Annotated in this window: 51 protein-coding genes and 2 tRNA genes (2 of these 53 only partly in view); 10 read left to right on the top strand and 43 right to left on the bottom strand. The window is 72.8% G+C overall.

Features of this window, described 5'->3' with window-relative positions; genetic code table 11:
- The 17 genes from nusB to AC5K6T_RS08565 form a co-directional block, all read right to left on the bottom strand.
- Window positions 1-284: the 5' portion of a transcription antitermination factor NusB gene (gene nusB / locus AC5K6T_RS08645; protein WP_493207096.1), read on the bottom strand. 145 nt of this gene lie to the left of the window's left edge; 284 of the gene's 429 nt are visible here — the first part of the coding sequence; it begins with the start codon at window positions 282-284; its stop codon lies off the left edge, out of view.
- A gap of 2 nt (window positions 285-286) precedes the next feature.
- Window positions 287-853, bottom strand: coding sequence for an elongation factor P (efp, locus tag AC5K6T_RS08640; RefSeq protein WP_493207094.1), 567 nt, complete (start codon window positions 851-853; stop codon window positions 287-289).
- Between the two features lie 58 nt (window positions 854-911).
- The gene (locus AC5K6T_RS08635) at window positions 912-2,018 is read right to left on the bottom strand and encodes an aminopeptidase P family protein (RefSeq protein ID WP_493207092.1); all 1,107 of its coding nucleotides are present in this window, start codon (window positions 2,016-2,018) and stop codon (window positions 912-914) included.
- Between the two features lie 139 nt (window positions 2,019-2,157).
- The gene (locus tag AC5K6T_RS08630) at window positions 2,158-2,979 is read right to left on the bottom strand and encodes a Pro-rich N-terminal domain-containing protein (RefSeq protein WP_493207090.1); all 822 of its coding nucleotides are present in this window, start codon (window positions 2,977-2,979) and stop codon (window positions 2,158-2,160) included.
- A gap of 160 nt (window positions 2,980-3,139) precedes the next feature.
- Entirely contained in the window at window positions 3,140-4,777 is a 1,638-nt protein-coding gene (aroB, locus tag AC5K6T_RS08625; protein WP_493207088.1) for a 3-dehydroquinate synthase, read from the bottom strand.
- Window positions 4,774-5,958: a chorismate synthase gene (gene aroC / locus AC5K6T_RS08620; protein WP_493207086.1), complete on the bottom strand. Its 1,185-nt coding sequence runs from the start codon at window positions 5,956-5,958 to the stop codon at window positions 4,774-4,776. The genes aroB and aroC overlap by 4 nt, the downstream gene beginning before the upstream one ends.
- Before the next feature lie 390 nt (window positions 5,959-6,348).
- A complete protein-coding gene (locus tag AC5K6T_RS08615; RefSeq protein ID WP_493207085.1) occupies window positions 6,349-7,179 on the bottom strand; it encodes a shikimate dehydrogenase in 831 nt (276 codons plus the stop codon).
- Window positions 7,176-9,146: an endolytic transglycosylase MltG gene (gene mltG / locus AC5K6T_RS08610; protein ID WP_493207083.1), complete on the bottom strand. Its 1,971-nt coding sequence runs from the start codon at window positions 9,144-9,146 to the stop codon at window positions 7,176-7,178. Before mltG ends, AC5K6T_RS08615 begins: the two co-directional genes overlap by 4 nt.
- A 119-nt stretch (window positions 9,147-9,265) precedes the next feature.
- Entirely contained in the window at window positions 9,266-9,730 is a 465-nt protein-coding gene (gene ruvX, locus AC5K6T_RS08605; RefSeq protein ID WP_493207082.1) for a Holliday junction resolvase RuvX, read from the bottom strand.
- Complete coding sequence (alaS, locus tag AC5K6T_RS08600; protein ID WP_493207080.1) at window positions 9,730-12,402, bottom strand: alanine--tRNA ligase; 2,673 nt, start codon at window positions 12,400-12,402, stop codon at window positions 9,730-9,732. The genes ruvX and alaS overlap by 1 nt, the downstream gene beginning before the upstream one ends.
- A complete protein-coding gene (locus AC5K6T_RS08595; RefSeq protein WP_493207079.1) occupies window positions 12,402-12,839 on the bottom strand; it encodes a hypothetical protein in 438 nt (145 codons plus the stop codon). Before AC5K6T_RS08595 ends, alaS begins: the two co-directional genes overlap by 1 nt.
- 10 nt (window positions 12,840-12,849) lie before the next feature.
- Window positions 12,850-13,317 carry a DUF948 domain-containing protein gene (locus tag AC5K6T_RS08590; RefSeq protein WP_493207077.1) on the bottom strand — a complete coding sequence of 156 codons (468 nt, stop codon included), beginning with the start codon at window positions 13,315-13,317 and terminating at the stop codon, window positions 12,850-12,852.
- A gap of 392 nt (window positions 13,318-13,709) precedes the next feature.
- Complete coding sequence (gene rpsD, locus AC5K6T_RS08585; protein ID WP_493207075.1) at window positions 13,710-14,324, bottom strand: 30S ribosomal protein S4; 615 nt, start codon at window positions 14,322-14,324, stop codon at window positions 13,710-13,712.
- Window positions 14,325-14,616: 292 nt separating this feature from the next.
- Window positions 14,617-15,972, bottom strand: coding sequence for a replication-associated recombination protein A (locus tag AC5K6T_RS08580; protein WP_493207073.1), 1,356 nt, complete (start codon window positions 15,970-15,972; stop codon window positions 14,617-14,619).
- A 43-nt stretch (window positions 15,973-16,015) separates the two neighbouring features.
- Window positions 16,016-16,672 (bottom strand): vitamin K epoxide reductase family protein, encoded by a 657-nt coding sequence (locus tag AC5K6T_RS08575; protein WP_493207072.1) that lies wholly within the window; start codon window positions 16,670-16,672, stop codon window positions 16,016-16,018.
- A 318-nt stretch (window positions 16,673-16,990) separates the two neighbouring features.
- Window positions 16,991-18,253: a histidine--tRNA ligase gene (hisS, locus tag AC5K6T_RS08570; protein WP_493207070.1), complete on the bottom strand. Its 1,263-nt coding sequence runs from the start codon at window positions 18,251-18,253 to the stop codon at window positions 16,991-16,993.
- Window positions 18,254-18,266: 13 nt separating this feature from the next.
- Complete coding sequence (locus AC5K6T_RS08565; RefSeq protein WP_493207068.1) at window positions 18,267-18,983, bottom strand: MBL fold metallo-hydrolase; 717 nt, start codon at window positions 18,981-18,983, stop codon at window positions 18,267-18,269.
- 223 nt (window positions 18,984-19,206) lie between these two features.
- On the opposite strand from AC5K6T_RS08565, the gene AC5K6T_RS08560 reads away from it, so the two are divergent.
- Complete coding sequence (locus AC5K6T_RS08560) at window positions 19,207-20,031, top strand: peptidylprolyl isomerase (protein WP_493207066.1); 825 nt, start codon at window positions 19,207-19,209, stop codon at window positions 20,029-20,031.
- A 145-nt stretch (window positions 20,032-20,176) separates the two neighbouring features.
- A complete protein-coding gene (locus tag AC5K6T_RS08555) occupies window positions 20,177-21,406 on the top strand; it encodes a DUF349 domain-containing protein (RefSeq protein WP_493207065.1) in 1,230 nt (409 codons plus the stop codon).
- A 333-nt stretch (window positions 21,407-21,739) separates the two neighbouring features.
- On the opposite strand, the gene AC5K6T_RS08550 is transcribed toward AC5K6T_RS08555, so the two are convergent.
- The 15 genes from AC5K6T_RS08550 to pgsA all read right to left on the bottom strand — a co-directional run bounded on the left by AC5K6T_RS08550 (window position 21,740) and on the right by pgsA (window position 37,905).
- Window positions 21,740-24,268: a RelA/SpoT family protein gene (locus tag AC5K6T_RS08550; RefSeq protein WP_493207063.1), complete on the bottom strand. Its 2,529-nt coding sequence runs from the start codon at window positions 24,266-24,268 to the stop codon at window positions 21,740-21,742.
- A gap of 368 nt (window positions 24,269-24,636) precedes the next feature.
- On the bottom strand, window positions 24,637-25,176 hold the full coding sequence (locus AC5K6T_RS08545) for an adenine phosphoribosyltransferase (RefSeq protein ID WP_493207061.1): 540 nt from the start codon (window positions 25,174-25,176) through the stop codon (window positions 24,637-24,639).
- Window positions 25,173-26,270, bottom strand: a complete 1,098-nt coding sequence (gene secF, locus AC5K6T_RS08540; RefSeq protein WP_493207060.1) for a protein translocase subunit SecF — start codon at window positions 26,268-26,270, stop codon at window positions 25,173-25,175. The genes AC5K6T_RS08545 and secF overlap by 4 nt, the downstream gene beginning before the upstream one ends.
- A 1-nt stretch (window position 26,271) precedes the next feature.
- Complete coding sequence (gene secD, locus AC5K6T_RS08535) at window positions 26,272-28,059, bottom strand: protein translocase subunit SecD (RefSeq protein ID WP_493207058.1); 1,788 nt, start codon at window positions 28,057-28,059, stop codon at window positions 26,272-26,274.
- A gap of 126 nt (window positions 28,060-28,185) precedes the next feature.
- Entirely contained in the window at window positions 28,186-28,698 is a 513-nt protein-coding gene (yajC, locus tag AC5K6T_RS08530) for a preprotein translocase subunit YajC (protein WP_493207056.1), read from the bottom strand.
- 461 nt (window positions 28,699-29,159) lie between these two features.
- Window positions 29,160-30,230 carry a Holliday junction branch migration DNA helicase RuvB gene (gene ruvB / locus AC5K6T_RS08525; protein WP_493207055.1) on the bottom strand — a complete coding sequence of 357 codons (1,071 nt, stop codon included), beginning with the start codon at window positions 30,228-30,230 and terminating at the stop codon, window positions 29,160-29,162.
- Window positions 30,231-30,287: 57 nt separating this feature from the next.
- On the bottom strand, window positions 30,288-30,893 hold the full coding sequence (ruvA, locus tag AC5K6T_RS08520) for a Holliday junction branch migration protein RuvA (RefSeq protein WP_493207053.1): 606 nt from the start codon (window positions 30,891-30,893) through the stop codon (window positions 30,288-30,290).
- Window positions 30,890-31,525: a crossover junction endodeoxyribonuclease RuvC gene (gene ruvC, locus AC5K6T_RS08515; protein WP_493207051.1), complete on the bottom strand. Its 636-nt coding sequence runs from the start codon at window positions 31,523-31,525 to the stop codon at window positions 30,890-30,892. Before ruvC ends, ruvA begins: the two co-directional genes overlap by 4 nt.
- A gap of 134 nt (window positions 31,526-31,659) precedes the next feature.
- Complete coding sequence (locus AC5K6T_RS08510) at window positions 31,660-32,412, bottom strand: YebC/PmpR family DNA-binding transcriptional regulator (protein WP_493207049.1); 753 nt, start codon at window positions 32,410-32,412, stop codon at window positions 31,660-31,662.
- A 49-nt stretch (window positions 32,413-32,461) separates the two neighbouring features.
- Complete coding sequence (gene pdxT / locus AC5K6T_RS08505) at window positions 32,462-33,067, bottom strand: pyridoxal 5'-phosphate synthase glutaminase subunit PdxT (protein WP_493207047.1); 606 nt, start codon at window positions 33,065-33,067, stop codon at window positions 32,462-32,464.
- A gap of 18 nt (window positions 33,068-33,085) precedes the next feature.
- Window positions 33,086-33,991 carry a pyridoxal 5'-phosphate synthase lyase subunit PdxS gene (gene pdxS / locus AC5K6T_RS08500; protein ID WP_493207046.1) on the bottom strand — a complete coding sequence of 302 codons (906 nt, stop codon included), beginning with the start codon at window positions 33,989-33,991 and terminating at the stop codon, window positions 33,086-33,088.
- A gap of 306 nt (window positions 33,992-34,297) precedes the next feature.
- Window positions 34,298-34,840: a LemA family protein gene (locus tag AC5K6T_RS08495; RefSeq protein ID WP_493207044.1), complete on the bottom strand. Its 543-nt coding sequence runs from the start codon at window positions 34,838-34,840 to the stop codon at window positions 34,298-34,300.
- Window positions 34,841-34,994: 154 nt separating this feature from the next.
- Entirely contained in the window at window positions 34,995-36,164 is a 1,170-nt protein-coding gene (locus tag AC5K6T_RS08490) for a glycosyltransferase family 4 protein (protein WP_493207042.1), read from the bottom strand.
- A complete protein-coding gene (locus AC5K6T_RS08485) occupies window positions 36,161-37,183 on the bottom strand; it encodes a phosphatidylinositol mannoside acyltransferase (RefSeq protein WP_493207040.1) in 1,023 nt (340 codons plus the stop codon). Before AC5K6T_RS08485 ends, AC5K6T_RS08490 begins: the two co-directional genes overlap by 4 nt.
- Entirely contained in the window at window positions 37,180-37,905 is a 726-nt protein-coding gene (pgsA, locus tag AC5K6T_RS08480; RefSeq protein WP_493207038.1) for a phosphatidylinositol phosphate synthase, read from the bottom strand. The genes AC5K6T_RS08485 and pgsA overlap by 4 nt, the downstream gene beginning before the upstream one ends.
- A gap of 301 nt (window positions 37,906-38,206) precedes the next feature.
- Here pgsA and AC5K6T_RS08475 point away from each other — a divergent pair, with 301 nt between their 5' ends.
- Together AC5K6T_RS08475 and AC5K6T_RS08470 are read left to right on the top strand one after the other, a co-directional pair.
- A complete protein-coding gene (locus tag AC5K6T_RS08475) occupies window positions 38,207-40,405 on the top strand; it encodes an elongation factor G-like protein EF-G2 (RefSeq protein ID WP_493207036.1) in 2,199 nt (732 codons plus the stop codon).
- Between the two features lie 303 nt (window positions 40,406-40,708).
- Window positions 40,709-42,370, top strand: a complete 1,662-nt coding sequence (locus tag AC5K6T_RS08470) for an AbeC-like domain-containing protein (RefSeq protein ID WP_493207423.1) — start codon at window positions 40,709-40,711, stop codon at window positions 42,368-42,370.
- A gap of 82 nt (window positions 42,371-42,452) precedes the next feature.
- Here AC5K6T_RS08470 and AC5K6T_RS08465 read toward each other — a convergent pair whose 3' ends face one another.
- Complete coding sequence (locus AC5K6T_RS08465; protein ID WP_493207034.1) at window positions 42,453-43,010, bottom strand: HIT family protein; 558 nt, start codon at window positions 43,008-43,010, stop codon at window positions 42,453-42,455.
- A 66-nt stretch (window positions 43,011-43,076) separates the two neighbouring features.
- On the opposite strand from AC5K6T_RS08465, the gene AC5K6T_RS08460 reads away from it, so the two are divergent.
- Window positions 43,077-43,739: a potassium channel family protein gene (locus AC5K6T_RS08460; protein ID WP_493207032.1), complete on the top strand. Its 663-nt coding sequence runs from the start codon at window positions 43,077-43,079 to the stop codon at window positions 43,737-43,739.
- A 28-nt stretch (window positions 43,740-43,767) separates the two neighbouring features.
- Here AC5K6T_RS08460 and thrS read toward each other — a convergent pair whose 3' ends face one another.
- From thrS to AC5K6T_RS08445, 3 genes are all read right to left on the bottom strand, one after another.
- Complete coding sequence (gene thrS / locus AC5K6T_RS08455; protein ID WP_493207031.1) at window positions 43,768-45,744, bottom strand: threonine--tRNA ligase; 1,977 nt, start codon at window positions 45,742-45,744, stop codon at window positions 43,768-43,770.
- Window positions 45,745-45,834: 90 nt separating this feature from the next.
- A complete protein-coding gene (locus tag AC5K6T_RS08450) occupies window positions 45,835-47,055 on the bottom strand; it encodes a hypothetical protein (protein WP_493207029.1) in 1,221 nt (406 codons plus the stop codon).
- Window positions 47,052-47,675 (bottom strand): DUF4365 domain-containing protein, encoded by a 624-nt coding sequence (locus AC5K6T_RS08445; RefSeq protein WP_493207028.1) that lies wholly within the window; start codon window positions 47,673-47,675, stop codon window positions 47,052-47,054. The genes AC5K6T_RS08450 and AC5K6T_RS08445 overlap by 4 nt, the downstream gene beginning before the upstream one ends.
- A 170-nt stretch (window positions 47,676-47,845) precedes the next feature.
- Between AC5K6T_RS08445 and AC5K6T_RS08440 the strand changes: the two genes are divergently transcribed.
- Complete coding sequence (locus tag AC5K6T_RS08440; RefSeq protein WP_493207026.1) at window positions 47,846-48,571, top strand: 3'-5' exonuclease; 726 nt, start codon at window positions 47,846-47,848, stop codon at window positions 48,569-48,571.
- A gap of 94 nt (window positions 48,572-48,665) precedes the next feature.
- Here AC5K6T_RS08440 and AC5K6T_RS08435 read toward each other — a convergent pair.
- Window positions 48,666-48,737, bottom strand: a tRNA-Val gene (locus AC5K6T_RS08435).
- A 39-nt stretch (window positions 48,738-48,776) separates the two neighbouring features.
- Complete coding sequence (locus tag AC5K6T_RS08430; RefSeq protein ID WP_493207024.1) at window positions 48,777-49,223, bottom strand: SRPBCC family protein; 447 nt, start codon at window positions 49,221-49,223, stop codon at window positions 48,777-48,779.
- A 243-nt stretch (window positions 49,224-49,466) separates the two neighbouring features.
- Between AC5K6T_RS08430 and AC5K6T_RS08425 the strand changes: the two genes are divergently transcribed.
- Window positions 49,467-51,812 (top strand): SCO7613 C-terminal domain-containing membrane protein, encoded by a 2,346-nt coding sequence (locus AC5K6T_RS08425; protein ID WP_493207023.1) that lies wholly within the window; start codon window positions 49,467-49,469, stop codon window positions 51,810-51,812.
- Window positions 51,813-52,129: 317 nt separating this feature from the next.
- On the opposite strand, the gene AC5K6T_RS08420 is transcribed toward AC5K6T_RS08425, so the two are convergent.
- Window positions 52,130-52,201 (bottom strand) — tRNA-Val (locus AC5K6T_RS08420).
- A 76-nt stretch (window positions 52,202-52,277) separates the two neighbouring features.
- The gene (locus AC5K6T_RS08415; protein WP_493207021.1) at window positions 52,278-52,733 is read right to left on the bottom strand and encodes a TIGR02611 family protein; all 456 of its coding nucleotides are present in this window, start codon (window positions 52,731-52,733) and stop codon (window positions 52,278-52,280) included.
- Window positions 52,734-52,924: 191 nt separating this feature from the next.
- On the opposite strand from AC5K6T_RS08415, the gene AC5K6T_RS08410 reads away from it, so the two are divergent.
- Entirely contained in the window at window positions 52,925-53,338 is a 414-nt protein-coding gene (locus AC5K6T_RS08410) for an SsgA family sporulation/cell division regulator (RefSeq protein ID WP_004002642.1), read from the top strand.
- A 393-nt stretch (window positions 53,339-53,731) separates the two neighbouring features.
- Window positions 53,732-54,292, top strand: a complete 561-nt coding sequence (locus AC5K6T_RS08405; protein ID WP_493207019.1) for a CGNR zinc finger domain-containing protein — start codon at window positions 53,732-53,734, stop codon at window positions 54,290-54,292.
- Window positions 54,293-54,500: 208 nt separating this feature from the next.
- Here the strand turns inward: AC5K6T_RS08405 and AC5K6T_RS08400 are convergent, their stop codons facing one another.
- Together AC5K6T_RS08400 and AC5K6T_RS08395 are read right to left on the bottom strand one after the other, a co-directional pair.
- Window positions 54,501-54,677, bottom strand: a complete 177-nt coding sequence (locus AC5K6T_RS08400; RefSeq protein WP_493207432.1) for a hypothetical protein — start codon at window positions 54,675-54,677, stop codon at window positions 54,501-54,503.
- Between the two features lie 154 nt (window positions 54,678-54,831).
- Window positions 54,832-55,269 (bottom strand): hypothetical protein, encoded by a 438-nt coding sequence (locus AC5K6T_RS08395; RefSeq protein WP_493207017.1) that lies wholly within the window; start codon window positions 55,267-55,269, stop codon window positions 54,832-54,834.
- 882 nt (window positions 55,270-56,151) lie between these two features.
- Here AC5K6T_RS08395 and AC5K6T_RS08390 point away from each other — a divergent pair.
- Window positions 56,152-56,679, top strand: a complete 528-nt coding sequence (locus AC5K6T_RS08390) for a DsbA family protein (protein WP_493207015.1) — start codon at window positions 56,152-56,154, stop codon at window positions 56,677-56,679.
- A 47-nt stretch (window positions 56,680-56,726) separates the two neighbouring features.
- Here AC5K6T_RS08390 and AC5K6T_RS08385 read toward each other — a convergent pair whose 3' ends face one another.
- Window positions 56,727-57,438, bottom strand: the 3' portion of a protein-coding gene (locus AC5K6T_RS08385) for a GNAT family N-acetyltransferase (protein WP_493207013.1). The gene runs 119 nt beyond the window's last position; 712 of the gene's 831 nt are visible here — the last part of the coding sequence; its start codon lies beyond the right edge, outside the window — the gene reads right to left on this strand; the stop codon is at window positions 56,727-56,729.

Here is a 57,438-nt window from a genome sequence, read left to right as displayed (position 1 = left end):
ATCAGCTCGTACGCGCCGAGCCGCAGGATGTTGCGGTCGACGACCGGCATCCGGTCGAGCGTCCAGCCGACCGAGTACTGCGCGATCAGGTCGTCGATGCGCTGCGCGTGCTCCGCGTAGCCCTCGACGAGCTGCATCGTGTACTCGCTCACCGGCGGCTGCCGGGTGTCGGTCCGGGAGAGCCGGATCCAGTCCGCGAGGACCGTCAGGACGTCGGCGCCGCGCTGGTCGCCCTCGAAGAGGATCTGGAAGGCGCGCTTGCGGGCCGTGTTGCGGGCGGCCACGGTTAGCTGTTCACCCGGCCGAGGTAGTCGCTGGTGCGGGTGTCGACCTTGATCTTCTCACCGGTGGTGATGAAGAGCGGGACCTGGATCTGGTGGTCGGTCTCCAGGGTGGCGGGCTTGGTGCCGCCGGTGGAGCGGTCGCCCTGGACGCCCGGCTCGGTCTCCTTGACGACGAGCTCGACGGCGGCCGGCAGCTCGACGAAGAGCACCTCGCCCTCGTGCTGGGCGACGGTGGCCGTGAAGCCCTCGACGAGGAAGTGGGCGGCGTCGCCGACGGCCTTGCGGTCGACCATCAGCTGGTCGTACGTCTCCATGTCCATGAAGACGAAGTAGTCGCCGTCCATGTACGAGAACTGCATGTCGCGCTTGTCGACAGTGGCCGTCTCGACCTTGACGCCGGCGTTGAAGGTCTTGTCGACGACCTTGCCGGAGAGCACGTTCTTGAGCTTGGTGCGCACGAAGGCCGGGCCCTTGCCGGGCTTGACGTGCTGGAACTCGACGACGGACCAGAGCTGGCCGCCTTCGAGCTTGAGCACCAGGCCGTTCTTGAGGTCGTTCGTGGAAGCCACGGTTGCGGAATCTCCTGGACTGACGTGGACGACCACGGGGCGGGCGCACAGCGCGGGGCTAGAGCGCGAGCAGCTCCTTGGTCGTGATGGTGAGTAGCTCGGGTCCGCCGTCCGCCTCGGGGCGTACGACGAGCGTGTCATCGATCCGGACGCCGCCCCGGCCCGGGAGGTGGACCCCGGGCTCGACGGTGACCGGCACGCAAGCGTCCAGTTTACCCATGGCCGCAGGGGTCAACTGAGGGTCCTCGTCGATTTCGAGTCCGACGCCGTGGCCGGTGAGCGGCGCGAGGCCCGCCGCGTAGCCCGCGGAGTCCAGCACGTGCCGGGCGGCGCGGTCCACGTCCCGGTAGGCCGCGCCGGGCGCGAGCGACTCCCGGCCGGCCCGCTGCGCGGCGAAGACCAGGTCGTACAGGTCGACCTGCCAGTCGGCCGGGGAGGTGCCGATGACGAACGTACGGCCGATCTCGCAGCGGTAGCCGCGGTAGGTCGCGCCGAGACAGACGGAGAGGAAGTCGCCCTCCTCCACCCGGCGGTCGGTGGGGTGGTGGGCCCTGAGGCCGGCGTTCGGGCCGGTGGCGACGGAGGTGGGGAAGGCCGGCCCGTCCGCCCCGTGGTCCACCAGCCGCCGCTCCAGCTCCAGCGCCAGATGCCGTTCCGTCCGTCCCACCAGGATCGACTCCAGCAGTTCCCCGAGGGCCTGGTCGGCGATCTCGGCGCCGATGCGCAGACAGGAGATCTCCTCCTCGTCCTTGACGACCCGCAGCTGTTCGACGGCGCCGCCGAGGTCGGCGAGGCGCAGCCCGGGGGCGGCCGAGCCGAGTGCCCGGTGCCGGGCGACGGTGAGGTGGTGCTCCTCCACCGCGAGGGAGTCGGCTCCCTGCGCCTGGGCGAGGCCGGCGGCGGCGACGGCCGGATCGCCGGAGGCGTCGGGCAGGGTGTGGGCGCGCAGCGACTCGTCCAGGCGGCCGTCGGCGGGCCGGTCCTCGGGCGGGCCGGCGCAGACGACGACGTCTTCGTCCCGGCCGAGGAGGAGGGCGGTGCCCTGCGGGGCCGCGCCCGCGAGGTACCGCACGTTGGCGGGGCGGGAGATCAGCGCGGCCGCGCTGCCGCCCGCGTTGCAGAGCTCTTTCAGCCGCGCTCGGCGGGACGCGTGCACCTCTGACATGAACCGAGCCTACGAGCGGTGGCCGGAAGTCGCCGGTCGGGAGCGCCATCCGTGGGGCGGCGCCCGGTCCGGGCGCCGGGACGGCCGGCGGGACGGGCTGCGGTGCGGGGAGCGGGACGGACGGGCCGGAAAGGTGGTGTCACCAGGTGGGCGGGCTGGCGACCGCCCGGGCCAGCACGTCGTCGAGGAGGCGGGCCGTGCCGGGGACGTCGAGCTGCGAGTTGTCGATGATGGGCAGCCCGGACCCGTACCATCCGGCCATCCGGCCGTGGATGCGGGCGACCTCCTCGTCGGGGAGCCTCCGGTTGCCGGACCGCCGGGCGTTGCGCTCCAGCACGACCTCCAGGCCGGGCAGCAGGACGACGGGCAGCAGCCCGGGGCCGACATGGCGCTTCCAGCCGCCCAGGCCGACGACGGGACGGTCGGGGAAGACCGCGTCGTCGAGGATGCAGGAGATCCCGTTGGCGAGGAAGTTGCGCGCGGCGAAGCCGCAGGTGCGGCGGGCCAGCCGGTACTGGGCCTCGGAGTGGTCGTTCCAGCCCGTCTGCGGGTCGGCGAAGCCGGAGCGGACCCACTCGCGGACGTCGTCGAGGCTGATGTGGGCGGTGGGCACCCGGCGCCGGTCGGCCCAGTACTGGGCGACGCTGGTCTTGCCGGCTCCGGCGGGCCCGATGAGCAGCACGGCGAGGGTGGTGGTGAGGGGGTCCGGTCCGGGCGCGGCGGGCGCCGGTCCCGGCGCCGGGACCGGGCCGCCGGGCGGCAGCGCGACATGGCCGGTGGTGTCCGGCGGCGGGCCGGGGCAGGGGGGCTGCGCCGGGGGCGGCACGGCGGTGCCGGGAGCGGCCGGCGGGGGAACCGACGGGTTGCCGCTGTGCTGATGTGCGGCCGGCGGCCGTCCGGTGGCCGGTCCGTGCCCCGGCTGGTGGGGCGGCGGCAGCGGAGACCCCACTGCGTGCTGCATCCGGTGCCACTCCGTCTCGTGCAGTCGATGGGCGGTGGTGGCGGGGCGGGCCCGCTCCCCACCGAACGGTACCGCCCCCGGCCGTCCTTCGGGGAACGGCCGGAGGCGGTCGCCGGCCGTTCACCGAAGGACGGCCGGGGGCGAACGGGACGGAGGGTGCCTACTGTCCCACTTCGCCGTACGCCGCGAGCAGCACGGCCGGGTCGGGGCCCTCCAGGACGGTCGGCTTGGCCAGTCCGTCGAGCACGATGAAGCGGAGCAGGTCGCCGCGGGACTTCTTGTCGACCTTCATGGTCTCCAGCAGCTTGGGCCACTGGTCGTAGCGGTAGTGCAGGGGCAGCCCGACCGCCTCCAGGATGCTGCGGTGCCGGTCGGCCGTGGCATCGTCCAGGCGGCCCGCCACCCGGCCCAGTTCGGCGGCGAAGTGCATGCCGACCGCGACCGCCGCGCCGTGCCGCCACTGGTAGCGCTCGTTCTTCTCGATGGCGTGGGCGAGGGTGTGGCCGTAGTTGAGGATCTCCCTCAGGCCGGACTCCTTCAGGTCCGCGGAGACCACGTCGGCCTTGACCCGGATGGACCGCTCGATCAGCTCCGAGGTGTGCGGGCCGGCCGGGGTGCGGGCCGCCTCGGGGTCTGCCTCGATCAGGTCGAGGATCACCGGGTCGGCGATGAAGCCGGCCTTGATGATCTCGGCGAGCCCGGAGACGTAGTCGTGGACGGGCAGGGAGTCCAGCGCGGCCAGGTCGCACAGCACGCCGGCCGGCGGGTGGAAGGCGCCGACCAGGTTCTTGCCCTCGGCGGTGTTGATGCCGGTCTTGCCGCCGACGGCCGCGTCGACCATGGCCAGGACGGTGGTCGGGACGGCGATCCAGCGCACCCCGCGCAGCCAGGTCGCGGCGACGAAGCCCGCCAGGTCGGTGGTCGCCCCGCCGCCGACGCCCACCACGACGTCGGTGCGGGTGAAACCGGACTGGCCGAGCGCCTTCCAGCAGTAGGCGGCGACCTCGGCGGTCTTGGCCTCCTCGGCGTTGGGCACCTGGATCGCGACGGCCTCGTAGCCCTGCCCTGCGAGGTCGGCGCGCAGCGCGTCACCGGTCTCGGCGAGCGCCTCGGGGTGGATGACCGCGACCCGCTTGGCCCTGGGGCCGATCAGTCCGGCCAGTTCACCCAGCAGCCGGTGGCCCACCAGCACGTCGTAGGGGGTGTCGCCGCCGACGTGGATGGTCGTGACCGGGCTCGTCATCGCTTCCTCCTGGCCGGGGGCGCCGGTGGGGCCCGCGGGTGGTGCGGTGTTCGGGTGCAGCGCGTCGAGGACCGCCTGCGCCACCTCGTCCGGGGTGCGGCCGCCGGTGGCGACCTCGGCCGCGGCGACCTCCTCGTACAGGTGGCGGCGCGCCTCCATCAGCTCCCGCCACTGCTTGCGCGGGTTGACCGCGAGCAGCGGACGGGCCACGTTCAGGCCGGTGCGCCGGACGGCCTCCTCGACGTCCATGGAGAGGTAGACGACGGGCCGGCCGGCCAGCAGCGCGCGGGTGCCGGCGTCGAGGACGGCGCCGCCGCCGAGCGCGAGGACTCCGTCGTGCTCGGCGAGCGCGCGGGCCACGGCCCGCTTCTCCAGCTCGCGGAAGGCGGGCTCGCCCCGGTCGACGAAGAGGTCGGAGACGGCCACGCCCTCGGCCGCGACGATGTCCTCGTCGGTGTCGCGGTAGGTCGCGCCGAGCCGCTCGGCGAGCAGTTGCCCGACGGTGGACTTGCCGACGCCCATCGGGCCGACCAGGACGACCAGCGGTCCGCTCATCGGATGTGCAGGTTGTCGAGGTACGAGGTGACGTTGCGGCGGGTCTCGGGGACGCTGTCGCCGCCGAACTTCTCCGCCACCGCGTCGGCCAGGACCAGGGCGACCATCGCCTCGGCGACGATGCCGGCGGCCGGGACCGCGGACACGTCGGAGCGCTGGTGGTGGGCCTGGGCGGGCTCGCCGGTGGCGACGTCGACGGTGCGCAGGGCGCGCGGCACGGTCGCGATCGGCTTCATCGCGGCACGCACCCGCAGCAGTTCGCCCGTGGTCAGGCCGCCCTCGGTGCCGCCCGCCCGGCCGGAGACGCGGCGGATGCCCTCCGCGGAGCCGACGATCTCGTCGTGGGCCTGGGAGCCGGGTACCCGGGCCAGTTCGAAGCCGTCCCCGACCTCGACGCCCTTGATCGCCTGGATGCCCATGAGGGCGCCCGCGAGCCGGGCGTCCAGCCGGCGGTCCCAGTGCACGTGGGAGCCGAGGCCCACGGGGACGCCGTAGGCGAGGACCTCGACGACGCCGCCGAGGGTGTCGCCGTCCTTGTGGGCCTGGTCGACCTCGGCGACCATCGCCTTCGACGCGTCCGCGTCCAGGCAGCGCAGCGGGTCGGCGTCCAGCATCCCGACGTCGGCCGGAGTGGGGTACACGCCCCGCGGCGCCTTGACGGAGCACAGCTCGACGACGTGCGAGACGATCTCGACGCCGGTCGTCTCCCTGAGGTAGGAGCGGGCGACCGCGCCGAGCGCGACGCGGGCGGCCGTCTCGCGGGCGGAGGCGCGCTCCAGGATCGGCCGGGCCTCGTCGAAGCCGTACTTCTGCATGCCGGCCAGGTCCGCGTGACCGGGGCGGGGCCGGGTCAGCGGGGCGTTGCGGGCCAGCGCGCCGAGTTCGGCGGGGTCGACCGGGTCGGCCGCCATGACCTGCTCCCACTTGGGCCACTCGGTGTTGCCGACCATGACGGCGACCGGGGAGCCGAGGGTGAGTCCGTGCCGGACGCCGCCGAGGAAGGTGACCTCGTCCCGCTCGAACTTCATGCGGGCACCGCGTCCGTAGCCGAGTCGGCGCCGGGCCAGGTGGTCCGCCACCATCTCCGTGGTGATCGGCACGCCGGCCGGAAGGCCTTCCAGCGTCGCCACGAGTGCGGGACCGTGGGACTCCCCCGCGGTCAGCCAGCGCAACCTGCTCAACGGTGCTCCTCAATGCTCGCGCCCCGGTACTGCCCTGCGTACGCCTGTGCGTGCGTACGGCGACGGCGGTACCCGGTGCGCGGCCCTGGGCCCGCCACCCCCGATCCTCCCATGCTCCGGCAGCCGGCCCGCCCGCCGGTCCATCAGACGGACCGAACCTGACACAGAACCTGACCGGATCCGTCAGACCGGGCCGTCCGCCCCCTCCCGGCCGCGCCCCCTGCGGGCCGGTGGACGACCGGTCCCGGTACGGCGGCTCAGCAGCCGGGGCGAGGTCCGGCAGCGCCCCCGAGGAGCACGGTGAACGGCGCGGCCGGCCCTGGCGGCACCGCAGCCGGGCCGGCGCCGGACCGCGGCATCTTCGGCATCTGCGGATCTGCGGCAAGGCGCTCAGCCGCGCTCGGCGAGCGCCCGCTCACCGGCCCGGCGCATCGCGTCCAGGGGCGCCGGGGTGCGCCGGGTCATCTGCTCGACCTGGAGCGCGGCCTGGTGGACCAGCAGGTCGAGTCCGCTGACGACCGCTCCCCCGTAGGCGGACCACCGGGCGGCGAGAGCGGTGGGCCAGGGGTCGTAGAGGACGTCGAAGAGGGCCGCGGGCTTCTCGGGAAGGTGCGGGGCCAGGGCGTCGGTGGCCCCGGCGGGTGTGGTCGCGACGACCAGCGGCGCACGCAGGGCCTGTCCGGCGTCCGCCCAGTCGGCGACGCGCACGGCGACGCCCAGGCGCTCGGCCCACCGGCGCATCTCCGCGGCGCGGGCCTCGCTGCGGACGTAGACGGTGATCTCGCCGGTGCAGACACGGGCCAGCGCGGCCAGCGCGGAGGACGCGGTGGCGCCCGCGCCGAGGACCGCCGCGCTGTCGACCCCGTCGATGCCGTGCTCGCGCAGCGCGGCGACCATGCCGGGGATGTCGGTGTTGTCGCCGGTGCGGCGGCCGTCCTCGGTGAAGACGACCGTGTTGACCGCCTCCACCGACCGGGCCGTCTCGGTGACCTCGTCCAGGAGTGGGATGACGGCCCGCTTCAGCGGCATCGTCAGCGACAGCCCCGCCCACTCGGGGCCGAGGCCGTCGAGGAAGCCGGGCAGCCCGGCCTCGTCCACCTCGAAGCGGTCGTACGTGCGGTCCGTGAGCCCCAGTTCGCGGTACGCGGCCCGGTGCAGCACGGGGGAAAGGGAGTGCGCGATCGGCGATCCCAGCACCGCGGCGCGTCGGACGGTGTTCACTGGCCGGACTTCTTCCTCTGCTTCTCGTACTCCGCCACGTTCTCGTTGTGTTCCTCGTTGGTCACCGAGAACACCGTCTTGTCCTCACTGATCGACACGAAGTAGTACCAGGGTCCGGGCGTGGGCTTGACCGCGGAGTCGAGGGCGTCCTTGCCCGGATTGCTGATCGGCCCCGGCGGAAGGCCCTTGACGTCGTAGGTGTTGTACGGGTCCTTGATGGCGCGCAGGTCGTCGACCGTTCCGACGTCGAGCGTGCTCTCGCCGCGGAGGTAGTTGACCGTGGAGTCGAACTCCAGGCGGCCGACGGTCTCCAGGTTGTCCGGCTTGAGACGGTTGTAGACGACCCGGGCGACCTTGCCGAAGTCGTGCTTGTACTTGCCCTCGACCTGGACGAGGCTCGCCACCGTGAGCACCTGCAGGGGGCTGTCCAGGCCCAGGTCGCCGGCCTTCGCCTCCAGGTCGTACTTCTCGTACTGCTCGCTGGCGGCGGCCACCATCTGCTTCAGGACGTCCTTGGGCTTCATGCCCTTGGCCACCGGATAGCTGGACGGGTAGAGGAAGCCTTCGAGCGGGTCCTTGATCTCCTCGTTGTCGTTCGCCCAGGCGGGCAGTCCGAGATCCTTCCAGTCCTTCTCGGCGACCTTCGCGGTGGTCCCCTCGGAGAGTTCCAGCCGCTTGTCGATCTCCGCGTACACCCAGGCGTTGCGCTTGCCCTCGGGGATGATGAGGTTGTTGCGGGCCTTGGGGTCCAGCATCATCTCGACCGCGCTGGACGCGGACATCTGCTTGCGCAGCAGGTATGCGCCGGCCTGGATCGTGTTGCCCTCGGGGTTCTGCGACTGGGCGGAGACGAAGGCGTCCACGCTCTTGACGACGCCGGCCTGCTTCAGTCGGCGGCCGATCTCGTAGCCGCCCGCGCCCTTGGGGATCTCGACCGTCACCGACTCCCCGGTGCCGTCCCCGGCGTAGTCCGGAGCCGTGCCGAAACGATCCTGGTAAAACTGGTAGCCGAAGTAGGTGACGCCGGCCAGGCCGCCGCCCAGGACGAGCGCGACGACCAGGCAGGCGACGCCGTTGCGGTTCTTCTTGTTCCTGCCGCCCGCACCGCCCCGGCCCCTGCGGTCCGCGCGCCGGCCGCGCGGCTCGTCGCCCTCTCCGGCCTCGGCGTCACCGGGCCGGGCGCCGGTGCCGGAGTCGTCTCCGCCGGAGCCGGGGTCCGAGGAGGGATCCGCGAAGAAGTCCCGGCCGCCCTGGCCCGGGTCCGGGTCCCAGTCGGTGCGGTGCTCCGCGTCGCGGCCGCGCCGGGCGGGGGGCTCGGGCGGCGGATAGGCGTCCGGTGTCTGGTAGAAGTCGGGCTGCTGCTCTCCGTAGGCCTCGGGCTGCCGGCCGTAGGGGTCGGCCGGGTCGCCCGGGTAGGAGGTCCGGGGGTGGGTGCCGGTGGCCCAGCCGCCGCTGCCGTACTGATCGCCGCCGTACTGACCGTTCCCGTACTGACCGTTCCCGTACTGACCGTTCCCGTACTGCTGATGACCGTAGTCCTGCCGGCCGTCGTCCGGGAGGACCTGGCCGGGGTGGCCCTGGCTCTGGAGGGTGTGCGGCTGGGCGTACTGCTGGTGTCCGTAGTGCTGCGGGTCGTACTGCTGCCGGTCGTAGTGCTGGTCGTACCGCTGGTCGTACTGCTGGTCGTACTGCTGGTCGTACTGCTGCGCCACGGGCTGCTGCGCCTGTCCGTAGCCCTGCCGGCCGGTGTCCCACTGGTCGTAGTACTGCTGCTGCGGCTGCTCCGACTGCTGCTGCGACTGCTGCTGCGACTGCTGCTGCGACTGCTGAGGGTGATGCTGCAGGCCGTCGTGGGCGGACGGACGGCCCTGCTGGGCCGCCTGCTGCCCTTCCCATCCGCCGTCCCCGTACTGCGGGTCCTGCGGATGCCACGGTTCGGGTCCCTGGCCCCGGCCATACTCAGTCATCGATCCCCTAGAGCCGCGAGGCGGGCGGCGCCGGCCCGCGAGTCCGGCTCCGTTCCGCCTCTGGTGTGCGGTGGCTGTTCGAACGCCGCCGCATCGCGCGGAACGTTACCGTATCGCGATCAGATGACCACTTCGACGCCCTCACCCGGGGCTTTACCTGACACCCGTTCGGATTCGAGGGCCTGCTGAAGGATGATCACAGCGGCTGCCTGGTCGATGACGGACCGGCCCTTCCTGGACTTCACTCCCGAGGCACGCAGTCCCTGACCGGCCGTCACGGTCGTCATCCGCTCGTCGACGAGCCGCACCGGGACCGGGGCGATGCCCCGTGCGAGTTCCTGCGCGAAGCCGCGGACCTTGACCGCGGCGGGGCCCTCGCCCCCCTTGAGGGAGCGAGGGAGACCGACGACGACCTCGATCGGCTCGTACTCCTCGGCCAGCTGCCTCAGCCGGCGCTGAGCGGCGGGAACGTCCCGGCCGGGGACCGTCTCCACCGGCGTGGCGAGGATCCCGTCGGGGTCGCACGAGGCGACCCCGATGCGGGCGTCCCCGACGTCGACGGCGAGCCGGCGTCCCCTGCGCATTACTGGGCCGTCTCCGCGACCAGGCGCTCGACGGCGTCCACGGCGTCGCCGATCGCGGCGGGGTTCTGGCCGCCGCCCTGGGCGACGTCCGGCTTGCCGCCGCCACCGCCGCCGAGCGTCTTGGCGGCGGTGCGGACCATGTCACCGGCCTTCAGGCCGCGTTCGCGGGCGGCCTCGTTGGTGGCGACGACGGTGAGCGGCTTGCCGTTGTTGACGGTGAACAGGGCGACCACCGCGGCGCGGCCGCCCTGGATGCGGCCGCGCACGTCGAGCACCAGCCTGCGCAGGTCGTCGGGCGTGGTGCCGTCCGGGACCCGTCCGGTGACGACGGCCACGCCGCGCACGTCCCGGGCGGACTCGGCGAGAGAGGCCGCGGCCTGGAGCACCTTCTCCGCGCGGAACTTCTCGATCTCCTTCTCGGCGTCCTTCAGCTTGCCGAGCATCGCGGAGACCTTCTCCGGCAGTTCCTCGGGACGGCCCTTGATCAGCTCCTGGAGCTGGGCCACGACCGTGTGCTCGCGGGCGAGGAAGTGGTAGGCGTCCACACCGACCAGGGCCTCGATACGGCGCACCCCGGAGCCGATCGACGACTCGCCGAGCAGCTTGACCAGGCCCAGCTGCGCGGTGTTGTGCACGTGGGTGCCGCCGCACAGCTCCTTGGAGAAGTCGCCGATGGTCACCACGCGGACGCGCTCGCCGTACTTCTCGCCGAACTCGGCGATGGCGCCCTGCTTCTTGGCCTCGTCGATGCCCATGACCTCGGCGTGCACGTCGAGGTCCCGGCCGAGCACCTCGTTGATCCGCTGCTCGACGTCGCGCATCACGGCGGTGGGCACGGCGGACGGCGAACCGAAGTCGAAACGGAAGCGGCCGGGCTGGTTCTCGGAGCCGGCCTGCGCGGCGGTCGGGCCGAGGGCGTCGCGCAGCGCCTGGTGGGTGAGGTGGGTGGCCGAGTGGGCGCGGGCGATGGCCTTGCGGCGGTGGGCGTCGATGGAGGCCTGCGCCCTGGCGCCGACGGTGACCTCGCCGACCTGGACGACGCCCTTGTGGACGTACACGCCGGGCACCGGCTTCTGGCAGTCGCGGATCTCGATGACGGCACCGGCGTCCGTGCGGATGCGGCCGGTGTCGCCGATCTGGCCGCCGCCCTCGGCGTAGAACGGGGTGCGGTCCAGCACGACCTCGACCTCGTCGCCCTCGCCGGCGGCCGGGGAGGACACCCCGTCCACGAGGAGGCCGACGACGGTGCTCTCGCCCTCGGTGTCGGTGTAGCCGATGAAGTCCGTCGCGCCGGCGGAGTCGGCGATCTCGCGGTAGGCGCCGAGGTCGGCGTGGCCGGTCTTCTTGGCCTGGGCGTCGGCCTTGGCGCGCTCCCGCTGCTCCTTCATCAGGCGGCGGAAGCCGTCCTCGTCCACGGACAGGCCCTGTTCGGCGGCCATCTCCAGGGTGAGGTCGATCGGGAAGCCCCAGGTGTCGTGGAGCAGGAACGCCTTGTCGCCGGGGAGCACGTCGCCCCCGGCGGCCCTGGTCTCGGTGACGGCGGTGTCGAGGATGTTGGTGCCGGCCTTCAGCGTCTTGAGGAAGGCGTTCTCCTCGGCGAGGGCGACCTTCTCGATGCGCTCGCGGTCGGTGATCAGCTCCGGGTACTGCTGCCCCATCATGCCGATGACGGTGTCGATGAGGTCCTTGACGACCGGGCCGCCGGCGCCGAGCAGGCGCATGTTGCGGATGGCGCGGCGCATGATGCGGCGCAGGACGTAGCCGCGGCCCTCGTTGCCGGGGGTGACGCCGTCGCCGATGAGCATGGTGGCGGTGCGCATGTGGTCGGTGACCACGCGCAGGGACACGTCCGAGGCATGGGCCTGGCCGTAGCGGACGCCGGTCAGTTCCGTGGCCTTGTCGATGACGGCCATGGAGGTGTCGATCTCGTACATGTTCTGCACGCGCTGCAGGATCATGGCGAGACGCTCCAGGCCGAGCCCGGTGTCGATGTTCTTGCTCGGCAGTTCGCCGAGGATCTCGAAGTTGTCCTTGCCGATGCCCTCGCCGCGCTCGTACTGCATGAAGACGAGGTTCCAGATCTCCACGTACCGCTCGTCGTTGACGGCGGGGCCGCCCTCGGCGCCGAACTCCGGGCCGCGGTCGTAGTTGATCTCGGAGCAGGGACCGCACGGGCCGGGCACGCCCATGGACCAGTAGTTGTCCTTCATGCCCAGGCGCTGGATGCGCTCCTGGGGCACGCCGACCACCTCGCGCCAGATGCGCTCGGCCTCGTCGTCGTCCTGGTAGACGGTGATCCAGAGCCTCTCCGGCTCCAGGCCGTAACCGCCCTTGTCCTGGGGGCTGGTGAGCAGCTCCCAGGCGAGCTTGATGGCGCCTTCCTTGAAGTAGTCGCCGAAGGAGAAGTTGCCGCACATCTGGAAGAACGTGCCGTGCCGCGTGGTCTTGCCGACCTCTTCGATGTCGGGCGTGCGCACGCACTTCTGCACGCTGGTGGCGCGCGTGAACGGCGGCTTGACCTCGCCCAGGAAGTAGGGCTTGAAGGGAACCATGCCGGCCGGTACGAGGAGCAGAGTCGGGTCGTCCGCGATGAGCGACGCCGAAGGGACGACGGTGTGCCCGCGCTCCTCGAAGAAGCTCAGCCAGCGGCGGCGGATCTCAGCCGACTCCATCAGTGGTCCTCATTCCGGTCGTTCGTGTCGTTCATGTCGTTCGTGACGTTCGTGGTGTTCGTGGCGTTCGTGTCGTTCGTGTCGTTGAGGTACAGCGGGGATCCGATGTACCTCGGGTGCGGCGGGCGCCCCGGGTGCTGCGGCCCGCCTCGGTTCTCGATGGCGGCGTACCGCCGCGGTGCCGGAAGGCCGGGGGGCTGCTCGTGGACGCCGAGCGCCTCGTGCAGTTCGGCCTCCCGCCGGACCATGTTCTCGCGGACGTCCAGCGCGAAGTCCACCGCGCGGCCCTTCAGCCGCCGGCCGGTCTCGACCGCCTTGTTCGTGGCGGTGACGGCGAGGTGCTCGGGGGTCAGCTGCCGGAGCCTGCGGTTGACCTTGGTGGTGGCCCAGACACCGGCTGCGACGCCCGTGGTGAACCAGAAAGTACGGCGGAACATCGGTCGGTCATCAGTCCTTCTGTCCGCGGGGGTTCCGGCGGAGAGTGCGCTTGCCCCGCCGGGCGGCCGGCACGCTGCGGCCCACGATCACCGTACGCCGGGCCGTCTGCCCGTCCGCCTCGGCCCCGCGGCCGCCGAGGGCGCGGCGCACGCCGTAGCCGAAGGCGGCGACCTTGACCAGCGGGCCGCCGAAGGTGGAGGCGACGGTCGTGGAGAGCGCGGACGCGTTGGAGGTGACCTCCTGGACGTCGGAGGCGATCGCGTCGACCCGGTCGATCTGGGTCTGCGCGGAGCGCACCGCCTGGGAGGCGTCCGCGAGGAGCGGCACGGCCTGGTCCGTCACGTCCGCGACCAGCTTGGTGGTCGCCCTGAGCGTCTGGGCCAGCCTCGCGAGCGCCACCGCGAGGAAGGAGACCAGGATCGCCCAGAAGACGGCCACCAGGATCCCGGCCACCTCTCCACCGGACACTGTGTGCACCCGCTCCCTGAAACGTGTCTGAGCATCGGAAAGTCGTGCTCCGAGCCTATCGCGCCGGGCGGACCGCACCGTACCGGATTTGACTGCGGGTCCGGGCCCGGACCGGGGCGGGCGAGGGTACGCAGTGCACAGGACCGGGTACGTGGCGGCGGCACGGCGGGAGCCGGGGGACGCGCGGTACGAGGACGCGGTCGGTCTCGGGCGGCGGCTGGACCGGCGGGCGGCGGTGGCCGGGGCGCTGGAGGGCGCCAGGTCCGCGGCCGGCGAGGCCGGCCGGGGCGGTGCACCGGCAGCGGGACGGCGCCAGGACGCGGGAGCCCGCCGCCCCTCCCGCCCGGGGGCGGGGGAAGCGGCGGGCTGAGGCACCGCGGGTGGTACGAGGCCTGCCGGGATCAGCGGGCGTAGTACTCGACGACGAGCTGCTCGTCGCAGATCACCGGGATCTCCTTGCGGTTCGGGTCGCGGTCCAGGCGGAACGCCAGGGCCTTGAGGTTCACCTGGAGGTAGCGCGGGGTCTCGCCCTCGGGGGCGAAGCCGCCCTCGCGGGCGATGGAGAAGAGGGTCTTCTCGCGGCTGCGCTCGCGGACCATCACGACGTCGTCGGGACGGACGCGGAAGGAGGGCTTGTCCACCTTCTGGCCGTTGACCTCGATGTGGCCGTGGACGACCATCTGGCGGGCCTGGTAGATCGTGCGGGCGATGCCCGAACGCAGGACCAGCGCGTCGAGACGGCGCTCGAGCTCGATGATCAGGGCCTCACCGGTCTTGCCCTGGACCTTGGAGGCACGCTCGTAGGCGCGGACGAGCTGGCGCTCGGACACGTCGTACTGCGCGCGCAGGCGCTGCTTCTCCAGCAGACGGACCTTGTAGTCCGAGTTCTGCTTGCGGCCGCGGCCGTGCTCACCCGGCGGGTAGGGGCGGGCCTCGAAGTACTTGACGGCCTTCGGGGTCAGCGCGATGCCGAGGGCACGCGACTTCTTGACCTTGGGGCGGGACTGGTTCGCCACTGTTTCTCGTTTCCTTGTGTCGGCTTGTCAGCGTGGTGGGAGGTCGCATCCGCAGCCGGGGAATCCCGCCGGGTCCGTTGCCGGGCCTGGTGGGCAGCCGCTCCCCTGGTCTGGGCACATACGTGCAGCACGCGAGTGGCCCACCGGCCGGTCCCGGGACTCCGGGTGGTGGTGGGCTGCCCGCGACACCGTTCGACGGTGCGCGACGCTCCTGGAACCCGCGGGGGGTTCCGGCCGGACGTCCCGCTCTGACTGCGCGGGACTCGGCACTTCGGAGCAGTCTACAGGCTGCTCAGGACCGCTTGCGGCCGAGGTGCCTGCGGGTCCACTCCACCGCGTCCGCGTAGCGGGCCTCGGAGCCGTGCCGGGTGGGGGTGTAGTACTCGCGGTCCCTGAGGTCGTCCGGGGCGTACTGCTGCTCGGCGATGCCCTCCGGCAGGTCGTGCGGGTACACGTAGCCCCGCGCGTGCCCCAGTCTGGCGGCGCCCTGGTAGTGCCCGTCGCGCAGATGCGCCGGCACGGGCCCGGCCAGTCCTCTGCGTACGTCGTCCAGGGCGGCGCCGATCGCGGTGGTCGCCGCGTTCGACTTGGGGGCGAGGGCGAGGGCGATGACGGCATGGCTGAGGGTGAGGGCGGCCTCGGGGAAGCCGATCATGGCGACGGCCTGGGCGGCGGCTACCGCGACGGGCAGGGCGTTCGGGTCGGCGAGGCCGATGTCCTCGCTGGCGGAGATCATCAGGCGGCGGGCGATGAAGCGGGGGTCCTCGCCCGCCTCGACCATCCGGGCCAGGTAGTGCAGGGCGGCGTCGACGTCGGAGCCGCGGATCGACTTGATGAGGGCGCTGGCCACGTCGTAGTGCTGGTCGCCGTCGCGGTCGTAGGTCACGGCCGCCCGGTCGACGGTCGCTTCCAGGGTGGCCAGGGAGATCTCCCGCCCGCCCTGGTCGAGGGCGGCCCCGGCCGCGGCCTCCAGGGCGGTCAGGGCGCGGCGTGCGTCGCCGCCGGCGATCCGCAGGAGGTGGTCCTCGGTGTCGCCGGGGAGGGCGACCGTGCCGCCGAGTCCCCGCTGGTCGGCGAGGGCGCGGCGGAGCAGCCCGCGGACGTCGTCGTCGGTGAGGGGTTCCAGGGTGAGCAGCAGAGAGCGGGACAGCAGCGGGGAGATCACCGAGAAGTAGGGGTTCTCGGTGGTCGCCGCGACGAGGGTCACCCAGCGGTTCTCCACGGCCGGGAGCAGGGAGTCCTGCTGGGCCTTGCTGAAGCGGTGGATCTCGTCGAGGAAGAGGACGGTCTCCTTGCCGTAGCCCCCGGTGGCGCGGCGGGCGCCGTCGATGACCGCACGGACCTCCTTGACCCCGGCGGTGATCGCGGAGAGTTCCACGAAGCGCTTGTCGGTGGCCTTGGAGACGACGTGGGCGAGGGTGGTCTTGCCGGTGCCGGGCGGCCCCCAGAGGATCACCGAGGACGGTCCGGCGGGCCCGCCGGCGCCCTCGCCGACGAGCCGGCGCAGCGGGGAGCCCGGCTTGAGCAGGTGCTGCTGTCCCACCACCTCGTCGAGGGTGCGCGGGCGCATGCGCACCGCCAGGGGGCTGCGCGTCGGGTCCTTCTCCTGGCGGTCTTCGGCGGCTGCGGTGAACAGGTCGGGCTCCACGGTGAAACCCTAAATCACCCCACCGACAGCGCCCCCGGCGCGGTCAGCCGGTCCAGAAGTCCCACCAGCGGGTCAGGATCAGCATGCCGATGATGCCGATGTGCAGCACGGGCATGACCCAGGTGAACTCGCCGAAGAAGCTCTTCAGCCAGCGCGGCGCGGGCAGCAGGTCGTTGCGGACGTTGAACGAGGTCACGTACCAGAACATGATGATCGTGGCGACCCAGGCCAGGCAGCACCACAGGCACAGGGCGTTGATCCGGTACAGCGACTGGAACATCAGCCAGGCGCAGAACGAGACGCCGAAGAGGGTGCCGGCGTTGAAGGTGAGCCAGTACCAGCGCGGGAAGCGCGAGCCGGCGAGCAGGCTCACGCCGACGCAGATCACGATGCCGTAGGCGACCAGGCCGAGCATCGGGTTGGGGAAGCCGAAGACGGACGCCTGGTCGCTCTCCATCACACTGCCGCAGGAGACGACGGGGTTGAGGCTGCAGCCGGGGGTGAAGGTCTTGCCCTCGACCTTGGCCTCCAGCAGCTTGAACTTGTCGATCGTGATGATCCAGGCGGCCAGCAGACCCGCGGCGCCCGTGATGACGAGCAGCAGGGCGAAGGCCCGGCTGCCGCCGGTCGTCCGCGCCGCCCCGGCGGTGCGCGGGGGCTCGGGTTCCGTGGAGGCGTCCTTCACTGTCGTCTTGCTCATCACGCCGATTCCGTCACTGGAGTGGTGGACCATCTTCGGGCAGGGCCATTGTGCCGTACGGGCCCGGGTGCGCACCGTTCGCTGCGCATAAGCACGCCGTCCGCAGCGTCCGGGGCGCCGGGTTCCGGACAGCGGCCGTACGCGAGAGACGGCCCCGGGGGGCGGGGACCGCCGGGCGGGAAACGGACGGGAAACGGAAAGGCGTTCACCGGGTGACGGAGGACCTGGTGACGGGGTCCGAGCGGCGAGGTCCGTGAAGCGGGAGGGGCGCCCCGGGCCGTGCGGCCCCGGGGCGCCCCTGCGGTTGCGCGTGGGCGGTCAGGCGAGCCGCGCCCGCAGCTCGGCGACGGCGCCGTCGAGCGGGACCGCCGTCTGCTCGCCGGACTCCATGTCCTTGAGCTGGACGACGCCGTCGGCGAGGTCGCGCTCGCCGGCCACCAGGGCGTAGCGGGCGCCGGAGCGGTTGGCCGCCTTCATCGCGGCCTTCAGCCCCTTCCCGCCGTACGAGAAGTCCGCCGCGATCCCCGCCTTGCGCAGCTCGGTGACCGTGGCGAACAGCACCCGCCGGGCGTCTTCGCCGAGCGGCACGGCGAAGACGGCGGTGGTGGCGGGCAGGGCGAGCTCCACGCCCTCCGCCTGAAGCGCGAGGACCGTGCGGTCCACGCCGAGCGCCCAGCCGACGGACGGCAGCGCGGGGCCGCCGATCATCTCCGACAGGCCGTCGTAGCGGCCGCCGCCGCCGACCGCGGACTGCGAGCCCAGGCCGTCGTGCACGAACTCGAAGGTGGTCCGCGTGTAGTAGTCCAGGCCGCGCACCAGCTTCGGGTCGTCCTCGAAGGCGACGCCCGCCGCGGTGATCAGCTCGCGGACCTCCTCGTGGTACGCCTTGCAGGCGTCGCACAGGTAGTCCCGCAGCAGCGGCGCGCCGGTCAGCTGCCGCTGCACGTCCGGGCGCTTGTCGTCCAGGACCCGCAGCGGGTTGATCTCGGCGCGGCGCAGCGTGTCCTCGTCCAGGTCCAGGCCGCGCAGGAAGTCCTGCAGCGCGGCCCGGTAGACGGGGCGGCACTCCTGGTCTCCGAGGCTGTTGAGCAGGATGCGGAAGTTCCTCAGACCCAGCGACCGGTACGCCTGGTCGGCCAGGATGATCAGCTCGGCGTCCAGCGCCGGGTCCTCGGCGCCGATGGCCTCGGCGCCCACCTGGGAGAAGTGGCGGTAGCGGCCCTTCTGGGGGCGCTCGTAGCGGTAGTAGGAGCCGGAGTACCAGAGCTTGACCGGGAGGTTGCCCGCCTTGTGCAGGTTGGCCTCCAGGGCGGCGCGCAGCACCGACGCGGTGCCCTCGGGGCGCAGCGCGAGGCGGTCGCCGCCCTTGGTCTCGAAGGCGTACATCTCCTTGGTGACGATGTCGGTGGACTCGCCGACCCCGCGCGCGAACAGCTCGACGTTCTCGAAGCCGGGCGTCTCGATGTAGCCGTACCCGGAGGTGCGCAGCGGGGCGGCGATGGCCTCGCGGACGGCGAGGTAGGCGGCGCTGTCCGGCGGGATCAGGTCGTAGGTGCCCTTGGGGGCCTTGAAGGTGCTCACGGAAGGTCTCTCGTCACATTCCTCGTCGGGGAGCGGGCCGCGGGCCGGGCTCCTGACGGCCGGCCGCCACCTGCCGCAGATACGGGTTGGTGGCGCGCTCCCGGCCGATGGTCGTCTGGGGACCGTGGCCGGACAGCACCACGGTGGAGTCGTCTAGCGGCAGGCACACACGGGCCAGCGAGTCGAGGATCTCGGCCGTGTCGCCGCCGGGCAGGTCGGTGCGTCCGATGGAGCCGGCGAACAGCAGGTCGCCCGAGAACAGGACGGGCGGGATGTCCGCCGCCTCGGGCAGGCCGAAGGTCACCGACCCCTTCGTATGGCCGGGCGCGTGCGAGACCGTCAGCCGCAGTCCGGCCAGCTCCAGCCGCGCGCCGTCGGTGAGTTCGCGGACGTCGTCCGGCTCCCCGACCGTCAGCTCACCCATCAGCGGCATCCCGATGGACCGGCCGAGCGCCTTCTCCGGGTCGCTCATCATGTACCGGTCCTCGGGGTGGATCCAGGCCGGTACGTCGTGGGCTCCGCAGACCGGGACGACCGAGGCCACGTGGTCGAGGTGGCCGTGGGTGAGGACGACGGCGACGGGCTTGAGCCGATGTTTCTCCAGCGCCTCGGCGACTCCGGGGGCCGCCTGGTGGCCCGGGTCGATGATCACGCACTCCTCACCGGCGGCGGGGGCGACGAGATAGCAGTTCGTCCCCCAGGCCCCGGCGGGGAACCCGGCAATGAGCACGATCGTCCTTCGTTGTGTCGGTTTCGGTGGCTGTTCTGCGCGGTTCCTGCGGCTCTTCCGCGGCCTTCCGGCGGCCTGCGTCCGGGCTGCGTCTGAGGTCAGAGCCTACCGGCGCTGCCGATTCCTCAGCGAACCCATATACGGTACGGGGCACGCGGGCAGTCGGCTGTACGGCCGCCCGCGCCGACCGGTCGACGTTCGAGACGGATGAGGAGTCAACCCGGTGGTCAGCCAGGAACAGCGGCGGCGTCAGCTCGCCCGGGAGAAGTTCTTGCGGCAGCAGCAGCGGCGCACCACGGCGCGGCGCAGGGCGCGCACGCGCAACGCCGTCGTCGCGTCGGTGCTCGGCGTGGTCCTGGTGGGCAGCCTCGCGCTGTACACGTCCGGCGTCCTGAAGGACGACGGGGACGACAAGGCGAACGCGAGCGCGACGGCGGAGCCGACGCCCTCCGCGGTCGAGGACCCCTGCGACGAGCCCGCCGCGGGCGAGGCCGGGACCGAGACCTGGAAGAAGGAACCGGCCCTCACCGTGGACAAGTCGGCGAAGTACACCATGAAGCTGGCCACGACCTGCGGCGACATCGACATCGCGCTGAAGGCCTCGGCGGCCCCGCACACCGTCAACTCCTTCGACTTCCTGGCCGGCAAGGGTTACTTCGACCACACCAGGTGCCACCGGCTCACCACCGAAGGCATCTACGTGCTCCAGTGCGGCGACCCGACGGGCAGCGGCAGCGGCGGTCCCGGCTACACCATCCCGGACGAGAACCTGGACGACGAGAGCCTCAAGGGCGGCGTCTACCCGGCGGGCACCGTCGCGATGGCGAACACGTCGCAGAAGGACACCGGCGGCAGCCAGTTCTTCCTCGTCTACCAGGACAGCCAGCTCCCGCCCAGCTACACGCCGTTCGGTACGGTGTCCGATGCGGGGATGAAGGTGCTCAAGAAGATCGCCGGTGCCGGCGCGCAGCCCGCCGATCCCCAGACGGGCAACACCGCACCGAACGCGACCGTGGTGATCAACAAGGCGACGGTCGAGAAATCCTGACGATCCCGACCCCGAACTGCGGAATTTCGGTCGCGCGGGATGCGGACAGGCAACCCGCCGGTCGCCTATGTTGGCCGTGACGAAACTGTGGACGATGCCCGGGGGGCGCTGAGACCCGCCGCAGGCATCATGTGGAGGAGGCGCTGTGAGCAGCGACCCGTGGGGCCGCGTCGACGAGACGGGGACCGTGTACGTGCGTACGGCCGACGGCGAGCAGGTCGTCGGTTCCTGGCAGGCAGGCTCCCCCGAGGAGGCGCTGGCCTACTTCGAGCGCAAGTACGAGGGCCTGGTTGTCGAGATCGGCCTCCTCGAGAAGCGAGTGAAGACCACCGACCTGTCGGCGAAGGACGCCCAGGCCGCCATCGACCACATCCGCGAGCAGGTGGACGCCCACCACGTGGTCGGCGACCTGGAGGCGCTGCGCACCCGGCTGGACCAGCTCACGGAGCAGGTGGACAGGCGCCGGGAGGAGCGCCGGGCGCAGCGGGCCAGGCAGACCGACGAGGCCCGGCACGCCAAGGAGGCCCTGGTCACCGAGGCCGAGGAGCTGGCGCAGTCGGACCAGTGGCGGGTGGCCGGTGAGCGGCTGCGTGCCCTGGTGGACACCTGGAAGGGGCTGCCGCGTCTCGACCGCAAGTCGGACGACGAGCTGTGGCACCGCTTCTCGCACGCGCGCTCGGCGTTCTCCAAGCGCCGCAAGGCGCACTTCGCGCAGCTGGACGCGCAGCGCGAGGAGGCCCGCCGGACCAAGGAGCGGCTGGTCGCGGAGGCCGAGTCGCTGTCGAACTCCACCGAGTGGGGTCCGACGGCGGCCCGCTACCGCGAGCTGATGGCGGACTGGAAGGCCGCAGGCCGTGCGCAGCGCGAGCACGAGGACGACCTGTGGAACCGCTTCCGCGGCGCCCAGGACGTCTTCTTCGCGGCCCGCGGCTCGGTGTTCGCCGAGCGTGACGCGGAGCAGGCGGAGAACCTCAAGCTGAAGGAGGAGCTGGCCGGCGAGGCCGAGAAGATCCTCCCGGTGACCGACCTGAAGGCGGCCCGCGCGGCGTTCCGCTCGGTCAACGAGCGCTGGGAGGCCATCGGCCATGTGCCGCGCGACGCACGGCCGAAGGTCGAGGGCCGGATGCACGCCGTCGAGCGGGCCATCCAGGAGGCCGAGGAGGCCGAGTGGCGCCGGACCAACCCGGAGGCGCGCGCCCGTGCCGAGGGTCTGACCGGCCAGCTCCAGGCCGCCGTGGACAAGCTGCGGGGCCAGATCGAGCAGGCCCGCGCCCAGGGCAACAACGCCAGGGCCGAGAAGCTGGGGCGTGAGCTGGAAGGCCGCCAGGCCCTGCTGGACCAGGCCCTGAAGGGCCTGCAGGAGTTCGGCGGCTGACGGCCTCCTGTCCGACGTGGGAAGGGGCTCCCCCTCGGGGGGAGCCCCTTCCGCGTGATGGGGCCGGAGCCCCGGAGCCCGGGCCGACGGCTCGTGCGGGACCGGCGTGCGGGGCGGCCGCGACCGGCCGGACCGGCGTGCGGACTCGTCAGGGCCCGGTCCACGGGTCCGGAGCACCGGCTCGTACGGGTGCGCGGGCCTGCGGGCTCGGCCGCGCTCCCGCCGCAGACGGCCTCCGACCGGCCCGCGGAGGCCGCGGCCTCCCACAACCTGCCGCTGACATGCCGCCGACCTGCTACGACCTGCTAGACGTGCTAGACCTGCCAGGACCTGCTAGGACCTGCTACGAGCCGAGGTCACGCGGTAGACGTCGTAGACGCCCTCCACGCCCCGTACCGCCTTCAGGACGTGGCCCAGGTGCTTGGGGTCGCCCATCTCGAAGGTGAACCGCGAGGTGGCGACCCGGTCGCGGGAGGTCTGGACGGCCGCGGACAGGATGTTGACGTGCTGGTCGGACAGCACCCGGGTGACGTCCGACAGCAGCCGGGAGCGGTCGAGGGCCTCGACCTGGATGGCGACCAGGAAGACCGAGGACTGGGTGGGGGCCCACTCGACGTCGAGGATCCGCTCGGGCTCCCGGGACAGTGACTCCACGTTGACGCAGTCGCTGCGGTGAACCGATACACCACTACCGCGGGTGACGAAGCCGATGATCGGGTCGCCGGGCACGGGCGTGCAGCAGCGGGCCAGCTTGACCCACACGTCGTCCACGCCCTTGACCACCACGCCCGGGTCGGCGCTGGAGCGGCGCTTGCGGCTGCGCCCGCGGGCGGGCGGCACGCTCTCGTCGATCTCCTCGGTGGCCGCCTCCTCGCCCCCGAAGGCCTGCACCAGCTTCTGGACGACACTCTGCGCGGACACATGGCCCTCGCCGATCGCCGCGTACAGCGCGGAGATGTCCGGGTAGCGCATCTCGTGGGCGAGCGTCACCAGCGAGTCGCCGGTGAGGATGCGCTGGATCGGCAGGTTCTGCTTGCGCATCGCGCGGACGATGGCGTCCTTGCCCTGCTCGATGGCCTCGTCGCGCCGCTCCCGGGAGAACCACGCCCGGATCTTGTTACGGGCGCGCGGGGACTTCACGAAGCCCAGCCAGTCGCGGGAGGGCCCGGCGCCGGAGGCCTTGGAGGTGAACACCTCCACCAGGTCGCCGTTGTCCAGGGTGGACTCCAGCGGCACCAGGCGGCCGTTGACCCGCGCCCCTATCGTGCGGTGGCCGACCTCGGTGTGGACGGCGTACGCGAAGTCGACGGGGGTGGCACCGGCGGGGAGCGCTATGACATCACCCTTGGGGGTGAAGACGAAGACCTCGTTGCGGGACAGGTCGAAGCGCAGGGACTCCAGGAACTCGCCGGGGTCCTCGGTCTCCTTCTGCCAGTCCAGCAGCTGCCGCAGCCACGCCATGTCGTTGATGGCGTCCTTGTCCTTGCCGGCGGTCCTGGGCAGGTCGGTGCGGACCTTGGAGGCACCGGCGACGGCCTCCTGCTTGTACTTCCAGTGCGCGGCGATGCCGTACTCGGCGCGGCGGTGCATGTCGAAGGTGCGGATCTGCAGTTCGACCGGCTTGCCGTTGGGGCCGATGACCGTGGTGTGCAGCGACTGGTACATGTTGAACTTCGGCATCGCGATGTAGTCCTTGAACCGCCCCGGAACCGGGTTCCAGCGGGCGTGCACGGTGCCGAGGGCCGCGTAGCAGTCGCGGACGGTGTCCACCAGGACGCGGATGCCGACCAGGTCGTAGATCTCCGCGAAGTCACGGCCGCGGACGATCATCTTCTGGTAGACGCTGTAGTAGTGCTTGGGCCGTCCGGTGACCGTGGCCTTGATCCGGGCCGCGCGCAGGTCCTGCTGGACCTCGTCGGTCACTATGGCCAGGTACTCGTCGCGCTTCGGCGCCCGCTCGGCCACCAGCCGGACGATCTCGTCGTACATCTTGGGGTAGAGGATCGCGAAGGCGAGGTCCTCCAGCTCCCACTTGATGGTGTTCATGCCCAGGCGGTGGGCGAGGGGCGCGTAGATCTCCAGGGTCTCGCGCGCCTTCTTCTCCTGCTTCTCGCGCTTGAGGTAGCGCATGGTGCGCATGTTGTGGAGGCGGTCGGCGAGCTTGATGACCAGGACGCGCGGGTCCTTGGCCATCGCCACGACCATCTTGCGCACGGTCTCGGCCTGCGCGGCCTCGCCGAACTTGACCTTGTCCAGCTTGGTGACGCCGTCGACGAGGAGGGTGACCACGTCGCCGAAGTCGCGGCGCAGGTCCTCCAGCCCGTACTCGGTGTCCTCGACGGTGTCGTGCAGCAGGCCCGCCATCAGGGTGGCCGGATCCATGCCCAGCTCGGCGAGGATGGTGGTGACCGCCAGCGGGTGCGTGATGTACGGATCGCCGCTCTTGCGCTTCTGGCCGCGGTGCCAGCGCTCGGCGACCTGGTAGGCCTTCTCGATCTGGCGGAGGGTGCCGGTCTCGATCTTGGGGTCGTTGCTGCGCACGATCCGCAGCAGGGGTTCCAGGACCGGGTTGTAGGGGTTGGCGCGCTGGACGCCGAGTCGGGCCAGGCGGGCACGGACCCGGTTGGAGGAGCCGGTGCGGACGGGCGGCTGGGGGCCCGCCGGGCGGATCGGGGGGGTGGGCACGGGGCGCTCGGGGGGGCCCGGCTTGGGGCGCGCGGCCTCCGCGGGGCGGTCGGCCGCCGGCTTGGCGTGCTCCTCCGTCCCGCGGGTGTCGTTCTTCGCGGGCGACGCGGGCGGGGCCGCGGGCTCCGAGGCGCGCTCGGGCTTGGCGGCGGTCAGGTGCTGGGCCTCGTCTGACAAGAAGGCTCCTCGTGCGCGTTCCGGGTCCCCCGGTCAGGCTCCGGAGACCCCATGGTAGCCATCCCGGGCCGCGGCATCGCCTTCAGGCCGCGGCGGTGACCGTGCACCGCCCCACCCCGGCGGGGCCCTCCGTGTCCCTGCCGGCCCGCCCTCTCCCGGTACGACCTGCCGTTTCGCGGCCGGAGGCGACCTGGCGGACGGTGGGCGCACGGGCCACCGGAGCATGTGGTTCCGGTCGTCGGCCGCCCGGTACCGCCGCGCTCCCGGCGCCGTGGCGTCGCCGTACGGTGCCGCTACGGCGACGGGCGTCCGGGGCGGTGGCCCCGGACGCCCGTACGGCGGTCCTCAGGTGTGCGTCCTGCGTGTGCTCAGACGACGAGCAGCGACTCCAGCGGCGCCCCGTCCAGGGCGGCCTCCAGACGGGCGCGGCCGGCGAGGAAGCCGAGCTCCATCAGCACGGCGACGCCTGCGACCTGCGCGCCGGCCCGCTGGATCAGCTTTATCGAGGCCTCGGCGGTGCCGCCGGTGGCGAGGACGTCGTCCACGACCAGCACCCGGTCGGTGACCGCCAGGTCCTCCGCGTGCACCTCGATCTCGGCCGAGCCGTACTCCAGCTCGTACGCCTGGCTGAGCGTCGCCCCCGGGAGCTTGCCGGCCTTGCGTACGGGGATGAAGCCGACGCCCGCCCGGACGGCGACGGGGGCGCCGAGGATGAACCCCCGGGCCTCCAGTCCGACGACCTTGGTGGCGCCGGTGCCGGCCACCATCTCGGCGAGGACGCCGGTCAGTGCGGTGAAGGCCGCCGGGTCCGCGAGCAGCGGGGTGATGTCCTTGAACATCACGCCCGGCTCGGGGTAGTCGGACACCTCGCGGATGCGGCTGAGCAGCAGTTCCCTGATCTCGGTCATCGGCGCTTCCCGGAGGGGCGGCCGCGGCCGCCCCGGACGGTGCCCTGGTCGCGCGGGCCGACGACGGCAGGGGCCACGGCCGCGTCGGCGTCGTACCCGCCGCCGTCGGCGAGGACGGGCTCGGGCTCGCCCTGGGCGCGCTTGGCGAGGACCCGCTTGCGCAGCGCCTTCAGCTGCGGCTCACGCTCCTTGAGGTCGGCGACCAGCGGGGTGGCGATGAAGATCGACGAGTACGCTCCGGCCGCGAGGCCGACGAACAGCGACAGCGAGATGTCGTTGAGCGTGCCCGCGCCGAAGACACCGCCGCCGATGAAGAGCAGGCCCGCCACCGGCAGCAGCGCGACGACCGTGGTGTTGACGGAACGCACCAGGGTGCTGTTGATGGACCGGTTGGCGATGTCGCTGTAGGTCCAGCGGGTCTGCTTGGTGATGTCCTTGGTCTGCTCCTTGAGGCTGTCGAAGACGACGACCGTGTCGTAGAGCGAGTAGCCGAGGATGGTCAGCAGGCCGATGACGGTGCCCGGGGTGACTTCGAAGCCGACCAGCGCGTAGACGCCGACGGTGATGGTGATGTCGTGGATCAGTGCGATGAGCGCGGCGATGGCCATGCGCCATTCGAACGCGATCGCCAGGTAGATCACGACGAGGACCATGAAGATCGCCAGGCCCTGCCAGGCCTTGTTGGCGATCTGGTCGCCCCAGCTGGGGCCGACCAGGTCGGCGGCGATCCTCTCGGGGTCGACCTTGAAGTCCTCGGCGAGCTGGTTCTTGATCTCGTCGGAGCGCTGGGTGTCCAGGCCGGCGATCTGGATGCGGAGCGTGTCGTTGCCGAGCTTCTGGACGACCACCTCGTGGCCGGTGGCGTCGTGCGCGAACTCCTCGGCCTGGGAGACGGACACGCTGGTCTTCGGCGTGGTGAAGATGGCACCGCCCTGGAAGTCGATGCCCATGTTCAGGCCCCGTACGGCCAGGCCGACGATCGCCGTGATGGTGATCAGGATGGAGATGCCGTACCACAGCTTGCGGTGGCCGATGAAGTCGTAGCTGACCTCACCGCGGTGCAGTCGGGCGCCGAGGTTGCCGAGCTTCGTCATCTCACGCCTCCTTCGGGTCGACGGGGCCCGCGACGGGGCCGGCGGGACGGCGGGTGCGGCGCAGCGGCGGCTTGGCGCCCAGGCTCTTCGGGTCGAGGCCGGACCACTTGTGGCCGCCCGCGAAGAACTTCTTGCGGGCGAGGATCGTCATCAGCGGCTTGGTGAAGAAGAAGACGACGACGACGTCGAGCAGGGTGGTCAGACCGAGCGTGAACGCGAAGCCCTGGACCTTGCCGACCGTCACGACGAAGAGGACGGCGGCGGCCAGGAACGACACGAAGTCGGAGACCAGGATGGTGCGCCGGGCCCGCGGCCAGGCGCGTTCCACGGCGGGGCGCAGTGAGCGGCCCTCGCGGATCTCGTCGCGGATGCGCTCGAAGTACACGATGAACGAGTCCGCGGTGATGCCGATCGCGACGATGGCTCCGCAGACCGCCGGCAGGTTCAGCGCGAAGCCGATGGCCGGGCCGAGCAGCGACATGATCACGTAGGTGAGCGCGGCGGACACCAGCAGCGAGGCGACGGCGACGAACGACAGGCCGCGGTAGTACACGAGCAGGTAGAGCACGACGAGGGCGAGGCCGATGGCACCGGCCAGCAGGCCCGCCCGCAGCTGGTCACTGCCGAGCGCGGCGGTGACGGTGGTGACGCTGGACTCCTTGAAGGACAGCGGGAGCGCACCGTACGACAGCATGTTGGAGAGGCTCTCGGCCTCCTCCTGGGAGAAGTTGCCGGAGATCTCCGCGCTGCCGCCGGAGATGGCGGTGCGGACGTAGGGGTGCGAGACGACCTCGTCGTCGAGGACGATGGCGAACTCGTTCTGCGGGGAGGGCTTGGTGGCGAGGTCACCGGTGATGTCGGCGAACTTCTTGGTGCCGGCCCCGGTGAACTCCATCGTGACCTTCCAGCCGGCACCGCTCTGGGTGTCGAGGAGGGCCTGGGCCTTGTCGACGTCGGTGCCGTCCACGGCGACCGGGCCGAGCAGGAACTTGGTCCACAGGTCGCCGTCCTGGCCGCAGGCGACGGTCTGCTCGTCGGGCTTGACACCCTTGCCGGCCTTGGCGCGCTGGGCCTCGTCGCTGCAGTCGAGGGCGGCGAACCGGGCCTGGAGGTCGCCGTCGGCGGGCTCGGTTGCGGTGTCGGCGGAGGACGTGGCGCCGGGGGAGGCCGGTGCGGAGGGCGAGGCGCTCGCGGAGGGCGAGGAGTCGGCCTTCAGGGCGTCGGTGACGGCGCGGCCCTGGGTGGTGGCACCGGCGGACGGGGTCGCCGTGTCCCCGTCGGTGGCGGCACTGCCGCTGGGGGCGGAACCCGGGCTGCCGCTCGGGGAGGAGCTCGGGCTGCCGCTCGGGCTCGGGGTGGTGCTCGGGGTGGCGGCACCGCCGGAGGGCGCGCTCTGCAGGACGGGGCGGAAGTACAGCTTGGCCGTGGTGCCGACCTGCTCCCGGGCCTGCTGCGAGTTGGTGCCCTTGGGGATGTTGACGATGATGTTGCGGTCGCCCTGCGTCTGGACCTCCGCCTCGGACACACCCAGACCGTTGACACGGCGGTGCATGATGTCGACCGCGGTGTTCATGTTGGTCTTGTTGATCGCGTTGGGCTGTCCGGGCTCGTTGACCGCCGTCAGCGTGATGCTGGTACCACCGGCCAGGTCGATACCGAGTCGCGGCGTGGTGTTGCCCGCGGCGAACATGCCGCCGGTCAGCGCCACGATGGCGATCAGGATCAGGGCCAGCGAGCGCCCCGGCTTGCTCTGGGCGCTCGCGTTCCGGCCCTTTTTAGGTGCTGCCACCTTCTCGTACTCCCTCTCGGGCCGCCTCGCACCGGGTCGGCGGGCGGCCATGACATGGTGTGGGGATCCCCTGCGAGAGACACGTGCCGGGGCGCCCGGGCCGGGCCCGCGCGCCCCGGGACAGGACTACTTCGCGTCGGATTCGCCGTCGGTCTTCTTCGACTGCTCTGCCTTCGCCTCGGCGGCGGCCTCGGGCGACTCCTCGTCCACGTCGTCCGCGTCGTCCGCATCGTCCTCGTCCTTCTTGCCGAGGTCGACGGACGGCTCGTCGGAGGCGGCGGCGGAACCGGCGGCGTCGTCGGTCTCGGTGAGGGAGGAGGCGTCGTCCGGCACGAGGTCGGACTTCAGGTCGTGCTCGACGCCGTGGACGATGCGGTTGTACTCGTCGTCGGACAGCACGGCGCCGATGGCGGACTTGGCGAACAGGAGGTCGACGCCCGGACCGGCGTCGAGGAGCACGGTCTCGTCGTTGACCTCCTTCACCGTCGCGTACATGCCCCCGATGGTGCGGACGCCGGAACCGGGCTGCATCTGATTCCGCATATCGGCGGCCTGCTGCTGCTTCTTCTTGGCCGACCGGGTCATCAGGATCATGGCCCCGATGAGCACGATGAACGGGAGGAGGGTCACGAGACTCACGGGTCGGAACTTCCTTCACACGACCGCGGTGGGGGTGCGGCCTGATGGTTGGGGGTGTGCATGCCGTCCGGCACGGGCGGCATCGGCGGAGTCTAAGCGAGTCCGCGTGCCTGGAACAACGCTCAGCATGGCACCTGGGTTCCTGACGTGGCCAATCCCTCGCCGGTGCCGGTGCCGCGACCGGGCCGGCACCGCGGCCGGCGGCCGGTCGGACCATCCGCCGATACTCCCGCCGCCGTCCCATCGTCGTCCCGCCGCCGTCCCGCCGCCGTCCCGCCGGCATTCCTCCGACGCCGCCCGGCACCGCCGCCGGCACGCCGCCGACGTGCGCCGTCCTCGCCGATGCGCCCGTCGCTCGGTCGTCGCCCGTTCCCGCCGCACCCGGGACGGGGCTCCGTGTGCCGCGCCGGGCGGCGCGGCACGGGGGCCGGGACGGCGCGGAGCCGCTCCGGCCCGGCGGATCACGCCCCGAACAGGTCCTGCTGCCCGCCGCCCGCCGCCGGGCGGGGCGGGGTGAGGCCGAGGTGGGCCCATGCCGCGGGGGTGGCGACCCGGCCGCGCGGGGTGCGGGCGAGCAGCCCCTCGCGCACCAGGAAGGGCTCCGCGACCTCCTCGACGGTCTCGCGCTCCTCCCCCACCGCGACGGCCAGCGTGGACAGGCCCACCGGGCCGCCGCCGAACAGCTTCAGCAGGGCGTTCAGGACGGCCCGGTCCAGCCGGTCCAGGCCGCGCTCGTCGACCTCGTACACGGCCAGGGCCGCTCCGGCGATGTCCCGGGTGACCACGCCGTCCGCCTTGACCTGCGCGTAGTCGCGCACCCGGCGCAGCAGCCGGTTGGCGATCCGGGGGGTGCCGCGGGAACGGCCGGCGATCTCGGCGGCGCCGTCGGTGTCGATCTCCACGTCGAGCAGCTGCGCGGAGCGGTGGACGACCCGCCGGAGCTCGGCCGGCTCGTAGAACTCCATGTGCGCGGTGAAGCCGAACCGGTCGCGCAGCGGCGGTGGCAGCAGACCGGCCCGGGTGGTGGCGCCGACCAGGGTGAAGGGGGGAAGTTCCAGGGGGATGGCGGTGGCGCCGGGGCCCTTGCCGACGATGACGTCGACGCGGAAGTCCTCCATCGCCATGTAGAGCATCTCCTCGGCGGGCCGGGACATGCGGTGGATCTCGTCGAGGAAGAGGACCTCGCCCTCCTGGAGGGAGGACAGGATGGCCGCGAGGTCACCGGCATGCTGGATGGCGGGGCCGGAGGTGATCCGGATGGGGGCGCCCATCTCGGCCGCGATGATCATGGACAGGGTGGTCTTGCCGAGGCCCGGGGCGCCGGAGAGCAGCACGTGGTCGGCGGTGGCGCCGCGCGCGCGGGCGGCGCGCAGCACCAGGTCGAGCTGTTCGCGGACCTTCTCCTGGCCGATGAACTCGCCCAGGTCCTTCGGGCGCAGTGCGGCCTCGACGGCCTGGTCCTCGCCGTCCGCGGACGCGCCGACGAGCCGCTCGGGGGCGGCGGAGGTGTCGGTCGTGTCGTCCCAGTTCATGTCTCTGCCTCGGAGGGGTGGTCGGGGCCGGCGGGCTGACCGGGGTCGGCGGGCCGGCTAGCGGGCTCGGTTCAGGGTCTGCAGCGCGGCCTTGAGCAGCTGTCCCACCTGGGGCGTGCCGCCGGCCTGCTCCGCCTGGGGTGCCACGGCGGTGACCGCCTCGTCGGCCTCCCGGGTGGCGTATCCGAGGCCGATCAGGGCCGCGTGCAGCTGGTCGCGCCAGCCCTGGGTGACGGGGGCGCCCACGGCGGGTGCGCCGACCGGCTCGCCGAGCCGGTCCCTCAGCTCCAGCAGCAGTTTCTGGGCACCCTTCCTGCCGATGCCGGGGACGGCGGTGAGCGCCTTCTCGTCGCCGGTGGCGACGGCGCGCCGCAGGGCGTCGGGGCGGTGCACGGCGAGCATGGCCTGGGCCAGCCGGGGGCCGACGCCGCTGGCGGTCTGCAGCAGCTCGAAGACCTGGCGCTCGTCGTCGTCGGCGAAGCCGTACAGGGTGAGCGAGTCCTCGCGGACGACGAGCGAGGTGTGCAGTCTGGCGGGCCGGCCGGTGCGGAGCGCGGACAGCGTGTCCGGGGTGCACTGGACGGTCATGCCGACGCCGCCGACCTCGACGACCGCGGCGTCCGGGGCGAGGGCGGCGACGGTGCCGCTGACGAAGGCGATCATGCCGTACGGCCTTTCGGTGCGCGGGTCGGTGCGTGGGTCGGTGCGTGGGTCGGTGCGTGGGTCGGTGCGTGGGTCGGTGCGGCGGCCGGTGCCCGGGCCGGTGTCCTGGCCGGGGAGCCGGCCGCGTGCAGGGCGACGGCCTGCTGGAGGCGGTTCTGCGCCGGGGCGCGCCAGATGTGGCAGATGGCCAGGGCGAGGGCGTCGGCGGCGTCGGCGGGCCGGGGCGGGGCGTCCAGCCGCAGCAGCCGGGTGACCATGGCGCCGACCTGCGCCTTGTCGGCGCGGCCGCTGCCGGTGACGGCGGCCTTGACCTCGCTGGGGGTGTGCAGGGCGACGGGGATGCCGCGGCGGGCGGCGCACAGCATGGCGACGGCGCTGGCCTGGGCGGTGCCCATCACCGTGCGGACGTTGTGCTGGCTGAACACGCGCTCCACGGCGACGTACTCGGGCCGGTGGCTGTCCAGCCACTCCTCGATGCCCTGCTCGACGGCGAGGAGGCGGTGGCCGAGGTCGGCGTCCGTGGAGGTGCGGACCACGCCCACACCGACCATGGTCAGCGGCCGGCCGGCGACGCCGTCGACCACGCCGACGCCGCAGCGGGTCAGCCCCGGGTCCACCCCCAGTACGCGCACGGCGCGCCCCCTCCCTTCGATCGCCTGTTTGTGCAGGCTATCGGGTGCCGCTGACAACGAGGGGCAGCAACGCCCCGCAACGCGTCGGGCCGACGGGGTGCTCTCCCGTCGGCCCGTTCGGTCCTCGCCTCGGCTCAGGCGTCGACCTTCGCCATGACCTCGTCGCTGACGTCGAAGTTGGCGAAGACGTTCTGCACGTCGTCGCTGTCCTCCAGCGCGTCGATCAGCCTGAAGATCTTCCGGGCGCCCTCCTCGTCCAGCTCGACCTGCATGGTCGGGACGAAGTTGGCCTCGGCGGAGTCGTAGTCGATGCCGGCTTCCTGCAGGGCGGTGCGGGCCGCGACCAGGTCGGTGGCCTCGCTGATCACCTCGAAGCTCTCGCCGAGGTCGTTGACCTCCTCGGCACCGGCGTCGAGGACGGCGCCGAGCACGTCGTCCTCGGTCAGCTCGCCCTTGGGGACGATGATGACGCCCTTGCGGTGGAACAGGTACGACACCGAGCCGGGGTCGGCCATGGAGCCGCCGTTGCGGGTCATGGCCACGCGGACCTCGGAGGCGGCGCGGTTGCGGTTGTCGGTGAGGCACTCGATGAGCACCGCGACACCGTTCGGGCCGTAGCCCTCGTACATGATCGTCTCGTAGTCGGCGCCGCCGGCCTCCAGGCCGCCGCCGCGCTTGATCGCCGAGTCGATGTTCTTGTTGGGGACCGACTGCTTCTTCGCCTTCTGGACGGCGTCGTAGAGCGTCGGGTTGCCCTCCAGGTCGACCCCGCCCATCCGGGCCGCGACCTCGATGTTCTTGATCAGCTTCGCGAAGAGCTTGCCGCGCTTGGCGTCGATGACGGCCTTCTTGTGCTTCGTCGTGGCCCATTTAGAGTGGCCGGACATCTGCCTGTCTCCTTCGCGTAACCCATCTCTGCAACGAACGCCAGGAATCCTACAAGGACTCCGCCGCCCGGCTCGCGCGCACCATGTCGACGAACAGGGCGTGCACGCGGTGGTCACCGGTCAGTTCGGGGTGGAACGAGGTGGCGAGTGCGGTGCCCTGGCGGACGGCGACGATATGGCCGTCGTGCTCGGCGAGGACCTCGGCGCGGGCGCCGACGGACTCGACCCAGGGGGCGCGGATGAAGACGCCCTCCACCGGGCCGCCGGCGACGTCCTCGACGTCGACCGCGGCCTCGAAGGACTCGTTCTGCCGGCCGAAGGCGTTGCGGCGCACGATCATGTCGATGCCGCCGATCGTCTCCTGGCCCGAGCGCGGGTCGAGGATCTTGTCGGCGAGCATGATCATGCCGGCGCAGGTGCCGTAGACCGGCATTCCGGCGCGCACGCGCGCGCGGAGGGGGTCCATCACGCCGAACAGCACGGCCAGCTTGGAGATGGTGGTGGACTCGCCGCCGGGCAGCACGAGGCCGTCGACCTCGGCGAGTTCCTCGGGGCGCCTGACCTCCCTGGCCACGGCGTCGGCCGCGGCCAGGGCGATGAGGTGCTCCCGTACGTCGCCCTGGAGGGCCAGGACACCGATGACGGGGGTGCTCATGTGTGGGGTTCCCGTGCCTTACCAGCCGCGGTTGGCGTAGCGCTCGGTCTCGGGGAGCGTGTCGCAGTTGATACCGACCATGGCCTCGCCGAGGTTGCGGGAGGCGTCCGCGACGATCTTCGGGTCGTCGTAGAAGGTGGTGGCCTTCACGATGGCGGCGGCGCGCTTGGCCGGGTCGCCGGACTTGAAGATGCCGGAGCCGACGAAGACGCCCTCGGCACCGAGCTGGCGCATCAGGGCGGCGTCGGCCGGGGTGGCCACACCGCCGGCGGAGAACAGCACGACGGGCAGCTTGCCGAGCTCGGCGACCTCCTTGACCAGCTCGTACGGGGCGCGCAGCTCCTTGGCGGCGGCGTACAGCTCGTGGTTGTCGAAGCCGCGCAGCCTGGCGATCTCGTTCTTGATCTGGCGCAGGTGGCGAACGGCCTCGACCACGTTGCCGGTGCCGGCCTCGCCCTTGGAGCGGATCATGGCCGCACCCTCGGCGATACGGCGCAGGGCCTCACCGAGGTTGGTGGCTCCGCACACGAAGGGGGTGGTGAAGGCCCACTTGTCCGAGTGGTTGACCTCGTCGGCCGGGGTGAGGACCTCGGACTCGTCGATGTAGTCCACGCCGAGCGACTGCAGGACCTGCGCCTCGACGAAGTGGCCGATGCGGGACTTGGCCATCACCGGGATGGAGACCGCCTCGATGATGCCCTCGATCATGTCCGGGTCGGACATCCGGGCCACGCCGCCGTCCTTGCGGATGTCGGCCGGGACCCGCTCCAGGGCCATCACGGCGACGGCGCCCGCGTCCTCGGCGATCTTCGCCTGCTCCGGGGTGACGACGTCCATGATGACGCCGCCCTTGAGCTGCTCGGCCATGCCGCGCTTGACACGGGCGGTACCGGTGGCCGGAGCCTGGTTCTCGGTGATGGACACGGGTTGACCTCACTGATGGTGAAAAGCGGGTTTCTGCTGCACCGAGGAAACGTGAACGGGTCAGGCCACTGCAAGGGCCAATGGAAAGGCGGTGGATCGTTTTCCCGGTGCCGGTCGTCCGGATCGACGGTCCCGGGCCGACGGGCACGCGCCGACGGGCACACGCCAACGGTCCCGCGCCGACGGGCACACGCCGCACCGGCCGGCCGGCCCGCGCGCCCGCGGAGCCGCCGCGGGCCGAATCCGCGCCCGCGGCACCCCGTCCGGTCCGTCCGGTCCGTCCGGTCCGCGCCCGCGGAGCCCGGCTCAGGCGGTGCGCTCCGCCAGGGCCGCCGGAGGCTCGTCGTCCATCTCGAACGCCATCGGGAACGGCGCGTGACCGGCCAGCCGGAACCAGCGGACCTTGCGGTGCTGGCGCAGCCGACGCGCCGCGCCGACGGCGTCGTTGTGGAACCGGCGGGCCATCGGGACCCGGCGGACGGCCTCGGTCAGCTCGTGCGCGGCCGCCTCACCGCCGGGCGCCCGGCGTACGGCCTCCACCTGCCCCGGCTCCTCGAACACCGCGCGCAGCGCCTGGCTGAGCTCGCTCTCGGCGACCTCTCGCTGTTCCTCCGCGGCCTGCCGGGCTCCGTGTGCGGCCTCGTACAGCACGATCGAGGCGGCCGGGTCGAGCACGCCCGAGGTGGCGAGTTCCTGCGCGACGGAGGCCCGGCGCAGCAGTTGGGCGTCGAGTGCGGCGCGGGCGGCGTCGATGCGCGCATGCAGGCGGTCCAGCCGCCCGGCCGTCCAGCTCAGGTACAGGCCGATCGCAACGAGGGCGACGAGGATCCAGATGAGGGTTGCGGTCACGGGCGGCAAGGCTATCGTCCGCACCGCCCGGACCGCGCCGCCCGCTGCGCCGGGCCCGGGGCCGCATCCGGGCCGCGCCCCCTCGGGGCCCGCCGCTCACCGGCCGGGCCGGACCGCCCGGGGCCGGGCCGGCCGGTCGCGGAGCGCGGGCCGGTCAGTCGCGGGCCAGGCCGAACCGGGCCCGCAGACCGGTGCCGGGTTCCCGGTCGTCCGCCGCGACGGCGGCGGCGCCCGCCGTCACCGTCTCGTAGACGGACAGGATGTCCGCGCCGACCGTGGACCAGTCGAAGCGCCGCACATGGGCGCTGCCACGCCGGCGCAGCTCCTCCCGGCGCTCCGGGTCGGCCAGCAGCCGCACGGCGGCCTCGGCGAGGGCGTCGGCGTCCTCGTTGGCGAACAGTTCGCCGGCCGCTCCCTGGTCGAGGACCTGCGCGAAGGCGTCGAGGTCGGAGGCGAGGACGGGGGCGCCCGCGGACATCGCCTCTACCAGGATGATGCCGAAGCTCTCGCCGCCGGTGTTCGGCGCGACGTACAGGTCGACACTGCGCAGCAGCCGCGCCTTGTCCTCGTCGCTGACCATGCCGAGGAACTCCACCCGGGAACGCAGCTCGCGCGGGAGCCCGGCCACGGCCTCCTCCTCGTCGCCGCGGCCGGCGATCAGCAGCCGGGCGTCCGGGTGCGCTGCGAAGATCGCGGGCAGCGCCCGCATCAGCACGGGCAGCCCCTTGCGGGGCTCGTCGATGCGGCCGATGAACCCGAGGGTGTGGCCGGTCCACTCCGGGCGGGGCTCGGCCTTGGCGAAGAAGTCGACGTCGACGCCGTTGGGGATGACCACGGCGTCCCCGCCGAGGTGCTCGACCAGGGTGCGGCGGGCGTACTCGCTGACCGCGATCCGGGCGCTGATCTTCTCCAGCGCGGCCTGCAGGATCGCGTAGGCGGCGATCATCGCCTTGGAGCGCGGGTTGGAGGTGTGGAAGGTGGCCACCATGGGGCCCTGCGCGGCCCAGCAGGTCAGCAGGCCCAGCGACGGCGAGGTCGGCTCGTGGATGTGGACCACGTCGAAGCGGCCCTCGTGCAGCCAGCGCCGGACCCGGGCCGCGGACAGGAGGCCGAAGTTGAGGCGGGCCACCGAGCCGTTGTAGGGCACGGGCACCGCACGGCCGGCGGAGACGACGTACGGCGGCAGCGGGGTGTCGTCGTCGGCCGGGGCCAGGACGGACACCTCGTGGCCGAGGCGGATGAAGTACTCGGCGAGGTCGCGGATGTGGAACTGGACGCCGCCGGGGACGTCCCACGAGTAGGGGCAGACGATGCCGATCCTCACGGCGACTCCTTCACCGGATCCGCCGGATCCGCCGGGTCCGCCGGGGTCACGGGATCCGCCGGGTCCGCCGGGGTCACGGGATCCGCCGGGTCCGCCGGGGTCACCGGGTCCACCGGCCCGGCGGCGGGCGGGTCGAGGTCGGCGACCCACAGCCGCTGGAGCATGTGCCAGTCCTCCGGGTGCTCCGCGATGCCCGTGGCGAAGGCGTCGGCCAGGGCCTGCGTCATGACGGACGTCTTCTCGGGGCGGGTGCCCGGTCCGGGCACCTCGATCGCCGGGTGCACCCGTCCCTGGAGCACCGGCGAGTCGTCGTACCAGAGGGTCACGGGCAGCAGCAGGGCACCGGTCTGCTGGGCGAGCAGGGCGGGGCCGGCGGGCATCCGGGCCGTCTCGCCGAAGAAGTCCACCTCGACGCCGGAGGAGGACAGGTCGCGGTCGGCGACCAGGCAGACCAGGCCGCCGTCGCGCAGCCGGCGGGCCAGCGTGCCGAACGCGGACCCGCCGCTGTGCGGCAGGACCTCCATGCCGAGGCCCTCGCGGTAGGCGACGAAGCGGTCGTACAGCGAATCGGGCCTGAGCCGCTCGGCGACGGTGGTGAAGGGGGTCCCCAGCTTGGTGGTCACCCAGGCGCCCGCGAGGTCCCAGTTGGCCAGGTGCGGCAGGGCGAGGATGACACCCCGGCCGGCGGCGAGCCCGTCGGTGAGGTGGTGCAGGTCCTTGGGGTCGAACCCGCTCCGCACGCGGTCGGCGCTCCACGCGGGCAGCCGGAAGGACTCCATCCAGTAGCGCAGGTAGGAGCGCATGCCGGCCCGGGACAGGGCGGCCAGCTGCTCGGGGGTGGCGTCGGGCACCACGCGCGCGAGGTTGCTCTCCAGCCGCAGCACGCTTCTGCCGCGCCGCCTCCAGGCGACGTCGGCGATGGTGCGGCCCAGACGCACGGCGGCCGGCTCGGGGAGCTTCTTCACGGTGCTCCAGCCGAACCCGTACAGCGCGTCGGTCAGCCGCTCGGAGGCGTTCACCGGTCCGCCTCGCCGCCCTGCACGCCGCCCTGCGGGGCACGGCCGGCGCCGCTGCCCCGCGGGGCGCCGGCGGCGTTCTCGCGGGCGGCCTCCTCCTCCGCCTCCGCGGACTCCCGGCGCACGGTCACCACCCGCTGCACCAGCGTGACCAGGCTGCCCGCGGCGACCAGCCACAGCGCGACCGGCAGCAGGACGTCGATACCCGGCACCCCGAACGCGTGCAGGCCCGCGAGCCCGGCGGCGACCAGGGAGATCACCAGGCGCTCGGCCCGCTCCACCAGTCCGTTGACGGCCACCGGCAGGCCGATCGACTCGCCGCGGGCCTTGGTGTACGACACCACCTGGCCGCTGGCCAGGCAGAAGATCGACACCGCGCAGAGCACGTTGTCGTCGCCGTTGCCCGCGTACCAGAGGGCGAACCCGCCGAAGATCGCCCCGTCCGCCACCCGGTCGAGGGTGGAGTCCAGGAAGGCGCCCCAGCGGCTGGTGCGGCCCAGCTGGCGCGCCATGTTGCCGTCGACGAGGTCGGAGAACACGAACAGCGTGATCACGATCGTGCCCCAGAAGAACTCGCCCCGGGGGAAGAAGACGAGCGCGCCCGCGACCACCCCGGCGGTGCCGATCAGCGTCACCGTGTCGGGGCTCACGCCCCGGCGGATCAGAAACGTCGCGAACGGCGTGAGGACACGCGTGAAGAATGCACGCGCGTACTTGTTCAGCATGGCCTTCCCGAGGGTCGCAGGCGCCGCGCGGCCCCTGCTGGCCGCCGGCTGGCCCATCGTAGCCACGCGCGCGGGCCGGCGGCCGCCGGGCACCCGCACCCCGTCACGGGATCCGGCGGACCGGCCGCACCCCGCGGCGGGCGTCCGGTTCGCGTCCCTCGTATGGACGCACCGTGACGGGAGTGGAAAGCTCGAAGGACCGCGGGCGTCGCCGGAGCCGCCGCAGCCGAGGGTTCCCCCACGGGGAGGCTTCCGGGTGTCCGCGCCCTCGACGACCTCACCGTGCACGGGAGGCAAGGCCATGGGCGACAAGGCGCACACACACCCCGGGGCCGCCGGCAGGGCGGTGACGGCCGACCACCCCGCGTCCGTACGGAACGTGGTGCTGGTCGGCCACTCCGGCTCCGGCAAGACCACACTGGTGGAGGCCCTCGCGCTGACGGCGGGGGCGGTCAACCGGGCGGGCCGCGTGGAGGACGGCGGCACGCTCTCGGACTACGACGACATCGAGCACCGGCAGCAGCGCTCGGTACAGCTCTCCCTGGTGCCCGTCGAATGGGACGGCATCAAGATCAACTTGTTGGACACCCCCGGATACGCCGACTTCGTCGGAGAACTGCGGGCCGGTCTGCGCGCGGCGGACGCGGCCCTTTTCGTGGTCTCGGCGTCGGACGGCGTGGACGACGCCACCCGTATGGTCTGGGAGGAGTGCGCGGCCGTCGGCATGCCGCGCGCCATCGTCGTCACCCATCTGGAGGCCGCCCGCGCCGACCTGGAGGAGATGACCCTCACCTGCGCACGGGCCTTCGGCGGCGACGACCCGGACGCGGTGCTCCCGCTCTATCTGCCGCTGCGCGGCCCGCAGGCCCCCGACGGGCACGCTCCCGTCACCGGCCTGATCGGGCTGCTGTCGCAGCAGCTCTTCGACTACTCCGGCGGACAGCGCGCGGAGTCCGAACCGGCCGCGGACCAGCTGCCGCTGATCGAGGAGGCCCGCAACCGGCTCATCGAGGGCATCATCGCCGAGAGCGAGGACGAGACCCTCATGGAGCGCTACGTCGGCGGGGAGACGGTCGACGTCAAGACGCTCGTCCAGGACCTGGAGCGGGCCGTGGCCCGCGGCACGTTCTTCCCCGTGCTGGCCGCCGCCCCCGCCGGCGACGGCGCCCGGCAGGGCCTCGGCACGGTCGAACTGCTGGAACTGGTCACCCGCGGCTTCCCCACCCCCCTGGAACGGGCCGCGCCCGAGGTCACCACCCCCGACGGCGCGCCCCGCGGACAGCTCGTCTGCGACCCTTCCGGGCCGCTGGTCGCCGAGGTGGTCAAGACCGCCTCCGACCCCTACGTGGGCCGTATCTCCCTGGTCCGGGTCTTCTCCGGCACCCTGCGTCCCGACGAGACGGTGCACGTGTCCGGGCACGGGCTGGCCGACCGCGGCCACGAGGACCACGACGTCGACGAGCGCGTGGGCGCCCTGTCCGTACCCTTCGGCAAGCAGCAGCGGCCGGTCGGCCGGGCCGTCGCCGGCGACCTCGCCTGCGTGGCGAAGCTGAGCCGCGCCGAGACCGGCGACACCCTGTCCGGCAAGGACGACCCGCTGCTGATGGAGCCCTGGCGGATGCCCGACCCGCTGCTGCCGGTGGCGATCCGGGCGCACAGCAAGCCCGACGAGGACAAACTGTCCCAGGGCCTGGCCCGGCTCGCCGCCGAGGACCCGACCATGCGGCTGGAGCAGAACCAGCACACCCACCAGGTCGTCCTGTGGTGCCTCGGCGAGGCGCACGCCGACGTCGCCCTGGAGCGGCTGCGCAGCCGCTACGGCGTGCAGGTGGACGTCGTACCGCACCTGGTGCCGCTGCGCGAGACGTTCGCGACGAAGTCGGCGGGTCGGGGCCGGCACGTCAAGCAGTCCGGCGGGCACGGCCAGTACGCCATCTGCGAGATCGAGGTGGAGCCGCTGCCCGGCGGGTCCGGCATCGAGTTCGTGGACAGGGTCGTCGGCGGGGCGGTCCCCCGGCAGTTCATCCCCTCCGTCGAGAAGGGCGTACGCGCCCAGGCCGCCAAGGGCGTCGCCGCCGGGCATCCGCTGGTCGACGTGCGGATCACCCTGCTCGACGGCAAGGCGCACTCGGTGGACTCCTCCGACGCCGCGTTCCAGACGGCGGGCGCGCTCGCGCTCAGGGAGGCCGCCGCCGACGCGCGGATCCACCTGCTGGAGCCGGTCGCCGAGATCGGCGTCCTGGTCGGCGACGCCTACGTGGGCGCCGTGATGAGCGACCTGTCCGGGCGGCGCGGCCGCGTACTGGGCACCGAGCAGACCAGCGGCGGGCGGACCGTGGTGCGGGCCGAGGTGCCGGAGATCGAGATCGGCCGCTACGCCGTCGACCTGCGCTCCCTCTCGCACGGCACGGCCCGCTTCGACCGCGCCTACGTCCGGCACGAACCGATGCCGACGCAGGTCGCCGAACGACTGCGCCGACAGCAGCAGGAGGCGTCGTAGTCGAGAGGGGTGGATTCGGCCGGGAAGGCGGAGCGGAAGGCGGGGCCCGGGGCCCGGGGCGGCGGAGTCGGGGGCCCGGGGCGGCGGAGTCGGGTCCGGGCCCCCGACCGGCGCACCGCTCGGACGGTGGGGCCCGACTCCCGCCGGGTGCGGGGGATTTCGGCCGTCCGGCCGGACGGCTTCGGCCGTCCGCCGACGCGCCACCGCTGCCTGCGGATACGCTGATGACCTGATCAACAGGTGTGCGCGGCGGGGAAGTCGGGAAAGCCGCAGAGGCGGACCATGGCGGCATTGGGGGCGGGAATGACCGTGGACGGCGGCTATGCGGACTTCTTCGGACCACAGGTGCCGCGCACCGGAGACGCGGGCCAGACCGCGACCCTCGCGCTGGCCTCGGCGGCCTACCGGGACGGCCCCATGGAGGAGATCAAGCAGGCCGACAACGACTGGCACCAGTCCACGGTCAACGAGGGCCGCGGCTGGGCCGCGATCTTCCGGCCCAACCTCGGTGAGGCGTTCTCCCGTGCGGTCGTGGACCGGATGCTCGGCAGCGGCCGCAGCCCGCTGATCCAGTCCTTCGGCACCGAACCCCAGGTCGTGGTCGAGCACTGCCTGGCCGCCAACCGCATCCGCCGCGAACGCGACAACCGGCTCACCGCGGTCAGCGTGGTGTGCGGGCTGCTGTTCCTGCCCGGCTTCCTGCTGTGGCTGCTGGTGTTCCAGCTGCGTGCCACCATCGACCGGCGGGACGACCGGCGTGCCTCCGCGCTCGCCACCGCCGTGCTCGTCGCGGTCGGCGCGCTCGCCGCGATCGCCCTGATCCGGCTGCCGTTCAGCGGCCTCTGGGCCTGGTACGCACGGGCGGCCGTGATCATGCCGGTGGCGGGCTGGTTCGTGGCCCGCAGGATCTGCGAGTCGACCGCGCGCGACCTGCGCGAACGCTGGGACGGCCTGCTGTCCGGCGGCAGCGTGGGCGCCAAGGTCCCCGAGGCCGTACCGAGCAACCCCGGCGAGACCGCCGCGGAGGAGCTGCGCCAGTCCCTGGCCCGGCTCAGCGCCGAACAGCAGTCCAACTCCGTCTTCTACGCCGGCCCCAAGGGCATCCTCGGCATGGGCACCCGGTGGGGCACCTGGCAGCTCGCCGAGGAACTGGTGCCCGCCGACACCGACCGGGAGATCCACCCCTTCCGCAGCTGGGACGTGGTCCGCGCGATCCACGACCAGCTGCGCATGCTGGAACGCGGCCCGCTGAACACCGGGGGCTTCCCCACCCCCTCCATACGCCACTGGATCGTCAGCCCCGTCGGGGAGAACGCCAAGGCCGTCTCCCGCCCCGACGGCACCGACGTGGAGGCCTACCAGGTCAAGCCGCACGCCATACAGGAGATCTGCAACAAGCAGCAGTTCGGGGCCGGCGACCGCCACTACCTGGGCGTGCAGTGGACCCTGTGGGACGGCCAGCTGGTCATCACCATGCTGATCACCGTCACCGTGCTGCACGCCACCTTGCGCATCGAGGTCACCGGCCACGCCCTGGGCCCGGTGAACCCGCTGTTCACGACCAAGCCGTCGGCGCCCAGCAAGCAGGTCACCAAGTCCTTCAAACCGTGGGAGACCCGCACCGTGAGCCTCCCCCTGGTCACCACCAACGAGGTGGTACGGCTCGCCGTGCGCGCCCCGCTGACCTGGTACCCGCCGCTGCTGAACTGGCTCGGCGGCTCCATCGCGCTGCCCGAGCCCTTCGGTCTGCGGCACGCCTGGGCCGACCAGCCCTGGCGCCACCGCTTCATGGCCGACGACGCGCTGCGCGCCGCCACCCCGGTGCTTCGGGTGGTGCACTCGGCGGCCCTGAAGGTGCTCGCCGAGAACGGCGTGGACACCGAGAAGTTCGGCAGCCGCTCCGCCTCCCTCACCGCGAACTCGCAGGACGTCGCACCGCGGAAGGCCGACCTCTACGACGCGTGAACCCGGCCCGCGCCCCGCGTCGAAGGGGCCCCGCCGCCCGCGTCCCGGTGCGGCGGGCCCCCGTGCGTCCAGGACGGGCGGCTCACCCGGGCCAGGCGTCCGCCAGCATCTTCCGGGTGTCCGCGAGCAGCTGCGGCAGCACCTTGGTGTGGCCGACGACCGGCATGAAGTTGGTGTCCCCGCCCCAGCGCGGCACGATGTGCTGGTGCAGATGCGCGGCGATCCCGGCGCCCGCCACCGTGCCCTGGTTCATCCCGATGTTGAAGCCGTGCGCCCCGGACCCGGCGCGTAGCGCGCGCATCGCCTGCTTGGTCAGCTCCGCCAGCTCGACGGTCTCCGGGCCGGTCAGATCGGTGTAGTCGGCGACGTGCCGGTAGGGCACGGTCATCAGATGACCGCCGTTGTAGGGGTAGAGGTTCAGCACCGCGTACACGTGCTCGCCCCGTCGGACGATCAGCCCGTCCTCGTCGGACTTGGCCGGCAGCGAGCAGAAGGGGCAGCCGTCGCCGGCCCCGGGACCGGTCGGCTTGTTCTCGCCCTGGATGTACGCCATCCGGTGAGGCGTCCACAGGCGCTGGAACGCGTCCTGCGTGCCCACTCCGATCTGCTGCTCCGGCTCACTCGTCATGCCATGCAGCATATGGCTTCGCCCGTTCGGGGCGTGTCGCCGGGCCATACCTGGTCAGGTTGGGGCCAAGCTGGACCGGTGGACGACTCCAGCCCCGAGGAACGCTGGGAGCGGCGCGCCGAGGTGCCGCTCGCCGTGGCGTCCTGGGTGTTCCTCGCCGCCTACGCGGTCCATGTCCTCGCTCCCGGCCTTCCCCCGGTCTGGCACGACCTGACGCTGGCCGTGACACTGGCCGCATGGTCGCTGTTCGTGGCGGACTACGCGGTGCGGTGGCGGCTGAGCGGGCTGGGGCACCGCTTCGTCCGGAGGCACTGGCTCGACACCCTGGTGGTGCTGCTCCCGCTGCTGCGCCCGGTGCGGATCGTCCGGATGTACGAGACGGTCCAGCGGCGGCACGGAAAGCCCCGGCTGCCGCTGTACGGGCGGGTGATCGTCTACGCCGGGATCTCCACCGCGCTGCTGGGCTTCGCCGGTGCGCTCGCCGTCTTCCAGCAGGAGCGCGGCGCGCCCGGCGCGAACATGACCACGTTCGGGGACGCGCTCTGGTGGACCTGCGCCACGCTGTCCACGGTCGGCTACGGCGACATCAGCCCGGTCACCGCGACGGGCCGGGTGATCGCCGTGGGCATGATGGCCTGCGGTCTCGCCCTGCTGGGGGCGGTGACCGGCTCGTTCTCGTCGTGGCTGATCCAGGTGTTCTCCCGGGAGGACGACGAGGAACGGCCCCCGGCGGGCGGCTGAGCCGCGCCGGGGGCCGTCACCCGCCGGATCAGATCTGCGTCCGCTCCTCGACCACCTTGGCGATCTTCTCGATCGCCTCGTCGAACGGGATCCCGTTCTCCTGGGAGCCGTCGCGGTAGCGGAAGGACACCGAGCCGTTCGACATGTCCTCGTCGCCCGCGATGACCATGAAGGGGGTCTTCTGCTTCTGGGCGTTCCGGATCTTCTTCTGCATGCGGTCCGAGGAGGAGTCCACCTCGACGCGCAGGCCCCTGCGCTTCGCGGCCGCGGCGAACCTCTGCAGGTACTCCACGTGCGCGTCGCCGATCGGGATGCCGACCGCCTGGACCGGCGCCAGCCACGCCGGGAAGGCGCCCGCGTAGTGCTCCAGGAGCACCGCGAAGAACCGCTCGATGGAGCCGAACAGCGCGCGGTGGATCATGACGGGGCGCTGCTTGGCGCCGTCGGCGGCGGTGTACTCCAGGTCGAAGCGCTCGGGCAGGTTGAAGTCGAGCTGGATCGTCGACATCTGCCAGGTCCGGCCGATGGCGTCCTTGGTCTGCACGGAGATCTTCGGACCGTAGAAGGCGGCGCCGCCCGGGTCGGGCACGAGCGGCAGGCCCTGCTTCTCGGCGACCTGGCGCAGGGTCTCGGTCGCCTCCTCCCAGGCCTCGTCGGAGCCGACGAACTTCTCCGGGTCCTTGGTGGACAGCTCCAGGTAGAAGTCGGTGAGGCCGTAGTCGCGGAGCAGGCCGAGGACGAAGGTGAGCGTCTTGTCGAGCTCCTCCGACATCTGCTCGCGGGTGCAGTAGATGTGCGCGTCGTCCTGGGTGAAGCCGCGGGCCCGGGTCAGGCCGTGCACGACGCCCGACTTCTCGTACCGGTACACGGTGCCGAACTCGAACAGGCGCAGCGGCAGTTCACGGTAGGAACGCCCGCGCGCGTCGAAGATCAGGTTGTGCATCGGGCAGTTCATGGGCTTGAGGTAGTAGTCCACGCCCTCGTCGAGCTGCATGGGCGGGTACATGCCCTCGGCGTACCAGTCCAGGTGCCCGGACGTCTCGAAGAGCTTGCCCTTCGTCGCGTGCGGGGTGTAGACGAACTCGTAGCCCTCCTCCTCGTGGCGGCGGCGCGAGTAGTCCTCCATGACCCGGCGGACGATGCCGCCCCTGGGGTGGAAGACGGCCAGGCCGGAGCCGATCTGCTCCGGGACGGAGAACAGGTCGAGCTCGCTGCCCAGCTTGCGGTGGTCGCGCTTCTCGGCCTCGGCGAGGAACTCCAGGTGGGCCTTGAGTTCGTCCTTGGACGGCCAGGCGGTGCCGTAGATGCGCTGGAGCATCGGGTTCTTCTCGCTGCCGCGCCAGTAGGCGGCCGCGTTGCGCATCAGCTTGAACGCGGGGATGAGCCGGGTGGAGGGCAGGTGGGGACCGCGGCAGAGGTCCTTCCAGCACAGTTCTCCGGTCCTGGCGTCCAGGTTGTCGTAGATCGTCAGCTCGCCGGAGCCGACCTCGACGTCCGCGCCGTCGTCCGAGGAGGCGGCGCCCTTCAGGCCGATCAGCTCCAGCTTGTAGGGCTCACCGGCCAGCTCCTCGCGGGCCGCCTCGTCGGTGACCACGCGGCGGGAGAAGCGCTGCCCGCGCTTCTGGATCTCCTGCATCTTCTTCTCGACGGCCTTGAGGTCCTCGGGCGTGAACGGCCTGTCCACGTCGAAGTCGTAGTAGAAGCCGTCCTTGACGGGCGGGCCGATGCCGAGCTTGGCCTCGGGGAACAGCTCCTGCACGGCCTGCGCCATCACGTGCGCGGTGGAGTGGCGCAGGATGGCGAGGCCGTCCTCGGAGGAGATGTCGACGCCCTCGACGGTGTCGCCGTCCCGGAGGGGGTGGGTGAGGTCCTTCAGCTCGCCGCCCACGCGCGCGGCGACGACCGAGCGCTCGCCGGCGAACAGCTCGGCGGCCGTGGTGCCCGTCGTCACCGTGCGCTCTTCCCGCTCGGAATCGCGTTGGATGATCACACGGACGTCTGACACCGGTCTCTCCTGACTGAAGGGGGGCGCGGCGCCGTACCGGAGCGCACGCATGAGGGCGATCGTACCGACCCGGCACCCCGCTCCGCGAAATCATTCCCCTCCGCAGGCCTCCTCGAAGAACGCCGTGATCTCCGCGGTCTCCTGCAGGGACTTCATCAGCCGGTCCCGCTCGGCCTCGTCGACCTGCACGGGGACGACGCCCGAGGCGCCGGTGAGCCGGCGGAAGCCGCCCCGGCTCTCCAGGCGGCCCTGCACCCGCACCGGCATCCCGACGAGGTGGGCCTGGCCGGCGATGCGGTAGTCCTCCTCGTCGAGGGTGACGCGGACCTGCGGGATCTCCGCGCCGGCCAGGACGCGCAGCCGGACGCTGCCCTCGCCGCGCGGGCCGGTCCGGCGCATGCGGACCACGGTGCCGGTGAGGCGTACCGGTACCGACGGCTCGCCGCGCAGGTAGCGCACCCCGGCCTCGCGCAGCACCGGCAGGTCGCCGGGCGAGAACTCCACGGGCCCGGTGCCGCAGCCGTCGGGGACGCCCGCGGCGGGCGCCCACCCGACCTGGACGCGGGCGCCCTCGCTGCCGCGGACCAGGGCGATCAGGGCCTCGGTGAGCTCGCGGCTGACTCCGGCCTCGACCGCGGCGTCGAAGGCGTCCATGCCGCCGGTGGCGCGCCGGTAGTCGACGGCCTCGCGGGCGGCGCAGAGCGCCTGGTGGAGGCGGACGGCGAGCGGGCGGCCGTCTGCGGCCGGCACGAGGGCGGTCAGCCGGCCGGCCCCGTCGGCGGCGCCGACCAGCACGGACTCCAGCAGGGCCGCGGCGGCCCTCCGGTGCCGTGCCCCGTGGTATCCGGCGGGGGCGCGGGTGGCGAGGGCGGCGGCGAGCAGCGTCCGGCGGGCCGCGGCGCGCAGCTGCTCCGCCGCGGGCCAGGAGGCGGCTCCGGCGGGCCCGTCCGGGATGTCGCGGGACCAGTGGACCTCGTCGCTGGGCACGCTCAGCGCGACCAGGACGTCGCGGGCGGCGGGGGCGGTGCTGCGGGACAGGGCGAGCAGGGCTTCGCCGAGCAGGTCGTCGCTGTCGGGGAAGGCTCGGCTCTCGGGCACGAGGAGGCTGGTGCCGGCGCCGGCCGGGCCGGGCGGGGTCCAGCGCCCGTAGCGGCCCGGGGCACCGCCGCGGCGCCGCCAGCCGTGCCGCAGCAGCAGGGCGCCGAGCACGGCGGGGTCGACGTCGCCGGGCTCGGGGGGACGGTTCCCCTGCGCGTCCTCGGGGTGCGGGCGCACCGGCCGGAGGGGCTCGTCGTAGGGGCGGTGGGTCATGGCCTGCCTCCCGTCCCGACCCGCGTCATGATCTCGCACAGGGCCCGGTCGTCGAAGATCCGTGCGGTGGGGATGCGCACGGTGGTGCGGTGCCGGCCGGTGACGGGGTGACCGGCGAGGTTGATCCAGTAGCAGCAGTGCCGCAGGTCGAGGCGGTCGTGGCCGGCCCGCAGCCAGTCGTCCTGCGAGCGGGGGACGAGCATCACGACGAGGATCTTGTGCACCGAGACCGGGGTGCGGGCGAGCTTCCTGAGGTGCTCGTTGTCGAGGGTGAAGGAGAAGCGGTGTCCCGCCCGGCGGGGCGCGGGCGCGGCCTCCTGCGGCACGGGCGGGACCGGCCGGGGGACGGGGGCGGGCGGTGCGGTCTGGTACGTCGCCTTCAGCTGCACCTTGATGGTGACCTCGTCGTCGACCGTGTGCCCGGGGGCGCTGTGGCTGACGTGCCAGTCGATGCCGTTGTCCGGGAACGGCTGGGACAGGGAGCAGCCGGCGGCGGCCGCGACGGCGTGCAGGTAGCCCACCTGAAGGGTCTCCATACAGGCGGTGGTGGCGAGAGTGCCGCGCTGGGGGCCCGTACGTCCGGGAAGCAGCCCGCCCCGCTCGGGCTGCGCTGTCGCCATGTCCCACAGCCTTTCCAGGCTCGATGCGTTCCCCGTGCCGGGTCGCTGAACTGCAGGGACCCGTACTCCTGTTGTCTCCTCGCGGCGTAGTGCGCAAACAGCCCGGGTATCACCAAACAGGCAGAAGACGGTACGTCAGCTGCCGTCGGTGAACGAGGAGTTGTGGGGCGATGAAGACCTGGTACGAGAGCCCGCTGGCGGCCTTCGACACGGAGACAACGGGAGTGGACGTCGAGAGCGACCGGATCGTGTCGGCCGCGCTCGTCGTCCAGGACGGGCCGGGCGCACGGCCGCGGGTGACCCGCTGGCTGGTGAACCCGGGGGTGCCGGTGCCGCAGGCGGCTACGGACGTGCACGGACTGACGGAGGACCACCTGCGGTGCAACGGCCGCTGGCCCGCTCCGGTGATGTACGAGATAGCCACGGCCCTGCACGAGCAGGCGGCGGTGGGGCGGCCGCTGGTGGTGATGAACGCGCCGTTCGACCTGACCCTGCTGGACCGCGAGCTGCGCCGGCACCGTGCGTCGCCGCTGAGCCGCTGGTTCGAGTCGGCGCCGCTGCTGGTGCTGGACCCGAGGGTGCTGGACAAGCATCTGGACCGCTATCGCAAGGGCCGGCGCACACTGACCGACCTGTGCGCGCAGTACGGGGTGGACCTGGACGGCGCCCATGACGCGGCGGCGGACGCCGTGGCGGCGCTGGAGGTGGTGCGGGCGGTCGGGCGCCGGTTCGCCGCGCGGCTGGAGCGGCTCTCCGCCGCCGAGCTGCACACGCTGCAGGCGGTGTGGCACGCGGCACAGGCGCGGGGTCTGCAGGCGTGGTTCGCGCGCAGCGGCAGCGAGGAGGAGGTGGATCCGGCGTGGCCGCTGCGTCCGGAGCTGCCGGCCGCGGCGTGAGGGCGGCCGGCGGGGGCCGGCGCGTCACCGCGGTCCCGGTACGGGCCGTTGCATGCGGAAGGCCGGCCCGCGCTGGCGGACCGGCCTGTCCCGGTGGGCGATACTGGGTTCGAACCAGTGACCTCTTCGGTGTGAACGAAGCGCTCTCCCACTGAGCTAATCGCCCGGGAACGCACTGAACCATACAGGCCCCGGCGGGCTTCCTTCAAACCGCTCGGAGACGGGCCCGCAGGGCGCGCCGCCCGGCCCGCATCATCATCGCGTGGTTGGCCCGGAAGAAGGGGCGTCCGGGCACGGCGAGCGCGCGCAGCAGCGGCTTGGCGACCTCGACCTCCTGCTCGTAGCGGGCGAGGCTGCCGGTGCCGTGCGCGGTGACGGTCCAGCGGGCCCAGCCCTCCAGGTCCCCGCTCATGGCGACCTGAAGCACCCCCGCGGCCGGGTCGCGGCGGACCTCCCGCACGGTGAACGTCAGGCCGTAGGGCAGCAGGGAGCGGACCGTGACGACGCCCGTGATGTCGTCGAGGCGTTCCACCGCGCGGACCTGCGGCCACCAGCGGGGGTAGTCCTCGGCGTGCTCCAGGGCGGTGTAGACGGCGGCCGGCGGCGCGGGCAGGTACCACCGGCACCGGAAGCGGTAGCGGTTCCAGTCCATGAGCGCAGTGTGCCCGCTCGGGCCGTCCGCCGGGCCGCGGAAGCCTGTCACCCCCCGCGCACCCGGCCGCTCCCCGGGCTGGTGCGCGACCACGCCCGCGTACGGGGCGGCGCGTACGGGGCGGCGCGTACGGGGGCGGCGCGTACGGGGGCGGCGCGTACGGGGGCGTGGTCGCGCACTGAGTACGCGGTCTGAGTACGCGCACTCATGCCGGCCGCGGTGACGGCGGCCACACTCACCGGCATGACGCACATCCCGCCCCCGTCCGAGGAGTTGCGGCTCGTGGACGCCGAACTCCGCCGGCTGGACGCCCGCCGGACGCAGCTGCTGGTCCGCCGCGCCTGGCTGGTGTCCCAGCCTCCTTCCACACGCCCGCAGCCGGTCTCCTCGCCGCGTCCGGAGACCTCCGGGCCGGGCGTGCAGAACGTGCTGCTGTCGCTGGGTGGTGTGCTGCTGGCCGTCGCCGCGACCGCGTTCACCGTGGTGAGCTGGGGCAGCCTGGGCATCGGGGGGCGGGCGCTGGTGCTGGGTGTGGTGACCGCGGCGGCGCTCGCGGCGCCGCTGCCGCTGCTCCGGCGCGGCCTGGCCGCGACCGCCGAGTCGCTGGCGGGCGTGGCCCTGGCGCTGACCGCGCTGGACGCGTACGCGCTGCACCGGGTGGCTCTCGCGGACACGGACGGCACCGGGTACGCGGCCCTCGCGTCGGCCGTCCTGGCCGCACTGTGGGCCGGCTACGGCCAGGCGGCCGGCCGCCTGGCCGGGCGGGCGCTGCGGCTTCCCGCCCCGGCGGCACTGGTCGCCGCCCAACTTCCGCTGCTGCTGGGCGCGGTGGCGGCCGGCGCGGGCCCGTACGGCGTGTCGGCCGCGCTGCTGGTGACCGCGGGCTGCGACACGGCGGCCGCGCTCCGGCCGGCCGCGGGCCCGGCGCGTGTGGTCACGGTGTCCGCGGCATGCGTGCTGGGCGGATCGGGTGTGCTGGCGGCGGCCTGGCTGTCGGCGTCGGCGCACACCGCGGGTCCGGCCGCGCGCGCGGCGGCGCTGCTGCTGCTGGCCGCGGCGACGGCCCTGGGCGTCGCCTGGCGTTCGGCGCACCGGACGCTCGCCGTGGCGGCGGGAGTGGCGGCGGGGCTGCTCACGGTGGCCGCGCTGGGCTCGGTGCCGCGCGCGGTGCTGCCGGCGATGTGGGCCGTACCGGTTCATCTGGCCCTGGGTCTGGCGCTGTTGGCGGTGGTGCGGCTGTCGCGTGCGCCGGAGGCGGTGCGCTCCGGGGCGGTCCGCGCGTCGCTCGGCGTGCAGGGACTGGCGGTGGTGTGGACGCTGCCGGCGGTGGCGGTGGCGCTGCTGGGGCCGGTGAGCCGGCTCGGCCGTGTGTGGTCGGGGGCGCCGCGGGACGCGCGGCAGGCGGTGACGGCGGATGTGCCCTGGCCGCCGGACGCGGTGCTGGTGCCGGTGGTGCTGTGCGCGCTCGCCGCGGTGGCCGCGGTGGCGGCGCGGGACGCCGCACGGCGGGTGTGGGCCCGGGACACGGCGCTGGGTCTGGGCTGGGCGGCGGTGCTGGTGCTGCCCGCCACGCTGGAGCTGCCGTATGCGGCGGGCCTGGTGCTGCCGGGGGTCCTCGGGGTCGCCCTGCTGCTCGTGCGCCGGCTCGTGCCGACCGTGCTGGGCCTGGTGACGTCGGTGGTGCTGGCCCTGCTGTCGCTGGCCGCGCAGACGGCCACGGTGCTGGTGCTCGCGCTGCTGACGGTGGTGTGCGCGGCCCTGGCCCGGCGGCTGCTCCCGGCGGTTGCCGCGACCGGCCATGCGACCGCGCTGGCCTGCGCGGTGGGCGCCTGGCTCGGCTGGACGCCGGCCCACACGGCCCTGCTGGTGCTGCTGGTGCCCGCGGCGGTGGCCGGCTGCACGGCGCGCACGCGGGGTCCGGTCCGGGCGGAGGGTCCGGTCCGGGCGGCGCTGGAGGTGTCGGGCGCGGTCTGCGCGCTGGTCGCCGTGGGGCTCGCGGCCGCAGACGGGCCGGTGCTGGCCCTGGTGCTGTCCCTGTGCGGTGTGATCGCCACGGGTGTGGCGCTGCGTCCGGACCGGCACGCGGTCGGCGGTGCGGCGGCGGCCCTGTTCGTGCTGGCCACCTGGGTGCGGCTGGCGGCCTGGGAGGTGTCCGTCCCCGAGGCCTACACCCTGCCGGTGACGGTCCCGGCACTGCTGCTGGGGCTGGTGCGCAGGCGCCGGGACCCGCGGGTGTCGTCCTGGCAGGCGTACGGGCCGGGGCTGGCCGCGACGCTGGTGCCGAGTCTGGCGGCGGCGTGGACGGACCCGCACTGGCAGCGCCCGCTGGTCCTGGGCCTGGGCGCGCTGGCCGTGACGCTGCTGGGCGCCGGACACCACCTGCGGGCGCCGCTGCTGCTGGGCGGCTCGGCGCTGGCCCTGGACGCCCTGCACGAGCTGACGCCGTATCTGGTGCAGGTCGCCGACGCCCTGCCGCGCTGGGCGCCGCCCGCCCTGGCAGGTGCGCTCCTGCTGGCCCTCGGTGCCACCTACGAGCAGCGTCTGAGGGACGTCCGCCGCATGCGCGAGGCCCTGGGCCGCATGCGGTAGAACCGCAGAACCCGCGAAAGCCACCTCGCCCGCACAACGCACCCCACGGCGAAAAGCCCGCCGATTTCCCACCCCCGCAAGGAACCTGACACCCCCTCGGCAGAACTCCCCCGCTGCTCCCCCCGCCTAAAGCCGTCATGACGGCAGCGACCCTTCTGGAGAAATCCGGCCACCTTCTCCGGGAATGTTCGCGGGGATTTCCCCGCCCCGCGGCCAAAATCCTCCAATCCCACCTGGGCGAGAGGGGGTGGGGTGGGGTGGGGTGGGGAAAACGGGGGCAGCCCGTCTGCTGGTGCAGACGGGCCGCCGTGCCGGGGTGGGCGATACTGGGTTCGAACCAGTGACCTCTTCGGTGTGAACGAAGCGCTCTCCCACTGAGCTAATCGCCCGGGCGCAGGAAGAAGATTACCCCATGTCAGGGGGTGCCCGTGACCAGTGCCGACCGGCCGTCCGGGCCGCCGGTGATCACTGGTTCTCGATCTTCCAGGGCATGACGAGACCGAACTTCGCGAGGTAGAAGCCCACCAGGACGGCCACGATCACGAAGCCGACGGCCGTGAGGGTGATGTTGCGGCGGCGCACCTTGGGGTCGAGGGCCCGCTGGGCGGCCTCGGTCACCTTGCGTTTGGTCCAGCGCAGGACGAGCTGGGCCCACACGAACTCGGTCGCCCAGATCGCCATGCCGCCGAAGATCACCACCCAGCCGGGACCGGGCAGCGGCAGCATGATCACGCCGGCCGTCACGACCGCCAGGCCGACCACGAAGACACCGACCTGCCAGCTCACGTGGAGAGCCCGCCGCGCCTTGATGAAGTCCGGCGCCCGGGAGCCGAGCGCCCGCTCGTTCTTCGCCACGTCCGTCCCGGTGTCGTCCGCCGCCATGACCGTCGCCTCGCCCGGACCGTCACTCCCCGTATTCATACCGTCAAACACTACCGGACCGATTCCGGTCACCGCATTGGTCGTACCTTCCGAAGCCGCCCTCGGCCGGAAGAGTTACGTAAAGGCACGCAAAACACTCAGAGGGGTTTACAACGGCACCGTAGGTGGCATGTCGATTTCGCCGACGTGCGAATCCCCGAGCGCACACTGAGCGAAAGGCCCTGGCGCTTATGAACACCACGGTCAGCTGCGAGCTGCACCTGCGCCTCGTTGTGTCGAGCGAGTCCTCCCTGCCTGTCCCCGCAGGCCTGCGGTACGACACGGCCGACCCCTACGCCGTGCACGCCACCTTCCACACCGGAGCCGAGGAGACCGTCGAGTGGGTGTTCGCCCGCGACCTCCTCGCCGAGGGCCTGCACCGGCCCACGGGAACCGGCGACGTCCGCGTCTGGCCGTCGCGCAGTCACGGTCAGGGCGTCGTGTGCATCGCCCTGAGCTCTCCGGAGGGCGAGGCTCTGCTCGAGGCCCCGGCGCGGGCTCTGGAGTCGTTCCTGAAGCGGACGGACGCCGCCGTACCACCCGGCACCGAGCATCGGCACTTCGACCTGGATCAGGAGCTGTCCCACATCCTGGCGGAGAGCTGAGCGAACCCCCACAGACAGCCCGGCGCCGTCCACTCGGGGAGACGGCTCGGGCCCGGACAACCGCATACGGCACACACCGGCGTCGTCGCCGCGGTCCTCCGCGGCTTCGGCGCCGGTTCCGCGTGCCGCGGGGCCTGCGGCAGGGGCACGGTTCCACCGCCCCGCACCGGGCCCGGAATCCGCCGCGGGGCCGGGCCGGGGGCAGGGTCGTGGCCTCCGGGCCGGGGCGGGTGGCCTCCGGGTCCGGTGCGGGGTGGTGGGCGGGAAGGACCGCGGGTACGTGGGCGTTGTAAGGACATCACGGGCGGAGCCCCTTCCGGTGCGGCCGGGAGCCACTACGATCGGCCAGCATCCGCGGGCGCCCGCCCGACCCCAGGCCAGGGAGAGCAAAACGTGCTGATCACCCACGACGCCCGGTGCGCCCTCGACACTGTGGTGGATCTGGTGAACACCGCACCGGAGGACGAGGCGTCCCCCGACGGGCTGCCCGATGTGCCGACCCTCGAGGAGTTCGTACGAAACCACGAGGTCAGTGACGTCGGCACGCTGTCGGAGTTCGACCTGGCCGCGGTGCGCAAGGTCCGCGGGAGGTTTGCGGCCATCTTCGCCTCCCCCGACGCCCGCGCCGCCGCCGGGCTGATCAACGAGCTCGTCGCGGCCGCGGGCACGACCCCCCGGCTGACCGACCATGACGGCTACGACTGGCATGTCCACTACTTCGCTCCGGGCGCCTCCCTCGCTGATCACCTCGCCGCGGACTGCGGCATGGCGCTGGCCTTCTTCGTCGTGGCCGGGGAGCAGGAGCGACTGCGCAGGTGCGAGGCGCCGGACTGCCGGCGCGCCTTCGTCGACCTCTCCCGCAACCGGTCGCGGCGTTACTGCGACAGCCGAACCTGCGGCAACCGGCTGCATGTCGCCGCCTACCGGGCACGCCGCAAGGAGGCGACGGGCTGAGGCGGCCTCCGGCCCGTCCGGACGGCTCGCGCGGCCCGGTGCCGCATCCGGGCCGGACCTGCACCCGGCCTCGTCCGGACGTGCGCCTGGGTGACGCCGGACCGGTCTGCCGTCCGGGGCTCGGGGAACGCCGCCCCGGGCGGACCGGACGTCGTCCCGGGGTCCGACGCGGCCCCCGGCGGATGGCGCCGGGGAGCGCGGGTACGGATCACAGCAGCAGCAGGTCGTGCAGCGCAGCCATGAGCAGCAGACTCCCGATCACCGCAAGGAAGATCATCAGCGGTGGCTGGGAAAGGGCGAAGAGGCACCCGCGCGGCTCGTCCTTCGGCGGCGCGGCATCGCTCTGTGTGGTGTCCAGCATCTCGCGGCCGATGATGACGCACACCGCGCCCTTGACACCCTCAACACGCCCACTGGGAGCGGCAGTTCGCCGGATTACGTGACACGCGTCGAACGTCGGCCGCCGGGTGTGCGATTCACCCCGGTACGGCAGGCTCGGGGAGCTCCCGGGTCAGGGAGTCGCCGGGCTCACCCGGCGGTCATATGCCGTGCTTCTTCAGGATCGCCTCGATGTCGCTGAAGTCGTCGGGCTCGCCGCGAGTGGCGGGCTGCCGCCGGGACGCCCCACCGGCGGTCGGGCCGAGGGCCGGGGCCGCAGCCTGCGGGGCGACGACCTCACGCTCCTCTGCGGTGGCCGCCGTGCGCTCCTCGCCGCCGGTTCCGCGGCGCCGCTCCACCGCGCGGGTCGTGGCGAACAGCGCCCAGGACACACCCAGCACTCCGATGCCGGCCCAGGCGGTCGGGCTGAAGGCGGTGTCGGCTATCCAGTCGACCACGCCCGTCATCACCAGGCCGAGCGGCACCAGGGCGTAGGCCGCGATTCTGGCAGCCGCCAGGAAACGCCGGCGGTACGCGGTGACCGCGGCGATTCCGAGCCCGGCCGCGGCGACGGCGGAACACACGGTCTCGGCAATCATCCGGATCCTCCAGGCGCTCTCGGTCGGAGACGGTGGGTTGTTCCTTCCATCCTGCACCTGTGGTGGGGTGCTGGGCCATGGGCGGAGGGGACATCAGGGACATCTCCGGGTCGTCTCCTCCGCGAGTCGGGGTCGGACCTCAGGGTCGGACCTCGGGACGGGCCCATGGGACCGAGCCTGGGGGGACCGGGCCCCGGGGCCGACGTCCGGGCCGGCCTCGGAAGGCACGGCCTCGGAAGGCCTCTGTGCGCCCACCGCGACGGACCGCCCCACGGCCGGCCACCGGCCCTCCGGCGCGGAGACGCCCGCCGCCCCGGCAGAAGCCCTGCACCAGCGAGCCACCCCCTCCCCTGCCCGAACAGTCCGGACAGCCGCGGGACAGTCCGGACAGCCGCGGGTCGGCGGACCGGCAAGCCGACCGCCACCACCGCGGGCGGGCACCGTCGGCACCCCGGACACCAACGACGCCCCGGACACCAGCGACGCCACGGACGCCACGGCGCCACGGACACTGTGGGCACCACAGGAACTACAGGCGCCACAAGCACCACAGGAACTACAAGCACCGAAAGCACCACAAGCATCGCAAGCACCGCAAGCATCGCAAGCACCAACGGCACCGCAGGCGATCCCAGCCGCAGCTCCCCGACCAGAACAGACCACACCACATCAGGCCACTTCAGAAGACGAGGGAATGATCGAAACGGCAGAGAACGCATCAGGGCGAGGCGAACAGCACCGAGTCGGGATCAGTCCGGCCGCGTCCGGTGGGCGTCCCCGGCGGGGTGCGGAACCAGGCCGTGCGCCGCGTACCGGGCAGGTGGCCGGGGAGCATCGACGGCCGGATTGGGGCGCGCGGACGCGGCCTGGAAGACTGAGCGCATGAGCGACCCCTCCTCCGCCTCCCCGCGCCCGACGGCCCCCGTCCTCGACGTCTGGTGCGAGCTGCAGTGCCCGGACTGCCGTACCGCCCTGGACGACCTCCGTGCGCTGCGCGACCGGTACGGTGACCGGCTGGAGCTGCGGCTGCGGCACTTCCCGCTGGAGAAGCACAAGCACGCCTTCGCCGCCGCGCAGGCCGCCGAGGAGGCCGCGGAGCAGGGCCGGGGCTGGGCGTATGTGGAGGCGGTGCTGGGCCGTGTGGCCGAGCTGGACGCCGGGGGCGAGGCGTTCCTCGTCGACGTGGCACGGGAACTGGGCCTGGACGCCGAGGAGTTCGACACGGCTCTGATCGACGGCAGGCACATCCTGATCGTCGACGCCGACCAGGCCGAGGGGAAGGCGATCGGCGTGACGGGCACGCCGACCTACGTCATCGACGGCGAGCGCCTCGACGGCGGCCGGAGCCAGGAGGGCCTGCGCGAACGCATCGAGGAGATCGCGGACCGCCTGCTGGCCGAGCCGGTCTGACCCGGGCCGGGGCGGCGGCCTTCAGACCCGGGCCGGGGCGGCGGCCTTCAGAGCAGTTGCTTGTACAACGTGTACTGCACCGTCCGGTAGCCCAGCGACGCGTACAGCCTCTCCGCCGGGGTGTTGCCCGCGAACACGTTGAGCCCGAGACGCCGCCGCCCCGCGGACACCGCCTGCGCCTCGGCGAGCAGCATCAGGGAGCGTCCGTGGCCGCGCCCGCGGAAGCGTTCCGCGGTCTCGACGTCGAACACGTACGCCGCCCCGTCCGCGGCGAGGGCGAGCCACAGGGTGCCGACGGCCTCACCGTCGTGGTCCAGCACACTCAGCACGGCGTCGGGTGTGCGCAGCCCCTGCGGGAGGAGGTGTTCCTGGTCGCGCCGGGACTTGGCCCAGGCCTCGGCCTCGGGGACGCCCCGCTCGATCCAGTCCCGGGCGTAGTCGGCCATGCTGCGCTCGTTCCAGGGCCCGAACTCGTCCGGGGTCATCGGCCGGGCCCTGCTGCCGTCGGGGAGGGCCGGCGCGGTGGCGCCGAGTTCCTTCTCCATGCCCCGGTTGCGGTGGACGTAGCCGAGGGCCGTGGCGAGGCGCAGGGCGGGGGCCGCGTCGGCGGGCACGGCGATCTCGACGCGGGCGCAGCCCCAGCCGCGGACCACCTCCTCGGCGGCCAGCGCGGCGACGGTGCCCCGGCCGCGCCGACGGTCCGGCTGCTGCACACTCAGGTCGCGGATCTGCGCGACGGCAGGCCCGAACACCGGATGG

Source organism: Streptomyces sp. B8-7 (assembly GCF_058833805.1).
The sequence above is the reverse complement of the archived record's forward strand: the minus strand, read 5'-3'. Positions and strand labels throughout refer to the sequence as shown.

Coding starts and splice junctions, on each gene's coding strand:
- AC5K6T_RS08635 (WP_493207092.1), bottom strand. CDS start 2,018: ATGTCAGAGGTGCACGCGTCCCGCCGAGCGCGGCTGAAAGAGCTCTGC.
- AC5K6T_RS08630 (WP_493207090.1), bottom strand. CDS start 2,979: ATGCAGCACGCAGTGGGGTCTCCGCTGCCGCCGCCCCACCAGCCGGGG.
- aroB (WP_493207088.1), bottom strand. CDS start 4,777: ATGAGCGGACCGCTGGTCGTCCTGGTCGGCCCGATGGGCGTCGGCAAG.
- mltG (WP_493207083.1), bottom strand. CDS start 9,146: ATGACTGAGTATGGCCGGGGCCAGGGACCCGAACCGTGGCATCCGCAG.
- ruvX (WP_493207082.1), bottom strand. CDS start 9,730: ATGCGCAGGGGACGCCGGCTCGCCGTCGACGTCGGGGACGCCCGCATC.
- alaS (WP_493207080.1), bottom strand. CDS start 12,402: ATGGAGTCGGCTGAGATCCGCCGCCGCTGGCTGAGCTTCTTCGAGGAG.
- AC5K6T_RS08595 (WP_493207079.1), bottom strand. CDS start 12,839: ATGTTCCGCCGTACTTTCTGGTTCACCACGGGCGTCGCAGCCGGTGTC.
- AC5K6T_RS08575 (WP_493207072.1), bottom strand. CDS start 16,672: ATGAGCAAGACGACAGTGAAGGACGCCTCCACGGAACCCGAGCCCCCG.
- AC5K6T_RS08545 (WP_493207061.1), bottom strand. CDS start 25,176: ATGACCGAGATCAGGGAACTGCTGCTCAGCCGCATCCGCGAGGTGTCC.
- secF (WP_493207060.1), bottom strand. CDS start 26,270: ATGACGAAGCTCGGCAACCTCGGCGCCCGACTGCACCGCGGTGAGGTC.
- ruvB (WP_493207055.1), bottom strand. CDS start 30,230: ATGAACTGGGACGACACGACCGACACCTCCGCCGCCCCCGAGCGGCTC.
- ruvA (WP_493207053.1), bottom strand. CDS start 30,893: ATGATCGCCTTCGTCAGCGGCACCGTCGCCGCCCTCGCCCCGGACGCC.
- AC5K6T_RS08510 (WP_493207049.1), bottom strand. CDS start 32,412: ATGTCCGGCCACTCTAAATGGGCCACGACGAAGCACAAGAAGGCCGTC.
- pdxT (WP_493207047.1), bottom strand. CDS start 33,067: ATGAGCACCCCCGTCATCGGTGTCCTGGCCCTCCAGGGCGACGTACGG.
- pgsA (WP_493207038.1), bottom strand. CDS start 37,905: ATGCTGAACAAGTACGCGCGTGCATTCTTCACGCGTGTCCTCACGCCG.
- AC5K6T_RS08475 (WP_493207036.1), top strand. CDS start 38,207: ATGGGCGACAAGGCGCACACACACCCCGGGGCCGCCGGCAGGGCGGTG.
- AC5K6T_RS08470 (WP_493207423.1), top strand. CDS start 40,709: ATGACCGTGGACGGCGGCTATGCGGACTTCTTCGGACCACAGGTGCCG.
- AC5K6T_RS08465 (WP_493207034.1), bottom strand. CDS start 43,010: ATGCTGCATGGCATGACGAGTGAGCCGGAGCAGCAGATCGGAGTGGGC.
- AC5K6T_RS08450 (WP_493207029.1), bottom strand. CDS start 47,055: ATGACCCACCGCCCCTACGACGAGCCCCTCCGGCCGGTGCGCCCGCAC.
- AC5K6T_RS08445 (WP_493207028.1), bottom strand. CDS start 47,675: ATGGCGACAGCGCAGCCCGAGCGGGGCGGGCTGCTTCCCGGACGTACG.
- AC5K6T_RS08440 (WP_493207026.1), top strand. CDS start 47,846: ATGAAGACCTGGTACGAGAGCCCGCTGGCGGCCTTCGACACGGAGACA.
- AC5K6T_RS08430 (WP_493207024.1), bottom strand. CDS start 49,223: ATGGACTGGAACCGCTACCGCTTCCGGTGCCGGTGGTACCTGCCCGCG.
- AC5K6T_RS08425 (WP_493207023.1), top strand. CDS start 49,467: ATGACGCACATCCCGCCCCCGTCCGAGGAGTTGCGGCTCGTGGACGCC.
- AC5K6T_RS08415 (WP_493207021.1), bottom strand. CDS start 52,733: ATGAATACGGGGAGTGACGGTCCGGGCGAGGCGACGGTCATGGCGGCG.
- AC5K6T_RS08410 (WP_004002642.1), top strand. CDS start 52,925: ATGAACACCACGGTCAGCTGCGAGCTGCACCTGCGCCTCGTTGTGTCG.
- AC5K6T_RS08395 (WP_493207017.1), bottom strand. CDS start 55,269: ATGATTGCCGAGACCGTGTGTTCCGCCGTCGCCGCGGCCGGGCTCGGA.
- AC5K6T_RS08390 (WP_493207015.1), top strand. CDS start 56,152: ATGAGCGACCCCTCCTCCGCCTCCCCGCGCCCGACGGCCCCCGTCCTC.